The following is a 57,671-nucleotide window of genomic DNA, read 5'->3' on the forward strand; positions in this document are numbered from 1 at the left end:
GAGCCGCGCCAGTTGCTGCTGCGGCCGGCCGGCGGGGGCGGGCCGGTGGTGGGGTACCCGGTGGGGCACGGGGACCTGCTGGTGATGGGCGGGTCCTGCCAGCGGACCTTCGAACACGCCGTGCCGAAGACGGCCCGGGCGGTGGGGCCGCGGATCAGCGTGCAGTTCCGGCCGTATGGTGTCGCGTAACCGGGGTAGGGAGCGGAGATGGACCAGACGTACCAGGTGCGGGCGATCGGCACCGTGCAGTCGGTGCTGCGGGAGCGCGGCACGGCGCCGCGGCAGGGCGACGAGGGCGGTCCGGACGCCTGGATCGCCTTCGACCCGGAGGTGGCGCGCGGGCTACGGGATCTGACGGTGGGTCAGGAGCTGCTGCTGCTCACCTGGCTGGACCGGGCCGACCGCTCGGTGCTGGCCGTGCACCCGCGCGGCGAGAGCGAGCGGCCGGAGACCGGGGTGTTCGCCACCCGGTCCCCGGACCGCCCCAACCCGATCGGACTGCACCGGGTCACGCTGCTGGCGGTGGACGGGACGCGCCTCAAGGTCAGCGACCTCGAGGCGCTGGACGGCACCCCGGTCCTGGACGTCAAGCCGGTGCTCGGCGAGCGCGGCGAACGGTAGCCACGGGCTCAGGAGTCGAAGCCCAGCCCCAGCCGGTCCAGGGTGCGCAGCCACAGGTTGCGCCGGCCCGCGCTGCGGTCGGCCAGGTCGAGCGAGCGCTTGGTGAGCTCGATGCCGATCCAGCGCACCGGCTCGGGCGGGAACGGCAGCGGCTTGCGGCGCACCATCTCCAGCGCGGTGCGCTCGGTCCGCTCGCCGGCCAGCAGGTCGAGCATCACCTCGGCGCCGAACCGGGTGGCGCCCACGCCGAGGCCGGTGTAGCCGGCGGCCAGTGCGACCCGGCCCCGGTAGGCGGTGTCGAAGAAGGCCGAGAACCGGGTGCAGGTGTCGATGGCGCCGCCCCAGGCGTGGCTGAAGCGCAGGCCCTCCAGCTGCGGGAAGGTCTCGAAGAAGTGCCGGGCCAGGGTGCGGTAGGTGGCCGGCCGCTGGTCGTACTCGGCGCGGACCCGGCCCCCGTAGTGGTAGACGGCGTCGTAGCCGCCCCACAGGATCCGGTTGTCGGCGGAGAGCCGGTAGTAGTGGAACTGGTTGGCGCAGTCGCCCACGCCCTGCCGGCCCTGCCAGCCGATCGCGGCCAGCTGCTCCTGGCTCAGCGGCTCGGTCATCAGCGCGTAGTCGTAGACCGGGATGGTGTGCGCCCGGGTCCGCTTGACCAGCGACGGGAAGACGTTGGTGCCGAGCGCCACCCTGGCCGCGAAGATCCGGCCGTAGGGGGTGCGCACGGCCATGCCGCTGCCGGACTCGGCCAGGTCGGTGGCCCGGGTGTGCTCGAAGATCCGCACGCCCGCGTCGAGGCAGGCCTGCTTGAGGCCCCAGGCCAGCTTGGCGGGGTTGACCATGCCGACGCCGTCCTTGTCCCAGAGCCCGCCGAGGTAGGTCGGCGAGTTCACCTCGGCGCGCACGGCGTCGCGGTCCAGGAAGGTCAGCTCGCTGCCGAGCGAGGCGGAGAGCTCCGCCATCTCGTACAGGTCCTCCAGCTGGTAGGGCTCGGTGGCGACGTCGATCTCGCCGGTGCGCTCCCAGTCGCAGTCGATCCCGTAGCGCTTGATGCTGTCCTCGATGGCCTGGAGGTTCTCGGCGCCCAGGTGCTCCAGCTCGGCCAGCTCGCCGGGCCAGCGGGCCTGGCCGTTGCCCAGGCCGTGGGTGAGGCTGGCGGCGCAGAAGCCGCCGTTGCGGCCGGAGGCGGCCCAGCCGATCTCCTGGCCCTCGATCAGCACCACGTCCTGCCCGGGGTCCCGCTCCTTGGCGATCAGCGCCGTCCACAGTCCGCTGTAGCCGCCGCCGACCACCAGCAGGTCGCACCGCACGTCGCCGACCAGCGCGGAGAGCGCCTGCGGCCGTCCGGGGTCGTCCAGCCAGAACGGGGTCGGCTTGGCGTCCTGGAGGGCGCGGACGGGGTCCATGCTCAGTTCCTTCGGTGGGGGGCGAGGTCAGGAGAGGGTGAGGGAGTAGGCCTTGCGCAGCGTCTCGTGGACGGTCCAGGTGGTCCGGTCGCCGGCGTGCAGGATGCCCGCGTCGCCGGGGCCGACCTCCAGGGTCGGGCCGCCCGCCACCTCGATGGTGGCCCGGCCGCTGACCACCACGAAGAGCTCGTCCTCCTCGGTGTCGGTGACCACGCCGGGGGTGATCTGCCAGATGCCGCGCAGCTGGCGGCCGTCCGCGGACTCCCAGAGCACCCGGCCGGTCACCTCGGGCGTGCCGGAGACGATCTGGGCGGGGTCGAGCGGGTCGGGTTCGAGGTCCGCGTCGGCGATGTGCAGGGCGAAGCTGTTGCTCATGTCCCGACGCTACCCACTGACGGGGCGGCCGGGGCCAGGCACCTTGTGAGCCTGACCCCGGGTCGGGTGACACCCCGTAAGCCGGTCGGGCTCAGGAGGAGGCGAGCGCCTGGTCGGCGGCCGGCTCCGGCGCCTCCCGGCGGGCCTTGCGGGCGCGGCGGACGGCCAGCGGCAGGTAGAGCAGCACCGAGGTGCTGACGGCGATCAGCGCGTACACCACGGCCCGGCCGCCGTTCTGGCTGTACTGCTGCCAGGCGGCCCAGGAGCAGACACTGGCCAGCGACAGCACGATCGCCCCGATGCTGAACCAGCCGCCCGGGATCCGGTAGGGCCGCTCCAGCTCCGGCTCCTTGATCCGCAGGGCGATCAGCGCGGCCACCTCGACCAGGATGCCGAGGTTGGTGAGGAAGACGTCGAAGATCACCAGGTTGGTGAAGCTGCTGAGGCAGAACAGCGCGTAGATCGCCGAGGAGCCGATGATGGAGACGATCGGCGTGCCGTACCGCTTGCTCTCCTTGGCCACCCAGGACGGGAAGTAGCCGTCCTGGGCGAGCACCAGCGGCAGCCGGGAGTTGGCGGCGAGCAGCGCGGAGAACATCGCGACGGCCGCGAACATGCCGCCGATCGTCACGGTGACCTGCAGCCAGGGGCCGGCCAGCGCCTTGGCCACGCCGGAGAAGGACCCGGCGTCCCAGTTCTTCCAGCCGGCGTCGCCGTCGCCGCCGACCGAGAGCGAGGCGATCGCGGGCAGCAGGTAGCCGACCATGATCAGCACCACGGCCATGGCGAGCGCCCTGGGCAGGTGCTTGCGCGGGTTCTCCATCTCGCCGGCCACGTTGGAGACGCTGTCCCAGCCGGAGTAGTTCCACATCACGATGAAGAGCCCTGACCCGAAGGCGTTCCACATCGACTGGTCGGAGGAGGTGGTCAGCGAGCCGACCGGGTTGATGCCGTGGCCCAGGATGTGGGCGATGCCGACCGCGGTGAGGATCAGCATCGGGGTCAGGCAGATGATCGCGAAGGCCACCGAGGACTCGCCGACCCAGCCCGCACCGAGCAGGTTGAGCGCGGTGAAGACCACGATGACGGCCAGGCAGATGAACCAGTTGAGGTCGAACCGCAGGCCGCCGAGCGAGAAGAGCACGTGCTGGCCGGGGGCCACCGCCGCGACCAGGCTCTGCAGGTAGCTGGTGAAGAGCACCGGGTAGAGCGCCATGTCGACGAAGCTGCAGATCCACTGCAGCAGCCCCTGCTGGAAGCCGAAGTACTTGCCGAGGCCCCGCTTGACCCAGTGGTAGGAGCCGCCTTCGACGGGGATCGCGGTGCCGAGCTCGGCGACCACCAGCGAGTGCGGGATGCTGTAGATCAGCGGGGTGATGACGATCAGCAGGAGGCCCATCCCCGGCCCGGAAGCCGAGAAGAGCCCCTCGATGCCGTAGGCGCCGCCGGAGACGCTGAAGAAGATCAGTGCGACCAGCGGCATGAGCCGAACTCGCTTGGGCGCCGCGAGGCGGTTCACCGGGCGGTCCACGGCGGTTGGGTTCAAATCGTCACCTCGGAGGGGGAAGCTGGCGGGGGACGGAGCCGGCCCGGGGGTGGCGTCCGGCGGTCCAGGGGTCCGAGGGGGGTCCGAGCCGTGCCGAGCTCCTTGTTGGCCTAGAGTCTCGGGTCTGCTGTCCGGTGTGGCATCAAGCAGCCTGTCAAGCGCCCGGGGCAGTTCTTGACACCCTGTTGACGGCAGCGGGTTGACGCGGACGCGTCGGCCGCCGGCCGGCCGGGCTGCTACGGTTGGGGACCGGCCGGCGCATCGGATTATCGGCCCCTCTCACTGGCCGGGCGCGGCAGGTGAAGCACGGGGCCCAGGCGCCGGAATTGCGCCGGCGCCGGCTTCCGGGAAACCGTCAGCCGATGGGCGTGACAGTGGAGTTGGCGTCTCCAGCGGGCTGCGCGGGGAGCCCCGCCGCAGGCTGCGCGGCCGGGCGGCGGGGCGCGTAGCGCGCGGGCCGGGCCAGGGCGAGAGCGAGCAGCAGGGCGAGGGCGGCGGCAGTGCAGGTCACGGCGAAGGCGGCCGGGTAGCCGTGGCGGCCGGCCAGCGCACCGGCGAGCACCACGGAGAGGCCCTGACCGGCGATCATGCTGCTGCCGAGCAGGGTCATCGCCTCGCCCATCCGGTCGGCCGGGACGGTCCGTTCGGCCAGGCCGAAGAGTGCGATCAGCGTCGGGGCGACGGCGAAGCCGATGCCGGCGATCGAGAGCGCGGCGCCGACCGGCCCGCGCACCAGCAGCAGGGTGAGGCAGAGCAGCGCCTGGGCCGCCATCGAGGTGCGCAGCCGGACCGTCAGGTCGAAGCGCTCGGCGAAGGAGGCGAGCAGCAGGCCGGCGCCGGCGCTGGTCACGCCCATCGCCGACCAGACCACCCCGCCGATACCCCCGCCGCCCCGGGTCAGGTCCTGCACGCCGGTGTTGGTGGCGCCGAACACCGCGCCCTGCATGGCGATCAGCACGAAGAGCAGGGCCAGCGGCGCGGAGTGCAGCCGGTGGCCGCGGGCGGTGCGCGGCGCGGCCACGGGGGTGGTGGGGTGCAGGGCGAAGAGGGTGCCGAAGACGGCCATCAGCGCGGCGGCGCAGACCAGCCCGGCGGCCGGGTGGACGGCCCAGGCCAGGATGCCGGCCAGCGCGGGGCCGAGCACGAAGCTGGTCTCGTCCATGATGGCGTCGAAGGAGAGGGCGGAGCCGATCAGTGCGGGCCCGTCGGGGCGGCGGTCGGCGAGCCGGATCCAGCGGGTCCGGGAGAGCGGCCCGACCTGCGGCACGGTGACGCCGGTGAGCAGTGCGGCGCCGGCCTGCACCGGCAGCGGCAGCCGGCCGACGGCGGCGAGCACCAGGGCGGCGGTCAGCAGCGCGTTGGCGGCCGAGGCGGCGAGCAGCACCGGCCGATGGCCGCGCCGGTCGGCCAGCCGCCCGATCGGCGGCCCGCCGACCGCCTGCCCGGCCCAGAGCAGGCCCGCGACGAGGCCGGCCCGGGCGACCCCGCCGAGCGCGGTGACCATCAGCAGCGTGCCGGTCGGGCAGAGCGCGGCGGGCAGCCGGGCGAGCAGCGAGACGGCGGGCAGCCGGGGGCCGGCGAGTCGGACGACGCCGTTGCGGGCGGTGCTGGCGGACAACGCGGGCAACGGGGGCACCGGGGGCCTCTCGTCCGGTCGGTGGCTCTGCGGTCGGCCACCAACGTACCGGCCGTGCGCATGCTCAGGAACTGTGCGTTCCGGTGGGGTCCGGCCCCAGGGCCTTCGCCAGCAGGGCTCCCAGCTGGTCGAGTTCGGCGGGCGAGAGGTTCTGGAACGAGGTGGTGAGCAGAGCGTCCGCGACGGCCTGGCCCTCGGCGCGCAGGCGCTCGCCCTCGGCGGTGATCCGGTGGCGGACCGCGCGGCCGGGGCCGGGCAGGCGCTCGATCAGTCCGCGGTCGGCCATCCGGGTCGCCAGCGAGCCGAAGGACTGGTCGGTCTGGAAGGTCAGCACGGCGAGGTCGTGCAGCGAGGCGTCCGGCCGTTCGTGCAGGTGGCGCAGGGTGTCCCACTGGACCAGGGAGAGCCCGAGCGGGGCCAGCGCGCGGTTGACCGCGCGGTGGTGACGGTGCTGCAGCCGCTTCACGGCCAGGCCCACTTCGGCGGGTCGGTAGCTCATGCGGACAGCCTAGCCGATTGACTCAGGAGGCTTATCTAAGCATGCTTATATACGTCTCCTTACTTCCTGCTTGGAGGATCCGATGAGCCACACCTTCGACGTCCCCACCGTCTTCGACGTCCCCACCGTCGGCACCGTCGAGCTGACCGTGCGCGACCACCCGGGCGACCCCGACCGCGCCTACCTGCTGCTGCACGGCGGCGGCGGCCTGCCGACCATGGCGGGCTTCGCCGGCCTGCTCGCCGAACGCACCGGGGCCCGCGTGCTGCTGCCCACCCACCCCGGCTTCGGCGGCACCCCGAAGGCGGCGGGCCTGAGCGACGTCGGCCGGCTCGCCCAGGCCTACCTGCGGCTTCTGGAGGAGCTCGGCCTCACGGGCGTCACCGTGGTCGGCAACTCCTTCGGAGGCTGGCTGGCCGCCGAGATCGCGCTGCGGGCCGGCGCCCGGGTGCGCGCCGCCGTGATCGTCAACGGCATCGGCATCCAGGTCGACGGCCACCCGCTGACCGACGTGCGCGGCATGTCGGTGGCGGAGCTGCGCGGCTTCTCCTTCCACGACCCGGCCAAGGCCCCCGTCCCGCCGCCCGGCACCCAGGGCCCCAGCCCCGACGTGCAGGCCCTGGTCGGCTACACCGGCCCGGCGATGACCGACCCCACCCTGCTCCCCCGCCTCGCGGGCGCCACCCGGCCGGTGCACGTCCTGTGGGGCGCGAGCGACCGCATCGCCGACCATGCCTACGGCCGCGCCTTCGCCGCCGCCGTCCCCGGCGCCACCTTCACCCTCCTCCCCGCCACCGGCCACCTCCCCCAGCTGGAGACGCCGGAGGCCCTGCTGGACGCCCTGCTCGACCTGGACGGGAGGCCCGTGAGCGTGACCGGATGATCACCGCCGAGCGCCTCCGCCGGCCTTGGGTTCCGGGGCCCGGGCGGTGGTGGAGCGGGGGTTCGACGGGCTCGCCGCCCGGCTCGGCTTCCGGCCGCTGTGCGAGGACGTCATGGACGGGAACCCGGTGCTGGTGCCCGCCCTGGACCGCCGGGAACCGGACGGGTCCGGGCACCGTCCCTGAGCGTGAACGGGAGGGGGAGGGCGTGGGCGGCGACGGCGAGGGCATCCGGCTGGTCTTCGGCCTGGTCGGACTGCTCTTCGGCGGCCTCGGCATCGCCGGCCTGGCCGGGTGCGTGCTGCGGATGGCGCAGCGGGCCAGGACGCTCAGCGCCGGCCTGACCGCGCGGGCCACCTGCCTGCAGACCTATCTGACGCAGAGCCGGGAGGGCGAGGAGTACCGCACCGCGACGATCCGGCACGCCGTCTTCGGCTTCCGCACCGCGGACGGCCGGGAGGTGCGGCTCGAGCGGACGCACGAGTTCGCCGGCGCCGTCGGCGACGAGGTGCCGGTGCGCTACCTGCCGCAGCGACCGGACCGGGCCGTGCTGCTGGGCGGCGGCGGGTCCGGGTTCACCGGGCTGGTGATCGGGATGTTCTTCCTCGCGGTGATCACCGCCGGCGGGCTGTTCTTCGCCGCGGTCGGCTTCGGGCTGCTCCCCTCCTGACGCACCGTCCACCGGTGGGCGTACGCCCGTGAGCGGACGTCCGGCCCCCGCGGGCGCGGCTAGCATCCCCGGCATGGATCAAGGAATACCTCGCCCGCCCCTGCTGGGCCGGCTGCCGTCACCGGTGTGGTGGGCACTGGACTGGTGCGCCGCCGGGCTCTTCGCGCTGCTGCTGTTCACCGCCAACGCCGCCGGTGCCACCCGGCCCGGGCTCGTGCTGGCCGTCTCCGTCCTCTGGGCGGTGCCGGTGGGCCTGGCCCGGCGGTGGCCGCTGGCGGTGTTCGGGGTGCTGCTGGCCGAGTCCTTCCTCATGAAGGGCTGGCCGTTCTTCGCGGTGGCGGCCGTGCTGGTCGGCTACCTGGCGGCCACCCGCCCGCGCCGGACCGCACTGGTCGCCGCCGGGGTCGAACTGGCTCTCTGGCCCCTGCAGATCTGGGTGGCGGACCGGCCGGGCAACACCCTCAGCGACTACCTCAGCCTGCTGGCGGGGCTCGCCGCGCTGCTGGCGATCTGCTGGCTGGCCGGCAACTCGGTGCGCCAGCAGCGGGACTACGGCACGGCGCTGCGCTCGCAGGCGCTGGCGGACGAGCGGCTGCGGATCGCCCGCGAGGTGCACGACATGGTGGCGCACAGCATGGGCGTGATCGCGATCCAGGCCGGCGCGGCGGCCCTGGTGCTGGACGACCGGCCGGCCGAGGCGCGCAAGGCGCTGGGCAGCGTCGAGGCCACCAGCCGGGAGACCCTGGCGGGGCTGCGGCGGATGCTGGTCTCGCTGCGCGGCGCGGAGGGCGGCCGGGCGGCGCCCGCGGCCACCGGTCTGGAGGGGGTGGAGCGGCTGGCCGAGCTGACCACGGAGGCCGGGGTGGAGGTCGAGGTGTGCTGGCTGGGCGAGCCGCGGCCGCTGCCGCCGGAGGTCGAGCTGGCCGCCTTCCGGATCATCCAGGAGTCGGTCGCCAACACGGTGCGCCACGCGGGCGCTCGGCACTGCCGGGTGTCGGTGGAGTACGGCGACGCGGAGCTGGGCGTCGAGGTGGTCGACGACGGGCGCGGCACGGGCCCGGGCTCCGCACCGGGCTTCGGGATCGCCGGGATGCGCGAGCGGGTCGCCCTGCTCGACGGGAGGTTCAGCGCGGGCCGCGGGCCCGAGGGCGGCTTCCGGGTGATCGCGAGGCTCCCGCTATGACGATCCGCGTGGTGCTGGTCGACGACCAGGAGCTGGTCCGCGCCGGGCTGGGCACGGCGATGGCGGGCCAGCCCGACCTGGAGGTGGTCGGCGAGGCCGGCACGGGGGCGGCCGCCGTCGAGGTGGTCGCCGCCACCCGGCCGGACGTGGTGCTGATGGACATCCGGATGCACCCCCAGCCCGGCGCCCGCCCGCACTCCCCCGTCCTGGACGGCATCGAGGCGACCCGGGTGATCACGGCCGCCGAGCCGGACACCCGGGTGCTCATGCTGACCACCTTCGACGACGACGAGAACGTGTACGCCGCCCTGCGCGCCGGGGCCGCCGGGTTCCTGGTGAAGGACATGGCGCTGCTGGACATCCTCGGCGCGGTCCGGGTGGTGGCGGCCGGCGAGGCGCTGATCGCGCCGAGCGTGACCCGGCGGCTGATCCGCGACTTCGTCGCCCGCCCCGCGGCGCGCCGGTCGGCCCGCCCGCTGGACGGCGTGACCGAGCGCGAGCGCGAGGTGCTGACCCTGGTCGGGCGCGGCCTGTCCAACGCCGAGATCGCCACCGAGCTGTTCATCGGCCACGCCACCGCCAAGACCCATGTGGCCCGGCTGCTCACCAAGCTGGACGCCCGCGACCGGGTGCAGCTGGTGATCGCCGCCTACGAGGCGGGGCTGGTCGGCTGACCGCGCGGCGTCCGGGATTTGACGGTTCGACACCTGAACGCCACCGGGCCCCCCTACGCTGAGCGCGTTCATGCCATGAGGACTCCCGGCTCGTCCCACCCCGTCCCGGAGGTACACCCGTGTCCGCGCTCTCCGCGTTCTCCGCGCTCGCCCGCCCGCTGCGCGCCGCCGCCGTGCTGGCGGCCGCCGCCGGCCTGGCGCTGCCGCTCCTCCCCGGCAGCGCCGCCGCGGCCGGCACCGGCTCGCTCTCACTGGCCGCCGGCACCTCGGTCGGCCTGCACAACACCTACGACGACACCAGCCGGTTCCCGTACCTCGCCCAGGCCCTGGACACCGGCGCCTCGCTGATCGAGCTGGACACCTGGGTGGACCCGTTCACCAACGAGTGGAAGGTCAGCCACGCCAACCCGCTGGGCAACGCCAACAACTGCGTGGACGCCGCCACCGCCGCCGACCTCTACCGCGGCGGCGCCAACAAGGACCTGGGCAGCTGCCTGGACGACATCCGGATCTGGCTGGCCGCGCACCCCGGCCACGCGCCGGTCATGGTCAAGCTGGAGCTGAAGGCCGGCTTCGACGCCACCGACGGCCTCGGCCCGACCGAGCTGGACACCCTGGTCCGCACCCACCTCGGCGACGACGTCTACCGGCCCGCCGACCTCAAGGGCGGATACCCCACCCTGGACGCGGCGGCCAAGGCCGGCGCCTGGCCCAGCCGCGCCGCGCTCGCCGGCAAGGTGGTGCTGGAGGCGATCCCCGGCACCTTCGAGACCAACAACCCGTTCGACGGCCTCTGGACCGACATCGAGTACGCCCAGCACCTGGCCGCCCTGCAGAGCGCCGGCCAGCTCGGGCAGGCCGAGGTCTTCCCGTCCGTGCTCGGCGCCGCCGCCGGCGACCCGCGCACCCGCTACGACGCCACGCTGCGCCCGTGGTTCGTGGTCTTCGACGGCGACGCGCACGCCTACGTGGACGGCGGCATCGACACCTCCTGGTACGACGCCAACCACTACCTGCTGGTGATGACCGACGCGCAGAACGTGCTGCCCGCGCTCTCCGACACCGCCCCCAGCCAGGCCGACGCGACCGCCCGGGTGGCCAGGCTGGCGGCCGCGCACGCCTCCTTCGTCTCCTGCGACTGGACCGGGCTGCCCGCCGTGCTGGGCGAGCAGCTGGCCCGCGGCTGACGCCCGCGCCGCGCGGACCGGCCCGGTGGCCGCGGGCCGGTTCGCGCACCAGAGTGGGAGGGGGCCGTGCCGCGGGCGGCAGGAGGCGACCATGGCCGAGCCGGATGCTGGGAGCGGAGCACTCCGCGCGGGCCTGCCCGGCCGGCTGCGCGGGCTGGTCTACTGCGCCTACGGGCTGATCCTGGTCGCGGTGCTGGTCGACCTGAGCACCGGTCCGGGCTCCACCCTCTCGCCGGTGCTCGCCTGCGTGCCGGTGCTGGCCGGGGCGGGCAGCCGCTCGCCCCGGGTGCCCGCCACCGCCGGGGTGCTGGCGGCGGCCTGCGCGGGCCTGCTGTCGCGGGCCAACCGGGGGGTGCCGCTGGCCGTGCACCTGGCCACACTGACCGCGATCGCCGCCGTCACCCTGGCGAGCATCGCCAACGCGCTGCTGGCCAGGGCCCGCGAGCGGGAGCTGGTCCAGGTCCGCACCGTCGCCGAGGCCGCCCAGCTCGCCCTGCTGCGCCCGGTGCCGGCCCGGGCCGGCGCGCTGCGGATCGCCGTGCGCTACGTGGCCGCGGCGGCCGAGGCCCGGATCGGCGGGGACCTCTACGAGGTGCTGGAGACCGACCACGGGGTGCGGATCCTGCTCGGCGACGTCCAGGGCAAGGGGCTGGCGGCGGTGGAGGCGGCCGCGGACGTGCTCGGCGCGTTCCGCGAGGCGGCCCGCTCGGAGCCGGAGCTGGCCCGGGTGGCCGAGCGGCTGGACGAGGCGCTGGCCCGGCGCACCGCCGCCGAACAGCGGTTCGCCACCGCCGTGCTGCTCTCGGTGCCGGCCGCGGCCGGCCCGGTCGAGCTGGTCAACTGCGGCCACCCGCCGCCGCTGCTGCGCCACCGCTCGCGGGCGGTGACGGCGCTGGATCCGCCCGCCTTCGCACCGCCGCTGGGCCTGCGCGCACTGACCGGCGAGCACTACCGGGCGCGCACCTTCGAGCTGCACCGCGGCGACCTGCTGCTGCTCTACACCGACGGCGTGGCGGAGGCCCGGGACGCGGCCGGCGAGTTCTACCCGCTGCCGGTGCGGCTGGCCGACGGGCTCACCGCGCCGGAGCCGGACGCGCTGCTCGGCCAGCTACTGGCCGATGTGCGCGACTGGACGGCGGGCGGGCTGGGCGACGACGCGGCGGTGCTGGCGCTGCGCCGCGAGTTCTAGGTGTACCGACCGGTGAGGTCGGGGACGCGGCCGGCGGGAACCGTCAGCAAGCCCCTCAGGGCGGGCGGTCAGCGGCGCACGGTCGCGCCGTCCAGGAACTGCGCGGTGACCGCCGCCGCCGCGCGCTGCGGGCCCAGGTGCGGGGCGAGCGCCAGGCCGGCTTCCAGCAGGGCGGAGAGCAGGGCGAGCGCGACCTCCGGCTCCAGGTCGCCGCGCAGGGTGCCGTCGCCGATGCCCCGGTGCACCAGCCGGCGCAGCGGGACGCCGATCCGGCGCTCGGTGGCCTGGGGATCGGCGGGCTTGTGGCCGGCCTGGCGCAGCGCGAGGTACTTGGCGCCGGTCACCAGGAAGGCGTGGAAGACCCGGGCGAAGGCCTCCCGGACCGGGACGATCGCCAGGCCGGCCTGGTCCAGCCGGTCGCCGAGGTCGTCCACGGCCGCGTCGGCGAGCGCGTCCAGCAGCGCCTGGCGGGTGTCGAAGTAGCGGTAGAGCGTGGCCCGGCCGACGCCCGCCGCCCGCGCGATGTCGGCCATGCTGGCGCCGCTCTGCTCGGCCAGCAGCGCCGCGGCCCGGTCCAGGATCAGTACGGCGGCCTGGTCGTGCGGCGGGGAGGTGGGCGTGGTCATGGCGCCATCGTTCCAGATCCGCGGCCGACCTGTCCCACCGCCTCGGCCGGACCGCCGCGGTTGGCACAAGTGCGCTACCGGGTTCCGGAGTTGTCGGTTCCGGCGGCGCCGTCCGGCCGGGCCGCAGCGGCCGCGATCCGGTCCCGGAACGGGCGGCGGCACAGGGCCTCGGCCAGTTCGGTGAGCACCTGGGCGAGCGGGGTGGTGAGTTCGGCGTCCAGTTCGGTCATCGCCGCGGCGGTGGCCGCCCATTCGGCGTGGATCAGCGGCAGCAGGGCGTGCGCCTTCGGGGTGAGGGTGAGCAGGCGGCGGCGGGCGTCGCGCGGGTCCGGGGTGTGGGCGACCACGCCGGCCCGGGCCATCTGGGCCGCGGTCTGGCTGGCGGCCGAGTGGGTCACGCCGATCGCGGCGGCGAGGTCGCCGATCGACAGCGGCCCGTCGGCCAGCAGGGCGCGGACGGCCGGCGAGAAGCGCGGCCGGTACTCGGCCAGGCCCTGCTCCTCGTAGACCTTGGCCACGTCCCCGTCGAGCAGTTCGAGGACGTGGCGCAGCAGGGTGCCGACGGCTTGGCGGTCGGGGTGAGCTGTCACCCTGTTAATCTAACAGCACTGTCATAATACGAAGAGGCATCCCATGGCCGAGTTCTACCCTCCCGTCGAGCCCTACGAGCAGGGCGTGCTCGACACCGGCGACGGCAACCTGCTGCACTGGGAGGTCTGCGGCAACCCGGCGGGCAGGCCCGCCGTGGTGTTCCACGGCGGGCCGGGCTCCGGCGCCGGACCGTTCTGGCGGCGGCTCTTCGACCCGGCCGCCTACCGGGTGGTGCTCTTCGACCAGCGCGGCTGCGGCCGCAGCACCCCGGACGCCGCCGACCCGGAGACCTCGCTCGCCGCCAACACCACCGCCCACCTGATCGCCGATGCCGAACTGCTGCGCGAGCGGCTGGGCATCGGGCGCTGGCTGGTGCTCGGCGGCTCCTGGGGCGCGACCCTGGGCCTGGCCTACGCCGAGCGGCACCCGGACCGGGTCAGCGAGCTGGTGCTGTTCAGCGTGACCAACACCACCCGCCGCGAAGTGGCCTGGGTGACCAGGGAGATGGGCCGGGTCTTCCCCGCCGAGTGGGCCCGGTTCCGGGACGCCGTGCCGGCCGCCGAGCGGGACGGCGACCTGGCCGCAGCCTACGCCCGGCTGCTCGCCGACCCCGACCCGGCGGTGCGGGAGCGGGCGGCCGAGGAGTGGTGCCGCTGGGAGGACGTGCACGTCTCCACCCAGCCTGGCCACCGCCCCGACCCCCGCTACCGGGACCCGCGGTTCCGGCTGCGGTTCGCCCGCCTGGTCACCCACTACTGGGCCAACGCGGCCTTCCTGCCGGACGGGGCGCTGCTGCGCGAGGCGGACCGGCTCGCCGGCATCCCGGGCGTGCTGGTGCACGGGCGGCTGGACGTCAGCGGGCCGCCGGACATCGCCTGGCAGCTGGCGCAGCGCTGGCCGGAGGCGGAGCTGGTGCTGATCGGCGGCGAGGGCCACGGACTCTCCGGGCAGAGCACGGTGAGCGCGGTGGTGGCCGCCACCGACCGGTTCCGCACCGACCGGTTCCGCACCGGCTGACGGTGCGTCAGGCGCGGCAGCGCAGCAGCTCCAGCGGCGGGTGGGCGAGCGCGTCGGCCCAGAACTCCTCGCCGTACTCGCGCAGTCCGGCCTCCGAGATGCCCAGCGGCACCCACTCCAGCTCGCCGAAGCCGGCGCCGCGCAGCGACTGCTCGTAGACCTCGCGGCGGGCCGCGGTGCCGAGGATGGAGATCGGGTGCGGCTCCAGCAGGGCGGTGACCCGCACCCGCGGGCCGGCCTCGGCCTGCTCGCCGGTCGGCTCGCAACGGAAGCCGTACTTCTCCAGGGAGGCGCAGTCGAAGGCGTAGTCGGGCTTCTGGGCGAAGACGAACAGCTCGCCGCCGGGGACCAGGCTGCGGTGGATGTTGCGGCACATCCGCTCCATCCCGGCGATGTCCTCGGCGTAGTTGAGGCACTGCACGGCCAGCGCCAGGTCGAACCGCTGCTCCAGCGGCCGCAGTTCGGCCACGTCGCCGACCTCATAGCGGATGCCCAGCGGCTCGCGATGCTCGATGCCGCGGGCCGCGGCGATCATCTCTGCGGAGATGTCCACCCCGAGCACGTCGGAGGCGCCGCGCCGCTTCAGCTCCCGGCTGTAGAACCCGGTGCCGCAGGCCAGGTCGAGCACCGAGCGCCCCGTCACCTCGCCGACCAGCTCCAGCATGCTCGGCACCTCGCCGTAACGGATCAGCGGGAGCGCCTTGAACCCCTCGAAGGCCTCGCCGATCGTGTCGTACTGCTGCGCGCTCATCTGTCTCCCCGTCAGCTCCGGTGGGTGTGGCGAGAAGTCTGCCGCCGGCCGGCCGGGCCGCCGTACTGGCTGATGACACAGAGAACCCCGCCCGCCGGACGCGGCCGCCTGTCGCCGAGCACCACCCGCCGGACGCCCGTGTTCAGGGCGGCTGCCTTGATGACTGCGAGAGCGGCGGACCCCCGTCGGCGGCGAGGTGGCCTCCCTCGCCGCCGGTCCGAACGGCCTGGTCGGCCCTGCGCCGGCCATCCGCTGGGGACTGGGGGGCATCGTCCATACATCGCCGATATGCCGCGCTGCTTAGGCTTCCGGGATGCGTGTACTGATCGTGGAGGACGAGCGCTACCTGGCCGAAGCCGTCCGTGACGGCCTCCGGCTCGAGGCGATCGCCGCCGACATCGCCGGCGACGGCGACTCCGCCTTGGAACTGCTCAGCATCAACCCCTACGACCTCGCGGTCCTCGATCGCGATATTCCCGGTCCTACCGGTGACGAGGTCGCCCGGCGAATCGTCGCTTCCGGCAGTGGTGTTCCGATCCTCATGCTCACCGCTGCCGACCGGATCGACGACAAGGTTGCGGGGTTCGAGCTCGGCGCCGATGACTACCTCACCAAACCGTTCGAGCTTCGAGAGCTCGTCATGCGACTGCGGGCGCGCGTACGCCCGGCCCCCGGTCAGCGAGATCGCGGGCCTGCGGCTGGACCCCTTTCGCCGGGAGGTCTTCCGTGATGGACGCTACGTCGCGCTGACCCGCGAGCAGTTCGCCGTGCTCGAAGTCCTCCTCACCGCCGAAGGCGGTGTCGTCAGCGCCGAAGAACTCCTGGAGCGGGCCTGGGACCAGAACGCCGCCCCCTTCACCAACGCCGTCCGCATCACCGTCTCCGCCCTGCGCAAACGGCTCGGCGAACCACGGCTCATCGCCACGGTGCCCGGTGTCGGCTACCGGATCGACACCGGCACGGACCCAGGCCGCCCCGGCAACCCTCGTGACTAGACGCCCAGGGCTCAGCGCCCGACTGAGACTCACCGTCAGCTACGCCGGCTTCCTTCTCCTCGCCGGTGCTCTCCTGCTGGCCGTGGTGTGGGTGTTCCTGCTGCGCTACGTGCCCGACAGCCCCAGGGGCCTGCTCCGGGTCGCACCCAACCGCTACCTCCTCGTGCGCGTCTTCGCCCCCGCCGCGGCCACGGCACTGGCTTTCCTCCTGGTGTTCGGCCTGCTGGGCGGATGGGTCCTCGCCGGCCGGATGCTCGCGCCACTCGCCAGGATCGCGGACGCGGCGCGGATGGCCGCGAACGGATCGCTGTCCCACCGGATCCGCATGGCGGGCCCCGGAGACGAATTCCGCCAACTCGCCGACGCGTTCGACACCATGCTCGAGCAACTCGAATCCCACGTCAGCGAACAGCAGCGGTTCGCCGCGAACGCGTCGCATGAACTGCGCACCCCGCTGGCGATCTCCCGGGCACTCCTCGACGTCGCCCGCACCGACCCCGCGCGGGACCGGGGTGAACTCATCGAACGCCTCCACGCCGTCAACACGCGGGCGATCGACCTCACCGAGGCCCTCCTGCTGCTCAGCCGCGGCGAGCGCAGGGGCTTCACCCGCGAGCCCGTCGACCTGTCCCTCATCGCCGAAGAAGCCGCCGAGACGCTGCTCCCCCTCGCCGAACAGCGCCGGATCACACTCGACGTCACCGGCGAGATCACACCGACCGTCGGCTCCGCGGCTCTCCTGCTGCGGATGGTGACGAACCTCGTCCAGAACGCCGTCGTCCACAACCTCCCCGCCGGCGGCACCATAACGGTCCACACCGAATCGCGGCACGACGCGAGCGTGCTGCGGGTCGAGAACACGGGCCATCGGCTCGCACCGGAACTTGTGCCGACCCTCACCGAACCCTTCCAACGCGGGACACGACGCGTACGCGCCGACGAGCACGCCGGTGTCGGCCTCGGGCTGGCCATCGTGCACAGCATCGTCCGGGCGCACGACGGGACCCTCGACCTCCTCCCCCGTTCCGCCGGCGGCCTCCTCGTCACGGTTCGACTTCCCGGCACGGCCGCAAGGTTCACCCCCGAGGGAGGCCGACTGAAACGTTGATCGTCGGTCCCTCGTGCCGCCGCTTCGATGTATCGCGGGCGTATTGAAAATCGCATACGCCACCGCAACGGTCCTCCGTGTTCGGTAGGGACATGGACCGTAGCAGACCCGCAACGGTCGGTTGTCGATCGGAAAAGGATCGTGATCATGGGTTCGGAGTCCGTACGCGGAATCGACCGGCGGCGGTTGCTCAGGTGGGGCGGGTTGGGGGCCGCCGGTGCGGTGGCGGCCGGCGCGCCGCTGGCGGGCACCCGATCCGGCCCTGCCGCAGCCGCAGGACAAGACCGTCCGGACTCGGCCGACCTCGACGTCCCAGCGGACGCCCGGCCGGGCGGAGCCTACGACCGGTACGTGGCGGAGTTGGCCGCCGCGGGCAGGTTCTCCGGCGTGGTGATGCTGTCGCACCAGGGCCGGACGGTGCTGTCGCGCAGCTACGGCATGGCCGACCGGGAGAAGGGGATCCGCAACCACGAGGACATCGCGTTCAGCCTCAGCTCGGCGGGCAAGCCGTTCGAGGCGGTGGCCATTCTGCAGCTGGCCCAGCAGGGCAAGCTGTGGCTGTCGGACACGGTGGGCACATACCTGACCGGCTTCGCCAAGGACATCGCCGACCAGGTGAACATCCATCACCTGCTGTCCGGCACCTCCGGGCTGGACAGCCCGGGCGAGGACGTGCAGCGCGTCTTCCAGAGCCGGGACGACGTGCACCAGTACTACGAGCAGCGGGCCCGGCAGGCGAAACCGGCGGGCGTCCCGGGCACCCCCGACACCGCCCACGCGGAGGCGGAGGTCACCGTGTCCGCGCTGATCGTGGAGGCGGTGACCGGCAAGACGTACTGGGACTACGTCCAGGAGAACATCCTCGCGCGCTGCGGCATGACCGGCTCGGCGTTCTGCACCAGGCCGCAGTGGCTCACCGACGAGCACATCGCGCACCCGTACATGACGCTCGCCGACGGCAGCCAGGTGGACGCGACGCCGTCCGCAACCTCGACAAGGGCAGCCCGTCCCCGGACGAACCGGGCAAGAACCCGGGCCGCGCCTTCATCGATGCCCCCGGTGACGGCGGCTACGCCACCGCGCCGGATCTGGTCCGTTTCACGAACGCGCTGGGCGACGGCACGCTCCTGGACCGGGCCTGGGCCGACCTGCTCACCGGGGCCAAGATCCCCCACGGGCCGGCGTCGTTCGGGGCGTACGGGATCCCGGTCTCCATCGTCAACGGCCAGTGGAGGTACCAGCGCGCCGGAGGCAACCCCGGTGTCGCCGCGAACTGGACCAGCTACCCGTACACCGGCTGGGTCGGCGTCATCCTCGGCAACATCGACGGCGTGCCGATGCAGGAGATGATCGGGCGGGAGACACAGGCCATCACCGGGGGGACGCCTGCCGGCGGGTCGGGCGGCTGAGATCTCCGACGCCGCCGGCGCGGTGACACGCCTCGCCGGCGATGCTGTGATCCTGTCCGCCCCGTGCCGCCGGGCGATGGCTTCGGGGCGGCCGCGGCGGGCGGCCCATGTGTTGTACACGTTCCCATCGCCCGGCGATTGGGGGAGAGTAGGTGTCGGCCGCGACTCGAGAAGTGAGTGGACTGGGGGGCGAGTTGTGACGTATCTCGTTGAGCTGCCGATCGGCGGGGCCGGCGGTGCGACTGAACTGCTGAAGGTCGAGGTCGAGCCGGCCGGCTCGGACGGGTTGGTCCAGGTAGCCCGGCCGGGCCAGGTCATCGCCCGCGCCACGCGGTCGCTGGGCGAGATGCTGGCCGGAATCCGGCCGGTCGCGGAGAACTTCGTCAGCACCTTCCGCGGCATGGTCCACGCGCCGGACGAGGTCAGCATGGAGTTCGGGCTGTCCCTGTCCGCTGCGGCCGACGTGGTGATCTCCAGTACGGCGGCCGCGGCCAACTTCAAGGTCACCCTCACCTGGCACTCGGCTTCCGCCGGTGACTCCGGCACCGAACCGGCCCATCAGCCTGCCTCCGCCGTCCCGGTCCAGCCGTCGGTGCCGTGACGCAGCCACCGCCGCCGGGACCCGCGGTGGGCACCGGTCCGAAGGCCCTGAACGCGGCCGTGGTGCGGATCCTCAAGGGCCCGGACGATCCGCTGGACCCGACCGCCTCCGCGGAACCCGTGGGCCTGGGTTTTCTGGTCACGCCCGAACTCGCCGTCACCTGCGCGCACGTGGTCTCCGCCGCGCTCGGCATCCTGGGCGGTGGCGAGCCGTCCCCCTGGGCCAGGCTCGACGTCGACCTACCGCTGCTGCCATCGGCCGGACGGTCCCGCACAGCCCCACAGCGCGTCAGCGCCGGCATCGTTCACTGGGTCCCTCCCGAGCCGAACGGGGCCGGAGACGTGGCCGTGGTACGGCTGAGCGCACCGGTGCCCGGCGCCCAGCCGATCCGCCTGATCGAGGCGCAGGAGGTGTGGGGGCACTCCGCCCGGGCTTTCGGCTTCCCCAGCGGGCGCGACGGAGGGGTGTGGCACTCGGCGGTGCTGCGGGCCCGACAAGCCAACGGCTGGGTGCAGGCCGATCGGGCCGCCGACGGCTACCGCGTATCCGGAGGGTTCAGCGGCAGCCCGGTCTGGGACGAGACGCTGGCCGGCGTGATCGGCATGGTGGTGCGGGCCGAGGCCGGGGAGCCGCCGGCCAGTTACCTGATCCCCACCGATGAACTGTTGACGTCCTGGCCGGAGTTACGAGCCCTTGTCCTGCCGCCGTCGCCGTTCCGCAGCCTGTCGGCGTTCCAGGAGGCCGACGAGCCGCTCTTCCACGGCAGGTCCACCGAGAGCGGGGAACTGGCCGCCCTGGTGGCGCGCCAGCAGTGGACCACGATCGTCGGCCCCTCCGGCTCCGGCAAGTCCTCGCTGGCCATGGCCGGTGTCATACCCCGGCTGCGTGCCGGCGGTGCTGCGGCGGTGGTCCTGCGGCCCGCCGCCGGCAGCAGCCCGCTGTCGGCTCTGGCGGCCACCCTGCTGCCGCTGTTGGAGCCCGACCTGTCCGAGACGGACCGGCTTGCCCGGATTCCCGACCTGACCCGGGTGTTTGCCGGGCACCATGGGCTGGCCGACGTCGTTCCCCGCATCCTCCAGCTCCAACGCGCCCGCCAACTCGTCGTCCTGGTGGATCAGTCCGAGGAACTGCTGGCTCTCTCCCCGGACACCGTCGGCCGGCTGGCCGACGTCCTGTTCGACGATGCGCTGCCGAAGACGGTCCGAGTACTGACCACGCTGCGGGCCGACTTCATGGAAACCGCCCTTGCCCACCCCCGCCTCGGGCTCGCCTTCGGGCACCCGGCCTACGTCCTCCGGCCGCTACGCCCGGAACAGCTGCGCGAGGTGATCACGGCGCCGATCGACGCCGTCCCCGGCCTGGACTACCAGGCCGGCCTCGTCGACACCATCCTGCGGGACACGGGAAGCGAGCCGGGAGCCCTGCCGCTCCTGGGCTTCACGCTCGATCTGCTCTGGCAGCAGCAGAGCGGCGGTCTGCTGACCCATCAGGCCTACGAGGATCTCGGCCGCGTCACCGGCGCGTTGCGCTACCACGCCGACCAGGTGTGGGCCGAGTACGTCTCGGCCGAGGAGGAAGCCGCGGCCCGCCGACTGCTCATCCGACTCATCCAGGTTCCGGAGGAGACGGCTGCTGCGACGCGCCGCATCGCACTGCGCTCGGAGCTGGCCGAGGACGAGTGGCGCATCGCCCAGCACCTCGCGGCCACCCGGCTACTGGTCGCCGGCAGCAGCGCCGAAGGCGCCGACACCGTGGAACTCGCGCACGAGGCCTTGATCACCGGCTGGCCCAAGCTCTCGCAGTGGGCTGCCGCCGACCGTGCGTTCCTGGTCTGGCGGGAGTCGTTGCGGCACGACCGGGAACGCTGGGAGCGGGGGGACCGCGTTCCCGAGTTGCTGCCCACCACCGTCGCCCTGGCCACCTCCCAGCAGTGGGTGCGCGAGCGCAGCGCCGATCTGAGCGAGGCCGAGCGCGACTACCTCGAGCGCGGGCGCCGCCGCCACCGCTCTCGGAGCCGGCGGCGGGGGGCGTTCATCATCGGGCTCGGGTTCGTCCTGGCCCTGGCCCTGGTGTTCGGATCGTTGTTCGCGTACGCGCGCCAGCAGAGTCAGAGTCGTGCGGCAACCGCCAACTCCGAGGCCTTGGTGCAGGCCTCGCAGAACGAGGCCGGCGACGACCCGGTCCTGGAGACCATGCTGTCGCTGGCCGCCTACCGAACCGCGCCGACGCAGGAGGCACGCGATGCCCTGTTGCGTCAGTACCTGACGCGGGCCGACAGCACCCGGATTCTCTCCGGCTTGAAGGGGACGACCAGGAGCGTGCGCGCGAGCAAGGACGGAAATGTGGTCCTGACCGGAACGACCCAGGGCCGGGCCACGCTCTTCGTGCACGCCGTCACCGGTGTGATGCACCGTGAAGACGTGCCGTCGGCCTATCAGATCGACGACGTCATGCTCTCCGGGGACGGCAGACGGGCAGCGTTTCTCGACGACAACGGCTCCGTCGAGTGGTTCGACGTCGATCCGGAGGCGGACCAGCCCATCGGAGCGATGCACACCCTGGCGGCGGCACCGGGCATGGGCCCCGCCTCCACACCGATCGACGACCCTGGGATGGCTATGGTGACCTCCCTGTCCGCGATGTCGGCGGACGGGCGGATGATCGCCGTCGCGACGCAGACCCGGCTGGCGTGGTGGGACCTGGACAGCGGCAGCGTCGTCGGAACCGCGCCCGCGCCGGCGCGCCTCTACCGCGACCTCTGGATCAGTCCGGACCACCGGACCGTGCTCGCACGGACCGAGGGCGGGGCGGACGCGTCGGAGGGCCTCGTCGCGGTGGACCTGGCCACGGGCGCGACCCGCACCGTGCTGAACGCGAAGCAGTTCCTGCTCTCCGGCGATCGGACGACGGCCGTGGCCTGCCGCACGGACGGCGATTCGAACCGCGGCGTCGTGACCCGCTACGCGGTCGCCGACGGCACCCAGCAAGGGCAGCCCTACCACCCGCCCGCGGACGCCTGCCCGATTCTGGAAGCCGTCGACGGCACCGGACACCAGGTCGTCACCACGGACTTCAGCGGCTCCACCCCGGACCTGCAACTCGTGGACCTGGAGCACAACACAGTGGTCTCCCGGACCAACGAGCCGCGCGGCTCGTCCGACGATGCCCCGATGAACGCCCCCGATCTGGTGTCGAACGGCCTCAAGCTGTTTCTGATCAGCCAGCGCAAAACCCAGGTGGTCTACACGGAGATACCAACGGACGACGGCCCACTCCACGTCAGCCAATCGGTGCTGACACCCGACGGCAGCAAGATGATCAGCATCCTGGCGGACGGCTCCGCCCTCGACCTGCGCACCGCCACCATGGACGACAGCCGCCTACTGGCACAGTCACCGAGAGCCAAACCCAGCTGGGACCCGCAGGAGGCTCCACTGGCCCAGACCCGCGACGGACGACTCCTCGCCGAACGGGAGGGCGTGAACCTCGTCTCCGTCCGCGAGACCTCGAACCTGCGGCAGACGGTGCAGATCAAGACCGCGATGCCGCCCAGCGTGATTCCGAGCGTGTTCGACTTCGACTACTTCTTCGACGCGACCGGGAACCTGATCACGCTCTCGGGCACGCTGGTGCAGCAGTGGGACGTGCACACAGGACAGCAGCTGGCGCAGTTCGACACCTCGACGTTCCACCCCAAGACCGACGACGACGGTTCCTTGGAGATCCTCGTCAGCCCGTACCCGGCCGCGAACCAAGTGGCGGTAATCGTCTACGGCAACCCGCAGATCAGGGTGGTCGACCTCACCACAGGCCGCACGACGATGACGCTGGAACTCACCGACGACATCAAGGGCGTCAACTTCGACTCCAGCGCACGCTACTTCGCGGTCCTGCGAGCTGGCGGACGGGTCGAGGTGTGGCGGCGCGATCCGCTGCACCGGGAGCTCGCACTGCTGCGCAGCATCACGCCGGACACGCTCTCTTCGTCGCAGTTCGCCGTCGGCTTCCTCGATGACAACGGCAGGTTCGAGGTGGCGGCCAACAACGAAGTCCAGATCTACCAGGTCGGCGGCCACACCTCCGTCGGCTCCTACGACTTCGGCCGGCCAGCCGACAGCACGTCGGCGAGCCCGTACTCCTTCCTCAGCCTGTCGGCCGACGGCAGGACCGTGCTCTACCTGGACGACCACGGCTTCGGCGGCCCACTCGCCCTCGACCCGGCCCAATGGCAGCGCAAGCTGTGCGACGTCATCGGCTACCGCGAGTTCACCCCGGACGAACGGGCCGGCCTTCCCGTGCCCGTTCCCGCCCAACGGCTCTGTCCCAGGCCATGAGCTACCGGCAAGGGTCGGCCGCCCACCCGGTTGCATCGTTCGCCGGACAGACCACTGACGATTTCCGGCCAAGGTAGGGATACGTACGTACATTCTCCGATGTGCGGAGCACCCCATGACGGGGACAGTGGGACCAGTCGGAAACGTGTTCCCACAACTCGTCAGATAAGAGGTGTCAGATGCGCTTTGAACTCCTGGGTCCCCTGCGCGTGTGTGCCGACGACGGCGAGCCGTTCAGACTGTCCGCGCCGAAGGTGGAGATCACGCTGGCCCTCCTGCTGCTCAACGAGGGGCGGGTGGTGACCAAGGAGCAGTTGACCGCCGAGCTGTGGGGCGACCGGCCGCCGCGCAGTGCGCCGACGGCGATCCACGTCTACATCTCGCAGTTGCGCAAGTTCCTGGCGCAGGCCGGGGAGGCGGGCCGGGAGGCGATCACCACGGCCGTGTCCGGCTACCGGTTCCAGCGGCGGGCGGACGGCTACGACGTGGCGGACTTCACCGCGGCGGTGCAGCTCGGGCGGGACCGGATGGCGGCCGGACGGGCGGCGGCGGCGCTGGAGGTGCTGGAGCCGGCGCTGGCGATGATGCGGGGGCCGGTGCTGGACGGGCACGGCGACGGGCCGGTGCTGTCGGCCTTCGCGGGGTGGGCCGAGGAGGAGCGGCTGACCTGCCTGGAGCTGGTGATCGAGGCACGCACCCAACTGGGCCAGCACCGCGAGGTGGTCAGCCTGCTGCACGGGCTGATCGCGGAGCACCCGCTGCGCGAGTCGTTCTACCGCCAGCTGATGCTGGTGCTGTACCGCGCCGAGCGGCGGGCGGATGCCCTGGAGGTGTACCGTTCGGCGCGGCGGGTGCTGCGGTCGGAGCTGGGCCTGGAGCCGCACCGCGCGCTGCGGCAGTTGCACCAGGCGATCCTCAGCGCCGACCGGCTGCTCGACCTGGGGCAGGTCGCGAGCTGAGCCCCGGCGGGGCTGCCATCAGGCGGACCAGGCCGGCCCGGGAGCTGACCCCGACCTTGCGGTAGATCCGGGCCAGGTGCACGTCGACGGTGCGCGGGCTGAGGGTCAGCAGGTGGGCGATGTCCCGGGTCTTCAGCCCCTCCCCCGCCAGCTCGGCGACCTCGCGCTCCCTGCTGGTCAGGGACTCCAGCCGGCCCGGCCGGCCGTGCCCGGCGGTGCCGGCGGTGACCAGGGCCAGCTCCTCGGCGCGCACTCCGGCGGCGCTGTCGCCGAGCAGGCAGCGCGCCTCGCGGTAGCTGCGGACGGCCTCCTGGGGCTGGTCGTGGGCGGCGTGCAGGTGGCCACGGGCCAGTCGGGCGTATCCGGTCTGCTCGTCGAGGCCGACCGCATCGGCGGCGGCCTCGGCGCGCAGCGCCCAGCGCTCGGCCGGCTCGCCGAGTGCCAGCGCGGCGGAGGTGAGCAGCTCGTAGACCCGGGCGGCGAGCACGGCGGCGGGCTCCTGCACCCGGCGGCCGCGGGTGGGCAGCAGCAGGTCCAACGCGGTGGCGCCGTCGCCCGCGGCCAGCGCGGCCTCGGCGAAGAGCATCGCCGCGACGGTGGCCCGCGGCACCACGACGTCCGGGTGGTGGGGTGCGGGTGCGTCCGCCGGCGACGGGTCGGCCGGGGTGTCGCCGTCGAGCCAGGCCCAGGCAGCGGCGGTCAGCGCGTCGGCGAGCAGCGCCTGGTCGGCCCGGGCCGCCGCCCGGGCGCCGTCACCGGCCTGCCGGGCCGCCTCCAGCGCCTCGGCCATCCGGCCGCTCTGGTAGGCCACGTAGGCCTGCACGTTGAGCAGCACCGGCAGCAGGTGGTGGTCGCCGCGCAGCCGGACCTCGGCCAGCGCCCGTTCGGTGTGGGCGCCGGCGGCGGCGTACCGGCCGAGTGCGGATTCGGCGCTGGCCAGCACGGTGAGGAAGGAGGCGTAGCCGATGGCAGCCGGCCCGTGCGGTTCGGCGGAGTCCAGCAGCCGGGCACCGGCGTCCAGAGCCTCCACCGCCGCCGCCAGGTCGCCGGAGAACAGGGTGCACAGGCCGCGCAGGCTCAGACAGCCGCCCGCGGTGACCGGGTCGGCGCCGGCCGTCTCCCGGACCAGTGCGTCCACCTCGGCGCGCGGCGGCAGTTGGCCGCCGAGCACCTGGCCCAGCTGCATCTGCACCTGGATCACGGCCCGCAGGTCGGGGCGGTCCCCGACCTCGGCCAGGGCCGCGGAGAGCAGCTTCCGGCTCTCCTCGATCCGGCCGAGCGAAGCCTGCACGCCGGCCAGCCAGACCATCGCCGAGACCCGGTCGGCGATCGGCGCGGCGCCGAGCACGAGCAGCACCTCGTCCTGCACGGCGTCCAGGTGGCCGATGCGGCCGTCGGCGGCCAGCGCCTGCACCACGGGCTGCCAGACGCCGCAACCGCCGTGGTCGGCACCGCCGCCCCCCGCCCGCCGCAGCCGCAGGGCGGCGACGGTCCAGGCACCGGCCTGCGCGATTCGGCCCGCGCCGAGCGCGGCTCGGATGCCGGCCTCCAGCAGTGGCCGGTCGGCGGGTGTCATCCGCGGGCCGGAATCCACCACGTGCCCGGCCAGTTCGAGCGGCGAGGCGCCCGCTGCGGCCAGGTGGTCGAGCGCTCGGCGGTGGGCTTCGGCCCACCAGCAGTCGTCGCCGTCGGCGACCAGGCAGTCGCGCAGCAGCGGGTGGCGGAAGACCAGCCGGCCGGCCTGGGCGGCGGGCCGCACCAGGTCGTGGCCGCGCAGCTCGCCGAGCGCGCGGCAGGCGTCGGAGCGGGGCAGGTCGGCGACGGCGGCGACGGAGTCGACGTCGAACACCTCGCCGAGCACGGCGGCGGCCCTGGCCGCGACCTGGGTCCGGCGGCCGAGCGGAGCGATCTCGGCGAGCAGCCGGTCGCGCAGGCCCTGGTGCGGGGTGGGGGCGGCGACGGTGCCGGGGGCGGTGGTGGGCGCGTCGGCCAGGGCGGTGAGGAAGAGCGGGTTGCCCTGGGCCAGTCGGTGCAGGTGAAGGGTGCGCGGGGCGGCGGCGGGCGCGTCCAGCAGGGCGGCGCTCTGCTCCAGGGTGAGCGGGGCGAGCGGGAGTTCCTCGGCAGTGCCGAGCTCGATGCCGAGCCGGGCGACGGAGCGCAGCATGGCCGGGGCCTGCCAGGGCCGGTAGGCGGTGACCAGGATCAACCCGCCGGGCACGGGCTGGCGGACCAGCAGGTCGAAGAGGCCGATCGTGGCGCGGTCCGCGCAGTGGAAGTCGTCCAGGAGCAGCAGCAGTCCGCCGGGGCTGGCGCTGACGCAGGCGGCGAGCAGGCGGCGGACGGTCGTGGGGGTGGGCGGTGCGGTGCCGTCGGCGGGCGGTTCGCCGAGCCGGCGCAGCGCGTCGGGCAGGCCCGGGGCGGCACCGGGCACCGCGCCGAGCGGTTCGGCGATGGTCCGCAGGGCCTGGGCGAGGGCGAGGTACGGGGCGCTCTCCAGCCCGGTGCTGACGCCCCGTCCGACGCTGACTCCGAGGCGGCCGGCCCGGGCGGCCAGGCCGCCGAGCAGTCTGGTCTTGCCGGCGCCGAGCTCGCCGGTGACCCGGACCGTCGCCGAGCGGCCCTCCCGGGCCGCTGTGACGAGCCGTCCGAGTGTGCTGAGTTCGGTGGTGCGGACCTCCTGGGGCGCGGTTATCGTGGTGCCGCTGTCGACCATTCTCCTGGGCCTCCCTCTGGCGCTCGGGCCTGGCCCGTGTGCGGCGTGACGTACCGAAGTACCCGTACACGAGCGAGCCTTGTCCAGCATAGGAGGAGGAGTCGGCCCGACCGGTCCGCTGTAACAGAAGGTTCACGTTCCCAATGCGCGACGGTGCACGGCAGCGGCGGCGCGGTGGACGGTACCGCGCCACGGCAGCGGCGGCGCGGCGGACAGTGCCGCGCCACCGCTGAGTACCCGTCAGGAAGCGGAGACGGTCTTCGCCGGCCGGGCCCAGAAGGCCAGCGAGACCAGCACGGCGAGCGCCGTGATACCGCTCGCCCAGCCGAAGACCCCGGAGATGTCGGCCGCCAGCCCTCGGTGGCCCGCGGTGGCGGGGATCAGCAGCACGGCCAGGCCGAGCGAGCCGCCGATGGTCAGCGCGGTCTGCAGCACGCCGGCGGTGACTCCCGCGTACTCCGGCGGCGCGGTGGTCAGGATGATCATGTTGATCGGGATGATCGCCACCCCGACGCCGAGGCCGAGCAGCACGATCTGCGGCAGCACCCCGGTGGCGTAGGAGCTGCCGCCGTCCAGCGCGCTCAGCCACGCCACGGCGGCGAGAATCACCACCAGGCCGCCGATCGCCCGGGTGACCAGGTCGAACCGGGCGATGTGCTTGGTCAGCAGCTGGGTGCTGACCAGCAGCGCGGCGCCGAACGGCAGGATCGCCAGGCCGCTCTCCAGCGCGTTGTAGCCGAGCACGGTCTGTAGGTACTGCACCAGGTAGATCAGGAAGCCGGTGAGCACGGCGGCCAGCAGCAGCAGGTTGAGGAAGGCTCCCGCCCGCCGGCGGTCGGCGAAGAGCTGACGGGGCAGCAGCGGGTCGGCGGTCCGGGCGTCCAGGCCGGCCAGTGCGATCCAGAGGACGGCGGAGACCACCAGCGGCAGCCAGCTGCCGGTGGCACCCCAGCCGTGTCCGGCGGCGTTGACCACGCCGTAGACGGCGGTCCCGACGGCCAGGGTGACCAGCACGGCGCTGGGCAGGGCGAGCGAGCGCGAACGGGTGGTGCCGCGCTCCGTGCCGAGCGCGCGCACCGCGACGGCGATCAGGACCAGCCCGACCGGCACGTTGACCAGCAGGCTCCAGCGCCAGTCGCCGACCCAGGTGAGCAGGCCGCCGAGCAGCATGCCGGCCGAGGCGCCCAGGCCGGTGACGGTGGAGTAGAGGCCGAAGGCGCGCTGGCGGCGGTCGCCGTCGAAGACGATGGCGAGCAGTGCCAGCCCGGTGGGTCCGGCGATGGCGGCGCCGGCGCCTTGGAGCGCGCGGCCGACCAGCAGCACCGGCAGGTTCGGCGCCAGCCCGGCCACCAGCGAGGCCACCACCACCAGGGCGATGCCGCTGACGAAGACCCGACGGTGGCCGAGGGCGTCGCCCAGCCGGCCGGCCAGCAGCAGTAACCCGCCGAAGGCGAGGAAGAAGGCGTTGGGCACCCAGGTGGCGGTGGAGACCGAGACCCCGAGGTCGTGCTGGAGCGTGGGCAGCGCCACGTTCACCACGGTTCCGTCGAGTTGAAGCATGAACTCGGCCCCCACGATCGCCAGGAGCGTGAGCGCCCATGGCTCCTTCGAGGCCGCGGGCACGGAGCCCTGGTCGGAAACGGTTTCGGTGGTCAAGGGTCCTCCACGCTGGTGGGCCCGCCGGGACGAGCGGGTAACATACTGAGACAGCCTCAGGTTATGTTCCGCAGTTAACCTGAGGCTCCCTCCGGTAGTCAAGCGAAGGAGCGCCGTTGTCCGCCCGAAAGACCGTCACCGACCCCCCGGCCGAGGCCGGTTCGGCGGCCCCGGCCGCCGTGCCGCCCTACATCGCGCAGCGGCCCAAGCGGGCCGACGGCGCCCGGAACTACGACGCGATCCTGACCGCCGCCCGGCAGGCCTTCGAGAGCCACGGCTCGGAGGCGGCGCTGGAGGACGTCGCGGCCCGGGCCGGGGTGGCGATCGGCACGCTCTACCGCCACTTCCCCACCCGCGCCGCGCTGGTCGAGGCCGCCACCCGCGACGGCCTGGCCGAACTCGCCGAGCAGCCCGGCCGACCGGACGCCCCCGTCGACCCGCTGACCGCCCTGACCGCCTGGATGCACCGCGCGGTGCGCCACTTCAGCACCTTCCGCGGACTGGTCGGCATCCTGGCGCAGAGCATGTACGACGAGGGCACCCCCTCGCACGCCGCCTGCGCCGCGATGCACGACACCGGCGCGCAGCTGCTGGCCCGCGCCCAGGCGGCCGGCCGGGTGCGGCCCGAGCTGACGCCCGACGAGCTCTTCGACCTGCTCAGCGCCGTGGCCTGGGTCCGGGAGAACGCCACCGCCGACCGGGACGGCAGTTCCCGGCTGCTGGACCACTTCCTGACCGGGGTGGTCGTGCCGGGCTGACCGGGCCGCCGGGCCGCTCCCGCGGTTAAGGGCGGATTGAGCCCGGGGCCGTACCTTCGGGCGACCCCGCTCACCCCTCCAGGAGGACCACCATGGCATCCAGTCCCCTGCCCGGCCCGCTGGCCGCGCTGCTCGAACAGGGCCGGTCCCGGCTGCTCGCCCTGCTGGCCGCCCCGCCCGTGACCACCTCGGACACGGTCGGCCGGCTCGCCGGGCCCGGCCGCTCGCTGGTCCTGCGCGACCTGCGCGAGAAGGTGGTGGAGTACCGCTCCACCAACCCCGATCCGACCGGCACCACCCCCACCGAGCGCGACTTCGCCACCGTGCGGCTGGAGATCTTCGGCCCGGACGGCGACCGGCTGGGGCAGACCGAGGGCGCCGGACGGATGCTCTACCGCGACCAGGCCGACGGCCACTTCATCGCCTACTTCGGCGAGCGGATCACCCTGGACGACGGCAACGTGGTCCGGGCCGGCGGCCCGGTGGACGACGCCCGGCTGACCGCCGGGGAGTTCGCCACCTTCCCGGCCGTGGTGGTGGCCGGACCGCTGCGCGGCGCGATCGGCTACCGGACCTTCCGGCCGCTGGTCAGGGAGACGCACAGCGAGTACGAGTCCGCGATCGTCCTCTACCGGAACTGACGGCCATGGCGACGGAGCAGTTCGTGCTGGAGCAGCGTCGGATCGGACCGTTGGCGGTGGGTGCCCAGGGGCTGGGCTGCCTGGGCCTGTCCGAGTTCTACGGGCCGGTCGCCGAGGCGGATGCGCTGGCCGTGATCCACCGGGCGCTGGATCTCGGGGTCACCCTGCTGGACACCGCCGACGTCTACGGGCACGGCGAGAACGAGCGGCTGATCGGCCGCGCGCTGGCCGGGCGGCGGGACCGGGCGGTGATCGCCACCAAGTTCGGCGTCCTGCGGCCCGGTTCCGGCGTCGGCACCGGCATCCGGGCCGATCCGGCGTACCTGCGGGAGAGCTGCGAGGCCTCGCTGCGCCGGCTCGGGGTGGACCACATCGACCTCTTCCAGCTCACCCGGGCGGACCCCGCCGTTCCGGTGGAGGAGACCGCGGGCGCGCTGGGCGAGCTGATCGCGGCCGGCAAGATCCGGGCCTACGGGCTGAGCGAGGTCTCCGCGGCCACGCTGCGGCGGGCGCACGCGGTCACCCCGGTGGCGGCGCTGCAGAGCGAGTGGTCCCTCTGGTCCCGCGACCTGGAGGAGGGGCCGCTGGCCGCCTGCCGGGAGCTGGGCATCGCCGTGCTGGCGTACGCGCCGCTCGGGCGCGGCTTCCTGACCGGGACGGTGCGCGACGCCGGGCAGCTGGGGCCGGCCGACTTCCGGCGGATCGGGCTGCCCCGGTTCGAACCGGCGAACCTGGCCGCCAATCTGCCGCTGGCCGACCGGCTGGTCGAGCTGGCCCGCGAACGCGGCGTCACCGCGGCCCAGTTGGCGCTGGCTTGGCTGCACCACCAGGGTCCGGACGTGGTGCCGATCCCGGGGACCGGCCGGCTCGGCCATCTGGCGGAGAACGCCGCGGCCACGCGGCTGGCGCTCACCGCACAGGAGCTCGCGGCGATCGCCGCCGCGGTGCCCGCCGACCAGGTGCACGGGAGCCGCTGGAACGCGGCCAGCACGGCCTTCCTGAACGGGTGACGTGACGGGTACCGGCTGACGGAGGGCGGGCCCCGGTCTCGGGCCCGCCCTCCGTCAGTTGCTCACTCCGTCAGTTGCTCACTCCGTCAGTTGCTCACTCCACCACTGACAGCGCCCGCGACGGGCAGAGCGAGACCGCCAGCCGCACCGCGGGCGCGAGCTCCTCACCCGGCGCCTGCTCCAGCAGCACCACCAGCCCGTCCTCGCCCTGGTCGAACACCTCGGGCACACCGAACACGCAGTGGCCCGCCGCCATGCAGCGCTCCCGGTCCGCGATCACCCTGGCCACGGCGCTCACCACTCCACCGGCAGCGCGTGCACGCCCTGCATGGTGCCGCCGCGCCGGGCGGACAGCTCGTCCGCCGGCACGGCCAGCCGCAGCCCGGGCAGCCGCTCGAAGAGCGTGGCGAAGGCGGCCTCCAGCTCCAGTCGGGCCAGGTTCTGCCCCAGGCACTGGTGGATGCCGAAGCCGAACGCCAGGTGCTGGCGTCCGGTGCCGGGCCGCCGCACATCCAGGACGTAGGGGTCGGGGTAGACGGCCGGGTCCCGGTTGGCCATCGAGGAGGAGACCAGCACCCCCTCCCCCGCCCGGATCAGCTGCCCGTCGATCTCCAGGTCCTCGGTGGCCACCCGGACGCCGGAGACGTCGGTGACCGAGACCATCCGCAGCAGTTCGTCCACCGCCGCCGCCCGGCCCGCCTGGTCGGCCGCCAGGAAGGCGGCCAGCTGGTCGGGGTGCTCCAGCAGGGTCACCACGCCGAGCGCGATCATCTGCGAGGTGGTGTCGTGGCCGCCGATCAGCAGCGCCAGCGCGATCCGCAGCAGGTCCTCCCGGCTCAGGTCGGGACCGCCGACCTCGCCGGCCAGTCGGCCGAGCAGCCCGGGGCCGCCGCCGGGCTCGCGCTCGGCGGCGGTGATCAGCCCGTCCAGGTAGTCCCACAGTGCCCGTCCGGCGGCCTCCGCTCCGTCGGCGTCCTTGGCCTGCAGCAGTCCGACCGTCTTCTCCTCGAAGAACTCGTGGTCCTGGTAGGGCACGCCCAGCAGGTCCGAGATGACGGTGGACGGGATCGGCAGCGCGTAGGCCGTCAGCAGGTCGGCCGAGGACCCGGCCGCGACCATCCGGTCCACCAGGCGGTGCGTCAGCTCCTCCACGTGGCCGCGCAGTTCGCGCACCCGCTTGAGGCCGAAGTCGGGTGCCAGCAGCCGCCGGTGGATGTCGTGCACGGGCGGGTCGAAGCCGATGATGGCGATCGGCTTGAAGATCGGCGCCTCGAACCGGGGCAGCACCACGGGGAAGTCGGGACGCGAGCGGTCGGCCGAGAGCCGGGCGTCGGCGAGCAGCGCCCGGCCCTGGGCGTGGCCGGTCACCATCCAGATGCCGCTGCCGTTCCACAGCTCGACCCGGTGCAGCGCCCCGGTGCGGCCGAGCTCCTGGTAGCCGGGTGACGGCTGGTACGGGCAGGTGCGGTCCTGCGGATAGGCGAAGGCGGTCATCAGGTCCTCGCAGGGGTGGCGGGTGTCGGCCGGGCGGCGCGCGGCGCGGCCAGCAGCCGCATGGCCGGGTTCTCGACCAGGGAGTGCAGAGCCCAGGCCACCAGGGTGGCCGCGCCGAACATGCCGGCCAGCACGCCGATCGCCGCGGGCGTGGTCCAGCTGCGGGTGCTGCCGAGCGCGGTGTGCCCGAACTCCAGCACCAGGAAGTGGGTCAGGTAGGAGGCGTAGGAGACCGTGCCCAGCCAGACCACCGGACGGCTGCGGAAGAGCGACCGCCCGCCGCGCAGGTCCACGGCGGCGACGGCGGGCACCAGCAGCGCCAGCGGCAGCGCCACCGGCGCGCTCAGGCTGTAGACACCGGGGTAGGCGGTCAGCTGTGCGGCGAAGCCGACGGCCAGCAGGACGGCCGGCACCAGCGGGCTGATCCGGGGCCAGCGGCCCTCCTGGACGATCCGGGCCATCAGGATGCCGAGTGTGAAGTCCAGCGCCCGGGTCGGCGGGAAGGAGACCAGGAACCAGTTCTGGGTGAGCGACATGCCCAGGCCGGGCAGCCGGGGCCGGCCCGGGAGCCAGGCCTGGCCGATCGCCGGCAGCAGCAGGATCACCGCCGTCACCCCGGCGACCGCCCACCAGAGCCGGGCCGCCGGGATGCGCCGCACCAGCCCGTGCAGCAGCGGGAACGCCAGGTAGAACAGCAGCTCGCAGCTGAGCGACCAGGTCACCACGTTGATGGTGAGGATGAACCGGGCCTCGGGCAGCCAGGTGTGCACCAGGAACAGGCTCGGCAGCAGGTCGCCCAGGTGCACCTGCTGGCCGGCCAGCAGCGCGAGCACGATCGCCGCGCCCCAGGCGACCACGTGGTTCGGGTAGATCTTGGCCAGCCGGCGCCGCCAGAACCGCCGCACCGGCTGCCGCCCGCGCGCCGACCAGGTCAGCACGAAGCCGCTGAGCACGAAGAAGAACTCCACGCCGAGCCAGCCGATCGCGAAGGCGAGGGGCGCCAGCTTGGCCTCGGTGCGGGCGTCGAAGTAGCCGAGCACGAAGGAGTGGCAGAGGAACACCAGGAAGGCCGCGCCGAAGCGCATGCCGGTCAGTGAGGGCAGCCGGTCCGGGTCGGCCGGGCCTGCGGTGGTGAGGCCCGGGTCGGGTCTCGGGGCGGTCGTCCGGATGGACGCGGGCATCGGCGGTGCTCCTCTGGTCGGATCGGACGGATCGGACGGATCGGGCGGGTTGGCGGGCGGGCGGGGGCCCTGACGGGCGGTCAGTCCTCGGTCTCGGTGAGCCGGATCGCCCGGGACGGGCAGAGGAAGGCGGCCCGGCGGACCGCCTCCCGCAGCTCGGGGCCGGGCTCGGGGATCAGCACCAGCACGATGCCGTCCTCGTCCTGGTCGAAGACCTCCCCGGCGCTGGCCATGCAGCGGCCGCCGCTGATGCAGCGGTAGCGGTCGGCGGTCACCCGCAGGGCGCTCACCAGGCGACCGGCAGGGAGAGCACCCGCTGCACCGTGCCGGCGCCGAGGATCGGCAGGTCGCCGACCTCGGCGTCCAGCCGCAGGCCGGGGATCCGGGTGAACAGCTCGCGGAAGGCGACCTCCAGTTCGAGCCGGGCCAGGTTCTGGCCGAGGCACTGGTGGATGCCGAAGCCGAACGTGAGGTGGTGGCTGTCGGCGCGCAGCAGGTCGAGCTCTTCGGGGCGCTGGTGGGTGAGCGGGTCGCGGTTGGCCAGCGTGCCGGAGACCAGCACGCCCTCGCCCGCCCGGATGGTCTGGCCCGCCAGTTCGATGTCGCCCTTGGCGATCCGGGTGGCGACCAGGTCGGTGGTGGCGATGAAGCGCAGCAGTTCCTCGACGGCGGTGCCGGTGCGGCTCGGGTCCTGGTGCAGCAGGGACAGCTGCTCGGGGTGCTCCAGCAGGGTGATCACACCGAGGGCGAGCGAGGAGGAGGTGGTCTCGTGCGCCGCGATCAGCAGCACCAGGGCGATCGAGACGAGTTCGGCGTGGCCGATGTCGCCGGTCAGCACGCGTTCGCGGACCAGGGTGCCGAGCAGTCCGTCGGTGGGCTCCTTGATCTGCGCGGTGACCAGCGCGTCGATGTAGTCGACCAGCTCCTGGGCGGCCCCGCCGGACTCCTCCTCGGTGCCGAGCATGACCTTGCCGCTGGCGTCCTGGAAGAACTCGTGGTCCTCGAACGGCACACCGAGGTGGCGGCAGATCACCAGCGAGGGCAACGGCACGGCGAGCAGCGGGATCAGGTCGGCGGGCGGACCGTGGTCGATGATCCGGTCGACGTAGCCGGTCACGATCCGCTCGATCTCCGGCTGCATCCGGCGGACCTGCTTGAGGCTGAAGTGCGGGTTGAGGTAGCGGCGGTAGAGGTCGTGCTCGGGCGGGTCCATGGCGATCATCGCCAGGCTGCGGGCGATCTGCGAGCGGAACCGCGGTGCCACGATGGGGAAGTCCGGGTGGGTGCGCTTGGAGGAGAGGTTGGGGTGGGTGAGGATCTCCCGGGACTCCTGGTAGCCGGTGACCAGCCAGGCCTCCCGGCCGTCGAACAGCGTCACCTTGAGCAGCGGTCCCTGCTCGCCGAGCTCCCGGTAGCCGGCCGGCGGCTGGTAGGGGCAGCTGCGCTGCTGGGGGTAGTGCGGGGCCTGGGACGACATCTGTGGGTTCCCTCCGTAGCGAGTCGGTCGGCGGCCGGTCACGGAAACGACGGCTCGTCGGTTGACGGTTGCTCCGCGTCGCGGGGCAGCCTGGCCGCCGCGGCGAGGAGTTGACGGGTGTACGGGTGCTGCGGTGCGTCCAGCACCCGGGCGGCGGGGCCGGCCTCGACCGCCCGGCCGTCGCGCAGCACCAGCACCTGGTGGCTGAGCCGGCGCACCACGCCGAGGTCGTGCGAGATGAACACGTAGGCCACGCCGAGGCGTTGCCGGGTCTGCTCGAACAGGTCGAGGACCTGGGCCTGCACGGTGGCGTCCAGCGCGGAGACCGGCTCGTCGCAGACCACCACGTCCGGCCGTACCGCCAGCGCCCGGCAGATCGCCAGGCGCTGGCGCTGGCCGCCGGAGAGGTCGCGCGGCATCCGGTCCAGCAGGTCGGCGGACAGGCCCACCTCGTCCAGCAGTTCGGCCATCCGGGCCGGCCAGCGCGGGCGGCGCAGCCCGGTGGCGCGCAGCGGGTCGGCGAGCAGTCGGCGCACGGTGTGGCGCGGGTCGAAGGAGGCCAGCGGGTCCTGGTGCACCACCTGGACCCGCAGCCGGGCCCGGCGGCGCTCCGCGCCGCGCAGCACCGACCAGTCCCGGCCGTCGAGTTCGATCCGCCCGGCGTCGGGGCGGACCAGGCCGGCCAGCATCCGGCCGAGCGTGGTCTTGCCCGAACCGGATTCGCCGACCACGCCCAGGGTCTCCCCCGCACGCACCTCCAGCGAGACCTCCCGCAGCGCGTGCAGGGTGCTGCGGTCGGGCAGCCGGTAGGACTTGGCCAGGCCCTCGGCGCGCAGGACGGCGCGGCCGGGCCGCTCGGGTGCGGCGGGACGCACGCTGCCGTCCGGCACGGCGTCCACCAGCGCCCGGGTGTAGGGATGGTCGGGCGCGCGCAGCACCCGCCCGGGCGGTCCCTGTTCGACGAACCGGCCCTGCCGCATCACGTACACCTGGTCGGCGAACTCGGCGACCACGCCGAGGTCGTGGCTGATCAGCAGGACGGCGGTGCCGTCCTGGGTGCGCTCGCGGATCAGGCCGAGCACCTGGCGCTGCACGGTGGCGTCCAGCGCGGTGGTGGGCTCGTCGGCGATCAGCAGCTCGGGGCGGGCCGAGAGGGCGGCGGCGATCAGCGCCCGCTGGCGCAGGCCGCCGGACAGCTCGTGCGGGAACTGCCGCGCGCGCAGCTCGGGTTGCGGTACGCCGACCTCGGCCAGCAACCGCACCGCCTCGCCGGCGAGCGCGGCCGGCGGCACCGTGCGGTGTTCCCGAGCGGCCTCGGCGACTTCGGCGCCGACTCGGCGCAGCGGGTCCAGCGAGCCGAGGGCGTCCTGCAGCACGTAGCCGATCCGGCGGCCGCGCAGGCTGCGCCAGCCGCGTTCGCCGAGGGCGGTCAGGTCGGTGCCGTCGAAGCGCAGCGCGGCGGCGCCGACCCGGGCGCCCGGTCCGGCGAGCCCGACCAGGCTGCGCGCGGTGGCGCTCTTACCCGACCCGGATTCGCCGACCAGGGCGACGACTTGGCCGCGCCGGACGGTGAACGAGGCCTCTCGCACCGCCTCGATCCGCCCGCCCCCGCTGGCGGCGGGGAAGCTGACGGCCAGGCCCTCGACCCGGACCAGCGGTTCGTCCGTGCCGCTCATCGCTGCCTCCGGTCCAGGGTCCGCTGCAGTTGCCGGCCGACCGCGGAGGCGGCCAGCACGGCGGCGGTGACGGCGGCACCGGGGAAGGCCGCGGTCCACCAGGCGAGGCCGAGCAGGTCCCGGCTGCCGGCCAGCATGGCGCCCCATTCGGCGGTCGGCGGCTGCGGGCCGAGGCCGACGAAGCTGAGGCTGGAGCCGGCCACGATGGTGGCGCCGAGCGAGACCACGCCGAGCGCCAGTACCGGGCCGAGCGCGTTGGGCAGCACGTGGCGCAGCACCACCTCGGTGCGCCGCAGGCCGAAGCCGTGTGCGGTCTCCAGGTAGGCCCGGTGGCGCACGGCCAGCACCTCGGCGCGGGCCACCCGGGCGAAGCCGGGCAGCGCGACGACGGCCAGCCCGAGCACCACGGGCCAGGTGCCGCGGCCGAGCACGGCGACGATCAGGAAGACCAGCAGCAGGCCGGGCACCGAGAGCACGACCTCCAGCAGCCGGCTGAGCAGTTGGTCGAGCAGCCGGCCGCCGAGGGCGGCGGCGGCGCCCAGCAGGGTGCCGCCGACCAGGGCGAGCCCGACGGCGCCGATGCCGATCAGCAGCGAGGGCCGGGCACCGTGGACGATCCGGGCGTACAGGTCGCGGCCGTTCTGGTCGGTGCCGAGCGGGTGGGCGCCGCTGGGCGGCCGGAGCACGGCGTGCAGGTCGGTGGCGTTGGGGTCGGTGCCGGTGAACAGGCCGGGCAGCACGGTCATCGCGGCCAGCGCGAGCAGCACGGCGAGGGCGAGCAGCAGTCCGAAGCGTCGGGTCACGCGGTCCTCCCGGTCCGTCGGGTGCGCGGGTCGATCAGCCCGTGCAGGGTGTCGACCGCGAGGTTGACCAGGACGAAGACGGCGGCGGCCAGCAGCACCAGGGCGATCACCACCGGCATGTCCTTGTTCTGCACGGCGCTGAGCAGCAGCCGGCCGACGCCCTGCCGGGAGAAGACGATCTCGATCACCACGGCGCCGCCGATCAGCGAGCCCGCCAGCCAGCCGAAGAGCGCGGTGGCGGGCAGCAGCGCGTGCCGCAGGGCGTGCCGCAGCAGCACCGCGCGTTCGCTGATGCCGCGGGCCCGGGCGCCGGTGGTGAACGGCTCCTCGAGGGCGCGCAGCAGTCCCTCGCGCAGCACCTGGCTGAGCACGGCCGTGGGTGCGGCCGCCAGGGCGATGGTGGGCAGCACCAGGCCCTGCGGTCCGGAGGTGCCGATCGCGGGCAGCCAGTGCAGTTGGAAGGAGAAGAGCGCGAGCAGCAGCAGTCCGAGCCAGTACGGCGGCAGTGCGACCACCAGGGCCTCGACCGAGGCGGCCAGCGCCCTGGCGCGCCGGCCGGCCCGGGCGGTGGCCTGCGCGAGGAGCACGGCGCCGATCGCGGTGACGGCCAGTGTGGTTCCCAGCAGTTGCAGGGTGGCGGGCAGTTGGGCGCCGATCGCGCGCCACACCGGCTCCCGCAGCACGTAGGAGTCGCCGAGGTCGCCGTGCAGCAGCCGGCCCAGGTAGGCGGCGTACTGCACCGGCAGCGGGTCGCCGAGCCGGTACTGGGCGGTGAGCGCGGCCCGGGCGCCCGGGCTGACCTGGGCGCCCGCGGTCAGCACGTCGGCGGTGCCGCCGGGCATCAGGTGCAGCAGCAGGAAGGCGGCGGTGACGGCGCCCCACAGCACGCCGAGCGCGGCGGCCAGCCGCAGGGCGGCGCGGCGCAGCAGCCGGCGGGCGGGGGCGGCCGCGCCCGCCCCGGTCAGGAGGCCAGCCATGCCGTGGACAGGTCGGGGGTGCCGTCGACCTCGAAGGTGATGCCCTGGACGGTCGAGCGGGTGGCGATCGAGGAGACCGGGGAGTAGATCGGGAAGACCGCGGCGTCCTTGGTGACCTGCTGCTGCACCTGGTCGTAGGCCTGGACGCGGTCGGCGTCCGTGCCGGCCTTGAGGGCGCTCTGGAAGAGCTGCTCGGCGGCGGGGTTGTCGTAGCGGGCCATGTTGTTGCTGATCCCGCGCGCGGGGGTGGGGATGTTGGCGGCGCTGAACAGCACCCGCAGCACCGAGGAGTCGGGGGAGGCGAAGCTGGTGTCGATCAGGTCGTAGTCGCCGGCCAGCAGCCGCTTCACGTAGGTACCGGAGTCGACGCTCTGCTCGGCGATCTCGATGCCGAGCGCCTTGGCCTGGGACTGGATCTGGACCGCGAGGTCCTGGATCGCCGGGCTGGACCAGAGGTGGCGCAGGGTCAGCCTGGCGCCGTTCTTGGTGCGGTAGCCCTGGGCGTCGCGGCCGGTCCAGCCGGCCTGGTCGAGCAGCTTGGCGGCGTCGGCGGTGTTGACGGCGTAGGCGGCGGCCACCGAGCCGTCGTAGCCGGGGGTGGTGGTGGCGAGCGGGCCGGCGGCGGCCGGGTAGAGGCCGAAGTAGAGGCTGTTGACGATGGCCGGCCAGTCGATGCCCTCGCGGAAGGCCTGCCGCACGGCCGGATCGGCGAACGGGCCGCCGGCCGTGTTGGGCCAGTAGGCGTAGTTGGCGCCGGGGTAGGGCTCCTGGTACAGGGTCAGCGCGGGGTCGGACTTGACGGTGCGCAGGCCGACCGGGGAGAGCGCGGTGGCCGCGTCGACCTGGCCGCTGGTGAGGGCGCCGGAGCGGGCCGAGTCATCGGGCACCACGGACAGGCTGACGCCGTCCAGGTGGGCCGGGCTTCCGGTGGGGGACCAGGTGTCGGCGGTGTTGCGGGTGTAGTCGATGCCCTTCTGCGAGACGAAGCCGCCATCGCTGCGGAACGGGCCGGTGCCGACGATCCTGGTGCACAGCGCCGAGGGCGCTCCGGTGAGGGTCCTGGGCGACTCGATGCCCAGGTTCGGGGTGGCGAGCGCGCCGAGCAGCCCGGAGTCGGGCGACTTCAGGGTGATCTCGACGGTGTGCGGGTCGACGGCGCGGGAGGAGGCGTAGGCGGCGAGCAGGCTGGCGGCGAGCATCGACTTGGTGGCCGGGGCCACCACCTGGTCGAGGTTGGCGACCACGGCGGCGGCGTCGAAGGGAGCGCCGTCGGTGAAGCTGACGCCGTCGCGCAGCTGGAAGGTGTAGCGCAGGCCGTCCGGCGAGGCCTGCCAGGAGGTGGCCAGCCACGGGTGCAGGGCGCCCTTCTGGTCCTGGTAGACCAGTGAGTCGAGGATCGGGCGGGCGAACAGCCGGGCCGCCTGGGTGGGGCTCTGGTGCGGGTCGAGGCAGTCGGGCTGGGTGGCGACGGCCAGGTGCAGGGTGCCGCCGTCCCGCGGCGTCCCGGCGGCGGCCGCGCTGCCGCCTCCTCCGCCACCGCCGGAACAGCCGGACAGGGCGCCCAGGACCAGCGCGGCGACCCCGGCCGCGGTGGCGGCGCTGCGGTGTCTGCGGAACCAGTTGCCAGAGTCCATCGTCGTCCTCGCTGCTGTGCGGTGGGCCGCGGGCGGCTCGGGGCCGCCCGCCGGGGCGCCCTGTCCGGGTGTTCCGGCGCCGGTGGCGGGCGGTGCCTCGCGGCTGGGTGTCGGACAGTCACGATGGTCGACGGGGCTAAATCAGGTCTGAACCGGCCGGGCGGCGGTCGGGGCCGGTACGGCCCGGGCCCGGCTCCCGGACAGGCCGAAGGCCCGTCCCCCCGGGGGACGGGGGTCGGGCCTTCGGGGTCGGGGGCCGGCGGGCCGGTCGGGCCGGTCGGGCCGGTCGGGCCGGTCAGAACAGCTTGGCGATCAGCTCGTAGGAGCGGACGCGGGCCTCGTGGTCGGGCACCTGGGTGAGCACGAAGAGCTCGTCGGCCTTGGTCGCGTGCAGCAGCTCGCGCAGCCGGGGGCCGATCCGCTGCGGGGAGCCGACGAACTGCGGGTCGATCCGCTGGCGCAGGAAGGCCTGCTCGGGCGGGGTGAACCGGTGCGCGGCGGCCTCGGCCTCGGTGGGCAGCAGGGTGTCCGGGTCGGTGGTGCGCATCTGGATCTGGCCCAGCACGAAGGCGTTGGCCAGGCTCTCGGCACGGCTGTCGGTGTCGGCGGCGACCGCTATCACGGCGAGCCCGGCGTGCGGTTCGGGCTGGGCCTCGGTGGGCTGGAAGGACTCCCGGTAGGCGAGCAGCGCCTCGGGGGCGCCGCCGCCGACGATGGCGTGCGCGTAGACGAAGGGCAGGCCGCGGCGGCCCGCGTACACGGCACTGCCGGCGCTGGAGCCCACCAGCCAGATCCTGGGCGGGACTTCGGGCTCCGGCACGGCCCGCACCCCGTTCAGACCGCCGTCGAAGAAGCGGTTGAGGTCGTCCAGCTGGGCGTCGAAGCCGTGCCCCAGCGGGTCGCCGAGCCGGGCGCCGGCGGCCGGCGAGCCCCCGCCGCCCCGGCCGAGGCCGAGGTCCACCCGGCCGGGGTGGAGGCTGGCGAGCACGCCGAACTGCTCGGCCACCGCGTAGGCGGAGTGGTTGGGCAGCAGCACGGCGCCCGAGCCGACCCGCAGGGTGGTGGTGACCGCCAGGATCTGCCCGGCCAGCACGGCCGGGCTCGAGGTGGCCAGTGCCGGAGTGCTGTGGTGCTCGGCCACCCAGTACCGCTCGTAACCGAACGACTCGACGGCCTGGGCCAGTTCGATGGAGCGCCGAAGCGCGTCGCCGGCCCGGTCGCCCCGCCAGACGGGCGCCGTGTCGTGCACCGATATCGCGATCGCCTCGCTCAAGGCGCTCTCCTTCCGGGAAATCGTCCTTCTGTTCGCCAGTTAAATCGAGGCACCCTCAGGTTGTCAATCTCGCCGCTGCGCCAGGGCGGCTGACTGGACATCAGCCGCCGGCAGCGGCGGCACCAGGTCCGGCGCCGCCGACAGCGTGAGGTGGCCGGGCACCTCGGGCAGCGGTTCCCCGCCGCGCAGCGGGTGGACGAACTCGGCGCCGGAGTCCGAGCGGGCCACCTCCCCGAAGCCGTAGTGCGGGTAGAGCCCGGACACCTTGGCGTTCTTCGCGGTCGCGCGGTAGGCGCCCCGGACGGCGGCGAAGCCGGCCGCCCGGGCCTGCGCCAACACCTCGGCCAGGCAGGCCTGTTCGATGCCGCGGGAGAACACCCGGCAGCTCAGCAGCAGGTTGTCGATCACCAGCTCGGGGCCGCCCTCGGCTGGCTCGGCCCGCAGCAGCACCGCGCCGACGATCCCGTTGCCGCCGAACCGGTCGGCGGCCGACAGGGCGAGCACCCTGGCGTCCGGGCGGTCGGCCAGCGCGCCCACCTGGGCCGGGTCCAGCCGTTCGGTGGTGAGGTTGAACTGGTTGGTGCGCAGGGTGATCTGGGAGATCCGGGCGAACTCGGCGGCCTGGGCCCGGGCCAGCGTCACCCGCACCCCGAGGCCGGCCAGGAACTGCTCGGCCGAGCCGGCCGCGGAGAGGAAGTCCGCGCGCGCGGTCTCCTCCTGGTAGAGCCGGGTGCGGCCGCGGTCCTCCGCCGTCACCTCGGCGGTGGCGAACCAGGCGTCCGCCAGCAGCCGGCCGACGTGCTCGGCCGGGTCGCCGTCCAGGGCCAGCACGGTCGTCTGCGGCAGCTCGGCGCGCACGGTCGCGCACTCGTAGCGGCTGTCATCGGCGAACACCACGCTGTCCGCGGCCAGGTTGAGTTCCTTCACCAGGGTCCGCAGGTTCTCGGGCTTCGGCGCCCAGTTGGCCAGCACCCGGACGAAATCCCCCTCCCGCACCAGCAGGTCCGGATGGTCGCGGAGCGCGGCCAGCACCGGTTCGCGATCGTTCTTGCTCACCGCCGCCAGCAGCACGCCCTGCGACTGGAGCTGCCGGAGCACCCCCTGGAACCGGTGGAAGGCCTCGCCGCGCCGGCCGTGCGCCACCTCGATGCCCTCGATGCCGTCGTCTCCGAGCACCCCGCCCCACAGCGTCTGGTCGAGGTCGACCGCCAGCACCTTCTTCGCCCGGCCGCCGCGGGCCCGCAGCAGGTGGGCCAACTCCCGGGCGTAGGCGGCCGTCAGCGGATCACTCAGGTGTGCGCCCGCGTAGACGTCGAAGCGCGGGTCGGTCAGCGGCACCGAGCCGGTGAGCAGCACGTCCAGGTCGAGCACGGTGACCCGGCCCGGCGCCGCGCCCAGGCCCAGCAGTTCGGCATTGGCGGCGCGCCAGGCCGCGCCGAGCCGGGCCCGGGCTGCGTGGTCGAGCAACTGGGCGGGCCAGGCGGCGGGCAGCGGAACGGTGTTGAGCACCACCGGGGTGCCGGTCCGGTCGGCGTAGCCGGTGGCCAGCACGGACCAGTCGGCCACCGCACCCCGGACGGCCGCCGCGACGTCCTCGGCCGTGAACGGCACCGCGACCCGGTCGAGCACCGCCGTGTGGTCCAGCAGGCAGACCGTCAGGTCGGCGGGCTCGGCCGCGAACTCGGCCGCGGGGTCCCCGAGATCGAAGACGTAGGAGCCGAAGTCGCCGGTCGACACCTGCGGGAGGTAGCCGTGCCGGGCCAGCTCGCCCACCAGCGCGGTGCGCAGGGCCGCCAGCAGGCCGGAGCCGGTCAGCGCGATCCGGGCCACCGGCAGGCCCGGATGCAGGGTGCGCAGCTCGGCCGGGTCGAGACGAGCCAGCAGGCGCGCCGCGGTGAGGAGTTGGTCGGCACTCAGCGGGGCGAGGAGGGCGGGCACCCGGTCGAACCGGGCGGCCAGGCCGCCCTCCGCGTGCAGGGCGCGCAGCTCGGCCAGGGCCGCCGCTGCCTCGTCGGCGGCGGCGGGCGCCGGGGTCGGGTCGGTGGTCATGGTGCGGGCTCCAGTTGGTCGGTGGTGAGGCTGGCGGCGCCGGTGGGCCCGGTGGCCTCAGGGGTGGCGAGGGTGGCGTGCAGGTGCCGGGCGAGCTCCTGGGCGGTCCGGTGCTCGAGCACCAGCACCGGGCGGATCGACACACCGGTCAGCCCGGTGAGCCGGGTGGCGATCTCCAGTGCGCCGAAGGAGGTGATGCCGGCCGCCGTCAGGTCGTCACCGGCCGCGACCGGTTCGCCGCCGGGGCCGAGCACCTCGGCCACCGCCGCCAGCACCCACTCGGTCAGCATCCGCTCCGACAGCTCGCGCCGGACCGGGGCGGCCGCCTCGGCCGCCCCCGTGACCAGCGTCGCCGAGGGCTGGTGTACCGCGGTCGGCCTGGGCAGCCAGTAGTGCTGGTGCTGGAAGGGGTAGGTGGGCAGCACGGCCGGATCCGCCGACGGGCCCTCCCCCAGCAGCGCCGCCCAGTCCACCGGCACGCCGGCCGCGTACAGCCGGCCCAGCGCGCTCAGCAGGGTGTGCGGCTCGGCGGCCGGACCGCGCAGCAGCGGGACGGCGGGCAGCTGCTCCTGACGGTCCGCCAGGATCTCGCCGACCATTCCGCTGGCGGTGGTGTCCGGCCCGATCTCGATGAACGCGTCCGCCCGCAGCTCCTCGCGCAGGGTGCGCACGCAGTCGGCGAACCGCACCGTCTCGCGGACCTGCCCCGACCAGTAGCCGGGCGCGGCCAGCTCGCCGCGGCCGGCCACCGCGCCGGTCCGGCCGGAGACCAGCGGGACGGCCGGCTCGCCGACCGCCAGGCCGGCCGCGGCCGCCTCGATCGCGGGCAGCGCCGGATCCATGTGCGGCGAGTGGAAGGCGTGGCCGACCCGCAGCGCCTTGGTCCGCACCCCGGCCGAGCGGAACGCGGCGGCCAGCGCGTTCACGGCCGCCGCGCCGCCCGCGAGGACCGTGGCCCGGGGCCCGTTGACGGCGGCCAGGGCCGGGCGCTCCGCCGGCGGCAGCTGCTCCAGCCGGGCCAGCACCTCGGCCTCCCCGGCCCGCAGCGCGACCATCCGGCCGCCCTCCGGCGCGGCCTGCATCGCCCGGGCCCGGGCCACCACCAGCGCGGCAGCCCCGTCCAGGTCGAGCACGCCCGCCAGGTGCGCGGCCGCCAGCTCGCCGATCGAATGCCCGCAGACCGCCACCGGGCGCACCCCGAGCTCCACCGCCAGCCGGGCCAGCGCCACCTGCAGCGCGAAGAGCGCGGGCTGGGCGAACTCGGTGCGGGCCAGCGGGTCGACGGCGGGACGGCTCCCGTCCGCCGGGCCGTGCACGATCTCGCGCAGGGCCGGTCCGCCGTCGGCCCCCTGCGCCGCGCGGGCCCGGTCGACGGCGGCGCAGGCCGCGTCGAAGGCCGCCGCGTAGGCCGGGTACGCCCGGTACAGCCCGCGCCCCATCCCGAGGCGCTGGGTGCCCTGGCCGCTGAAGACGAAGGCCACCCGGCGCGTGGTGGCGGCCGGGCCGCCCGCCGCCCCGCCGCCCGCCGCGATCCGGCGCAACTCGGCAGCCAGCTCCGCCGCGTTCGCGCCGACGGCGACCGCGCGGTGCCGGAACCCGCTGCGCCGCAGCAGGGCGCGCCCGACGGCCGCCGGCGCGGGCGCACCGGGGCCGGCGCCCTGCGCCCCCAGCCGCTCGGCCAGTTCGGCCAGTGCCTGGGGCGTGCGGGCCGAGAGGACCCAGGGCAGCACCCGGTCCTGCGGGTCAGCCGGCGCCGCCGCGGCCGGGGCGGGCGCAGCGGGGAGGCCGGACTCCGCCGGGGCACCGGCCCGCTCGCCCTCCTCCGCCGCCACCGCCGCGGGGACGCCCTCCAGCACCAGGTGCGCATTCGTCCCGCTGATCCCGAACGACGAGACCGCCGCCCGTCGCGGGCCCTCGCCGCGTTCGGGCCAGGGCCGGGCGCGGTCCAGCAGTTCGACCCGGCCGGCCGGCCAGTCCACGAATTCCGAGGGCTGGTCGGCGTGCAGGCTGGCGGGCAGCAGGCCGTGCCGCATCGCCTGCACCATCTTGATCACCCCGGCCACGCCGGCCGCCGCCTGGGTGTGCCCCAGGTTGGACTTCACCGAGCCGAGGTACAGCGGCTCGCGGCGGGCGACGGCGCCGTAGGCCTCGATCAGCGCGGCGGCCTCGATCGGGTCGCCGAGCACGGTGCCGGTGCCGTGCGCCTCCACCGCGTCCACCTGGTCGGGCGTCAGCCCGGCGGTTCGCAGGGCAGCCTCGATCACCCGGCGCTGGGCCGGGGAGCTCGGCGCGGTGAGGCCGTTGCTGGCGCCGTCCGAGTTGACCGCCGAGCCGCGCAGCAGGGCGAGCACCGGGTGGCCCAGCCGGGTGGCGTCGGAGAGCCGTTCCAGCACCAGCAGGCCGACGCCCTCGCCGAACCCGGTCCCGTCGGCCCCCCTGGCGAAGGGCTTGCAGCGCCCGTCGGCCGCCAGTCCGCCCTGGGCGGCGAAGTCGGCGAAGACCCGGGGCGTGGCCATCACGGTGGCACCGCCCGCCACGGCCAGGTCGCACTCGCCGCCGCGCAGCGCCTGGGCGGCCAGGTGGATCGCCACCAGCGAGGAGGAGCAGGCGGTGTCCACGGTCAGCGCGGGCCCCTCGAAGCCGAAGCTGTAGGCGAGCCGACCCGAGGCGATGCTGGAGGCGTTGCCCGTCATCAGGTAGCCCTCCAACTCGGCGGGCGCGGTGCCGGGCGGCGGTGCGTACTCCTGGTAGATCACCCCGGCGTAGACGCCGGTGCGGCTGCCGCGCAGGTCGCGGGGGTCGATGCCGGCGCGTTCCAGCGCCTCCCAGCAGACCTCGAGCAGCTGGCGCTGCTGCGGGTCCATCGCGGTGGCCTCGCCCGCGCCCAGGCCGAAGAACCCGGCGTCGAAGCCGCCCGCGTCGGCCAGGTAGCCGCCGGCCGCCGCGTGCCGCAGTTCGGCGGCGGTCCAGCCGCGGTCCTGCGGGGGCCCGCCGATCGCGTCGGCGCCCGCGGCCACCGCCTGCCACAGGTCCTCGGGGGTGCGGATCCCGCCCGGGTAGCGGCAGGCCAGGCTCACCACGGCGATCGGGTCCGCTGCCGTGGCCTTGGCCAACTCCTGCTTCACTCGCGCTAGTTCGGTGGTGGTCCAGTGCAGGTACTCGACCAGTTTCCGTTCGTCCGTCATGGTCCGTGTCGCCTCTCGGTGCGGAGTCAGGATCGGAGTTCCGAGTCGATGAACCGGAACAGTTCCTCGGCCGACCGGGGGATGTCCGCGGTCGCGGACTCGGAGGGCTGCTCACCGGCCGCCGGCCGCGGGTCCGGCTGCGCGTCCGGCCGCTGCTCCGGCTCGGGGGCGAGCCGGGCGGCCAGGTGCCCGGCCAGCGCGGCCGGGGTCGGGTGGTCGAAGACCAGCGTGGCGGGCAGCCGCAGGCCGGTGGCCCGGCCGAGGCGGTTGCGCAGTTCCACGGCGGTCAGCGAGTCGAAGCCCAACTCCCGGAAACTGCGGCCGTCCAGCGCCTCCTGCTCGCCCGGCGCGCGGCCCAGCACGGTCGACACGTGCTGCTGCACCACGGTGGCCAGCAGTTCCCCGGCCCGCGCCGGATCGGCGGCGATCCGGTCCAGCAGACCCTCGCCCACCGGGTCCGCGGCGGCCGCCGGCACGGTGCGCACCAGCGAGCGCAGCGGCGCCGCCAGGTCCGGGAGCTGCGCCAGCCGGGCGAGGTCCAGGTGCACCGCCAGCGGGGCCGGGTCGGCGCCGCGCAGCGCCTGGTCCAACAGCTCCAGGCTGCGCCGCGCGGAGAGCGGCAGGATGCCCGAACGGGCCATCCGGGCGCGGTCGGTGGCGGAGAGCGTGCCGGTCATCGCGCTGTCGGACCGCCACAGCCCCCAGCCGATCGAGGTGGCCGGCAGCCCGGCCGAGGAGCGGCTCGCGGCCAGCGCGTCCAGGAAGACGTTGGCTGCCGCGTAGCCGCCCTGACCGGGGTTGCCGACCAGGCCGGCCGCCGAGGAGAAGAGCACGAAGGCCGCCAGGTCCGCGCCCCGGGTGAGCCGGTGCAGGTGCCAGGCGCCGTCGGCCTTGGGGCGCAGCACGCTGTCCAGCCGGGCCGCGTCCAGACCGGCCAGGGTGGCGTCGTCCAGCACGCCCGCCGCGTGCACCACGGCGGTCAGCGGGTGCTCGGCCGGCACCCGGTCGAGCAGTGCGGCGACCTGCTCCGGGTCGGCGATGTCCGCCGCCACGGCCGTCACCTCGGCTCCCAGGGCGGTCAGTTCGGCGTGCAGCTCACGCCCCTCCGGGCTCTCCAGCCCGCGCCGCCCGGTCAGCAGCAGGTGCCGCACGCCGTGCCGCTCCACCAGGTGACGGGCCGTCAGCCGCCCGACCCCGCCCGCCGCGCCGGTGATCAGCACGGTGCCGTCCGGGTCCAGCGGGCGCCCGAGCCGCAGGGCCACCTTTCCGGTGTGCCGGGCGAGTTGGAGGTGGCGCAGGGCCCGGTCGGCGGCCGCCACGTCCCAGGAGGTGACCGGCAGCGGATGGAGCACACCGCGGTCGAAGAGTCCCATCAGGTCGGCCAGCATCTCCTGGATGCGCGGAGCCGGGACCAGGGCCAGGTCGAACGGCCGGTAGTCCAGCGGCCGTCGGGCGGCCAGCTCGGCGGGGTCGCGCAGGTCGGTCTTGCCCATCTCGACGAACCGGCCGCCGGGGACCAGCAGGTCGAGCGAGGCGTCGGTGAACTCGCCGGCCAGCGCGTTCAGCACGATGTCCACGCCGCGCCCGCCGGTGGCGGCCCGCACGCCCTCGGCGAAGCCCAGGTCGCGGGAGTTGCCGATCCGCTCCGGCGCCAGCCCGGCCGCCCGCAGCGCGGGCCACTTGCCGGGGCTGGCGGTGCCGAACACCTCCAGGCCCCAGTGCCGGGCGAGTTGCAGGGCGGCTCCGCCGACCCCGCCGGCGGCGGAGTGCACCAGCAGCCACTCGCCGGGCCGGGCGTCGGCGAGGTCGCGCAGCGCGTGGTAGGCGGTCAGGAAGACGGCGGGCACGGTGGCCGCCTCGGCGAAGCCGAGCCCGGCCGGGATCGGTGCGAGCAGCCGGTGGTCGGTCACGGCGCGCGGGCCGATCCCGCCGGAGACGATGCCCAGCACCCGGTCGCCCGGTCGCGGGGCGGTCACCCCGGGGCCGGTCTCCAGCACCACGCCCGCGGCCTCGGTGCCGAGTTCGGCGCTGCCCGGGTACATGCCGAGGGCCAGCATCGCGTCGCGGAAGTTCAGGCCCGCGGCGCGGACGGCGATCCGGACCTGGCCGGCCGCCAGCGGCTGCTCGGGGACGGGTCGGCGGAGCAGGTCGTCCACCGTGCCGCCGCCGCCGACCGCCAGCCGCCAGTTGCCCTCCGGTGCGGGGTGTCCGGCCGGCCCGCGGCGCAGCCGGGGAACCAGCAGGCGTCCTTCGCGCAGGGCGAGTTGGGGTTCGGCGTCGAGCGGCAGCCGGGCCGGCAGCGGCTGCTCGGCCGACGGGGTGTCCAGCAGGGTCACCCGTCCGGGCTCCTCCGCCTGCACGCTGCGCACCAGCCCCCAGGCCGCCGCGGCGTCCAGCGCGGCCGGGTGCTCGCCGGGCAGGGCGCCGACCGCGCCCGCGGTGCGAACCAGCAGCCGGGTGCCGCGTAGGCGGGGTTCGGCGAGCAGCCGCCGCAGCAGGTCCGCCAGTTCGGCCAGGGTGTCGCGCAGCGCGCCCGGCCCGAACCGGGCCGCCGCGGTGCCGGCCACCGGCAGCACCAGCAGGCCGGGCGCCGGGCAGCCGCCTTCGAGTGCGGCCACCACCGTGGCCAGGTCCGGGAATTCGGGGCCGCCGAGTTCCCAGACCGGTGCTCCCGCGAACGGCTCGGTGGGCGCCGCGGGCTCCCAACCGAGTTCGTACAGGCGGTCGTCGAGCCCGCCGTCCACGGCCCGGAAGGCGACGGAGGCGACCTGCGCGACCGGTCGGCCGTCGGGTGTGCTCAGCCGTACCTCGAGACTGTCCTCGGCGAGGCGGCGCAGCCGCACCCGCAGGGTCCCGGCGGCCGCCGACCACTGGGTGAAGCCCTGCCAGCTGAACGGCAGCCGGATGCCGTCGGCAGCGGGCAGCAGGTCCGCGGCGCCGGCCGCGTGCAGCGCGGAGTCCAGCAGGGTGGGCGGGATGCCGAACCCGGGCAGCGGCTCGAGCCGCAGTTCGGCGTACACCTCGTCGCCGCGCCGCCAGGCGGCTCGCAGGCCTTGGAAGGCGGGGCCGTACTGGTAGCCCTTGGCCGCCAGTTCGGCGTAGCCGGGGCCGGGGACGGGCTCGGCGCCGGCCGGCGGCCAGTCCGCCGCGTCCGCCGCGTCCGCCGCGTCCGCCGGTTCGGTGTCCGCGGTGGGCGCCGGGCCCAGCAGGCCCGCCGCATGGGTGGTCCACGGCGCGCCGAGCGGGCCCTCGCCGGGTGCCGTGCGCTCCGGCCGGGCGTGGATGCCGAGCGCCCGGGTCCCGTCCGACTCCACGCCTCCGACGGTGAGTTGCAGCTCCACCGGTCCGTCGGCGAGCGGCAGCGGCCGGGTCAGCGCCAGCTCGGCGAGCGTCGGTGTCCCGGCCAACCGCCCGGCGAAGGCGGCGAGTTCGGCCAGCACCGCGCCGGGCACGAGCACCGTCCCGTCCACCGCGTGGTCGGCCAGCCACGGTTGCGCCGCCAGGTCGAGCCGGCCCTGCAGCACCAGCCCGTCGGGGGTGGCGGTGCGCACGGCTCGGGTGAGCAACGGGTGGCCGACGTCCGTTCCGGTGCCCGGTCCGGCCACCGCGGCGTCCAGCCAGTGCCGCTGCCGGTCGAAGACGTAGCCGGGCAGCGGCGGCAGTTCCGGGCGCGGGCCGGTGTCGCCCTGCCCCGCCGTCCAGTCGACCGGCACGCCGTGCGCCCAGGCCTCGGCGGCCGAGGCCAGCAACCGGGCCTGCCCGCCCTCGTCACGCCGCAGCGTGCCGAGCACCGCGTGCCCCTCGCCGCCGCGCGGCCGAGCCTCCAGGGTCTCCTGCGCGGCGGTGACCAGCACCGGGTGCGGGCTGATCTCGATGAACACCTCGTGGCCCGCGTCGGCGGCGGCGGCGACCGCGTGCTGCAGCAGCACGGTGGTGCGCAGGTTGCGGTACCAGTACTCGGGCTGGGCGTAGTGCGGATCGCCCGCCTCGACCTCGGCGCCGGTGACGGTGGAGAAGATCCGGGCAGCGAGCAGCCGCGCCGCCGGAACGGCGGGCAGGACCCGCAGCAGTTCCTCCTCCAGCGGCTCCACCTGGGCCGAGTGCGAGGCGTAGTCCACGTCCACCAGCCGGGTGCGGACGCCGGACTCCTGCAGCCGGTCGCGCAGTTCGGCGACGGGCTGCGGCGGGCCGGCCAGCACGGTGGCGCTCGGGCCGTTCAGCGCCGCGACGGCGACGCTGCCGCCCGCGGCCGCCAGCAGCGGGCGCAGCGCGGCCTCGTCCTGCGCCACCGAGAGCATCGCGCCGGTGCCCGCCAGCGCCCGCAGCGCCCGGCTGCGCAGCGCCACCACCGCGGCGGCGTCGGCCAGGCCGATCGCGCCGGCGGCGAGCGCGGCGGCGATCTCGCCCTGGGAGTGGCCGATCACGGCGGCCGGGCGCACGCCCAGCGCCTCCCAGGCGGCGGTCAGGCCGGTCATCACGGCCCACAGCGCGGGCTGCACCACGTCGACCCGGGCCAGGTCGGCGCCGCGCCCGTGCAGGGTCTCCAGCAGCGGCCAGCCGGTGATCGGGTCCAGTGCGGCGGCGCACTCGGCCATCCGCGCGGCGAACGCCGGCGACTGCGCGAGCAGTTCGCGGGCCATGCCGATCCACTGGGCGCCCTGGCCCGGGTAGAGGAACACCGGCGTGCTGCTGCCGGTGGCCCGCCCGGTGACCACGCCGGGCCCGGGCTCCCCGTCCGCGACGGCGGTCAGGCCCGCCGCGGCCTGCGCCGTGTGCACCGCGACGACGGCCGCGCGGTACTCGAACCCGCCCGCCGTACGGGCGAGTTCGGCGGCCACCGCACCGAGCGGCAGGGCCGGGTGGTCGGTCAGGTAGCGGGCCAGCCGGCGGGCCCGCTCGCGCAGTGAGCGCTCCGAACGGGCCGTCAGGACCAGCACCACGGGCCGCTCCGGCGCGGGCTCGGCCCCGGGGGCGGCGGCCGTCGGCTCGGCACCGGCCGCCGGCGGCCCGGCGGCAGGCACCGGCTCCTCCAGCAGGACGTGCGCGTTGGTCCCGCTCATGCCGAAGGCGGAGACGCCGAACCGTCGCGGCCGCTCCCCCGGCTCCCAGGGCAGTTCCTCGGTGAGCAGCGCCAGACCGCCGCGCTCCCAGTCCACGTGGCGCGACGGACGGTCCACGTGCAGGGTGCGGGGCAGCCGCCGGTTGGCCAGCGCCTGCACCATCTTGATGATCCCGCCGACCCCGGCGGCGGCCTGGGTGTGCCCGATGTTGGACTTCAGCGAGCCGACCCGCAGCGGCCGGTCCGCCTCCCGGTCCGCTCCGTAGGCCGCGAGCAGCGCGCGGGCCTCCACCGGGTCGCCGAGGGTGGTGCCGGTGCCGTGCGCCTCGACGGCGTCCACCTCGCCCGGCCGCAGTCCGGCGTCGCGCAGCGCGTCCCGGATCACCCGCTCCTGGGCGAGTCCGCTGGGCGCGGTGAGCCCGTTGCTGGCGCCGTCCTGGTTGACGGCGGAACCGCGCAGCACGGCCAGCACCGGGTGCCCCCGCCGCCGGGCGTCGGAGAGCCGCTCGACCAGCAGCATGCCGACGCCCTCGCTGAAGCCGGTGCCGTCGGCGCTGTCCGCGAAGGCCCGGCAGCGGCCGTCCGGGGAGAGGCCGCGCTGGCGGCTGAACTCCACGAAGGTCGCCGGGGTCGCCATCACCGTCGCCCCGCCGACCAGCGCCAGGTCGCACTCCCCCGCCCGCAGCGCGCGGGCCGCGAGGTGCAGGGCGACCAGCGAGGAGGAGCAGGCGGTGTCCACGGTGACGGCGGGCCCCTCCAGCCCGAAGGTGTAGGAGATCCGGCCGGAGGCGACGCTGCCCGCACTGCCGGTGCCCAGGTAGCCGCCGTGCTCGCGCGGGTCGTGCTGGGCGCGGCCGCCGTACTCGGTGTAGATCAGGCCGACGTAGACGCCGGTGCGCGAGCCGCGCAGCTCGGCCGGGTCGAGCCCGGCGCGCTGGAACGCCTCCCAGGCGGTCTCCAGCAGCAGGCGCTGCTGGGGGTCGGTGGCCCGCGCCTCGCGGGGGTTGAGCTCGAAGAAGTCGGCGTCGAACTCGGCCGCGTCGTAGAGGAATCCGCCCTCCCGGACGGTGGCGGTGCCGGGGTGGTCGGGGTCGGCGTGGTAGAGCCGCTCCAGGTCCCAGCCGCGGTCGGCGGGGAACGGGCCGATCGCGTCGCCGCCGTGTTCCAGCAACTGCCAGAGCTCCTCCGGGGTGCTGACGCCGCCGGGGTAGCGGCAGGCCATCGCGGTGATCACCACCGGGTCGTCCGCCGCACCCGCGGGCGCGGTGGGCACGGGCGGGGCAGCTGCGGGTTCGGCGGCCGGATCGGCGGCGAGGTGGCGGGCCAGGGCGCGCGGGGACGGGTGGTCGAAGACCACGGTCGCCGGAAGCCGGCGGCCGACCGCGCGGCCGAGGTGGTCGCGCAGCCGCACGGCGGTCAGCGAGTCCAGGCCGAGTTCGCGCAGCGGGCGGTCGGGACGGACCTCGCGCGGTGAGTCGTAGCCGAGGATGCCGGCGACGGCGCGCAGCACGATGTCGAGCACCTGCTCCTCGCTGCGTCCGGGGTCGGTGCCCGGGGGCAGCGGCGCGGGCTCGGGGATCGCCTGCAGCCGCAGCGCGGCCGGGCCGGGCTCCCGGGCGGCGGAAGCCGGAGCCGGCTCGGTTCCGGCCTGCGCCGGGGCGGCATCCGGCTCGACCGGGCGCAGCCGCAGTTCGGCGACGCTCAGGACGGGATCGCCCTGCTCGTCGGTGCCGCGCAGGCTCAGCGCCTCGGGCCCGGTCCAGCGCGCCCGCACCCGGGCGAGCGCCCGGGCGTCGCCGTGCAGCCGCACGCCGGTCCAGCTGAACGGCGCCAGCAGGCGCCCGTCGCCGGGCTCGGGCCGGCCGAGCAGGGCCGCCTGCACCGCGCCGTCCAGCAGGTGCCCGGCCTCGCCCGCGGCCGCCAGGTCGGCCTCGACCGCGTCACCCGCGGCCCGGACCGCCCGCACGGCGCGCAGGCCCGGACCGTAGTGGACGCCCAGCGCGGCGAGTGCCGCGTAGCCGGCCTCGACGTCCAGCTCCGTGAAGGACGCCTGATCCGGCGTCGGATCGTCCGGCGTCTCCGCGGGTTCCTGACCGCCCGCCGGAACGGCCTCGGCGTGCAGCAGCCACCCCTGCTCGGCCGCCGTCCGGCTGTACAGCCGCAGCACCGTGCCGTCCTGCTCCGCGTCCACCGTGACCTGCAACTGCCGCCCGGGGGCGGGGTCGAGCGGCGCCAGCAGGGTCAACTCCTCGATGCCGGACAGGCCGAGCCGGGCCGCGACGGCGAGCGCCAGCTCGGCGATGGCGCCGCTGGGCAGCACCGCCCGGGAGCCGATCCGGTGGTCGGCCCGCCAGTCGCCGGGCGCGGCGGGCAGCGCGCCCGTGAACACCACCCCGCGCCCGTCCGCGCGTTCGAGCGCGCTGCCGAGCAGCGGGTGGTCGACCCGCTCGCCCGCACCGCCGCCGGGCTCGGCGGCGGGCTCGGCCGCCAGCCAGAACCGCCGCTGCTGGAAGGCGTAGGTGGGCAGCTCGACCAGCCGCCCCTGCGGCGTCGAGGACCAGTCCACGGTGGCCCCGCTCACGTGCAGTTCGCCTGCGGAGAGCAGCAGTTGGCCGAGCCCGCCGTGGTCGCGGCGCAGCGTGGCGCTCACCCGCCCGGGCAGCCCGGCGGTCTCCAGGGTGTCGCGCAGCGCGGCGGTGAGCACCGGATGCGCGCTGACCTCCAGGAACCTGCGGTGCCCGGCCTCGGCCAGCGCGCGCACGGTGTCGGCCAGTCGGACCGGCTCACGCAGGTTGCGGTACCAGTACTCCGCGTCGAGGCCGGTGGTGTCCGCCTCGGCGGCGGTGACCGAGGAGTGGAACGGCACGGCCGCCCGGCGCGGGCGCAGCCCGGCGAACCGGGCGAGCAGTTCGGCGCGCAGCGGTTCGACCGCCGCCGAGTGCGAGGCGTAGTCGACCGGGATCAGCCGGGCCCGCACGCCGTCCCGCTCGCAGCCGGCCACGAACTCCCGCACCGCGGCCTCCTCGCCGGAGACCACGGTGGCGCGCGGGCCGTTGACCGCCGCCACCGTCGCACCTGCACCGAGCCGGGCGGCCGCCTCGGCGGCGGGCAGCTCCACCGAGGCCATCGCGCCCCGGCCGGCGATCGCCACCAGGGCGGCGCTGCGCCCGGCGACCAGTTCGGCGCCCTGTTCCAGATCGAGCGCGCCGGCGACCACGGCGGCGGCGATCTCGCCCTGCGAGTGGCCGACCACGGCGGCGGGCTCGATCCCCAGCGAGCGCCAGGCGGCGGCCAGCGAGACCATCACGGCGAACAGCGCGGGCTGCACCACGTCCACCGGGTCGAGCAGGCCGGGCTCCGCCCCGGTGACGGCGGGTACCAGCTCCCAGTCGGTGTGCGGCGCCAACGCGGCCGCGCAGCGGTCCAGTTCCTTCCGGAACGGCTCGTTGGCGGCGTACAGGCCACCGGCCATTCCGGCCCACTGGGACCCCTGGCCGGGGAAGACGAAGACCGGGCGGCCGGGCGGCTCGGCCTCGCCGAAGACCGAGCCGGCCGAGGGCAGTCCCTGCGCCACGGCGGCCAGCTCGCGATCGAAGTCGGCCGGCTCCCGCCCGACCAGCACGGCCCGGTGCGGCAGCGCGGCCCGCGCGGTGCGCAGGGTGCGGGCGATGTCGGCGGGCCGCTGGTCGGGCTGCTCAGCCAGGTGGGTGCGGAGTCGGGCGGCCTGCGCGGCCAGGGCGGCCTCGGTCTGCCCGGAGAGCAGCCAGACGGCCGGCCGGTCCCCGCCGTCCGCGTCCGCCTCGACCGCCGGCTCGGCGGCGGCGGGCTCGGGGGCGGCCTCCAGGATGACGTGCGCGTTGGTGCCGCTGATCCCGAACGAGGAGACGGCCGCCCGGCGCGGGCGGTCCCGCTCCGGCCAGGCCCGCTCCTCGGTGAGCAGTTCCACCCCGCCCGACCAGTCGATGTGCGGCGAGCGCTGCTCGGCGTGCAGGGTGGCGGGGAGCAGTCCGTGACGCATCGCCAGCGCCATCTTGATCACCCCGCCGACGCCCGCGGCGGCCTGGGTGTGCCCGATGTTGGACTTCAGCGAGCCGAGCCAGAGCGGGTCGCCCGCGGCCCGGTCGGCGCCGTAGGCGGCGATCAGCGCCCCGGCCTCCACCGGGTCGCCGAGCCTGGTCCCGGTGCCGTGGCCCTCGACCGCGTCCACCTCGCCGGGCGCGAGGCCGGCGTCGGCCAGCGCCGCCCGGATCACCCGCTGCTGCGCGGCGCCGTTGGGGGCGGAGAGCTGGGTGCTGGCACCGTCCTGGTTGACGGCGCTGCCGCGTAGCACCGCGACCACCGGGTGCCCCTCGCGCAGCGCGTCGGAGAGCCGTTCCACCAGCAGCAGACCGACGCCCTCGGCCCAGCCGGTGCCGTCCGCCCCGGCGCCGTACGCCTTGCAGCGGCCGTCCGGCGAGAGGCCGCGCTGGCGGCTGAACTCCACGAAGGTGGCCGGGGTCGCCATCACCGTCGCCCCGCCGGCCACCGCCATCCGGCAGTCGCCGCGCCGCACGGCCTGCGCGGCGTAGTGCAGCGCGACCAGCGAGGAGGAGCAGGCGGTGTCCACGGTGACGGCCGGGCCCTCCAGCCCGAAGGTGTAGGAGATCCGCCCGGAGGCGATGCTGCCCGCGCTGCCGGTGCCGAGGTAGCCCTCGAAGCCCTCGGGGGCCCGGGTGTGCCGGGAGCCGTAGTCGCCGTACATCACGCCGGCGAAGACACCGACCGACTGGCCGGCCAGCCCGTGCGGGTCCAGGCCCGCCCGCTCGAACAGCTCCCAACTGGTCTGCAGCAGCAGGCGCTGCTGCGGGTCGATCGCCAGCGCCTCGCGCGGGCTGATCCCGAACGGCTCGGGGTCGAAGTCGGCCGCGTCGTGCAGGAAGCCGCCGGTGGCGGCGTAGCTGGTGCCCTCCCGGTCGGGGTCGGGGTCGATCAGCCGGTCGAGCGGCCAGCCGCGGTCGGCCGGGAAGGGCGTGATCGCGTCGGTCCGGGCCGCCACCAGCTGCCACAGGTCCTCCGGGGTCCGCACGCCCCCCGGGAAGCGGCAGGCCATGCTGACGATCGCCAGGGGTTCGCGGGCGGCCTGCTCGGCCTGCTCCAGGGCGGCGCGGGTGCGCAACAGGTCGGTGGTGGTGCGCCGCAGGTAGTCGCGGAGCCGGTCCTCGTTCGCCATCGGTGGGCAACTCTCCGTTCGCGAGGGGGGCGTGCGTCAACGTGGGATCAGGGGGTGCGGAGTGCGGTGCGCGGCTCAGTCGTCGAGCTCGCGGTCCAGCAGTCCGAAGAGCTCATCATCGGAGACTGAATCCATTCCGAAGCCGGGGTCCTCGGCGGCCGCGGCCGCCTCGGTCCGACCGTGCGCCAGCTGGGCGAGGGCCGCTTCCAGCGCGCGCCGCAGCTCGGCACGGCGCCGGTCCTCGCCGGGCAGTGCGGCCGCCTCCGCGACCCAGCCGCCGAGCACGCCCCGGTCGAAGGCCGGGCGGGCGGCGGCCAGCCGGTCCAGCACCAGGCCGGTCAGCGCCCGGACGGTGGGGTGGTCGAAGAGCACGGTGGCCGGCAGCCGTTCGCCGAGCTCACCGCCGAGCCGGTTGCGCAGGTCGATCGCGGTGAGCGAGTCGAGGCCGAGGTCGAACAGCCCTCGGTCCTCGGGGACACCGGTGCCGGGTGCCATGCCCAGGACCTCCACCACCGTGCTGCGGACCAGGGCGGCCGCGGCCTCCTGGGCGGCAGCCGGGTCCAGCCCGGCCAGTCGCTCCACCAGCGGCCGGGCGGCCGGGGCGGAGTCGGCGGGCGCGCC

Annotated in this window: 42 protein-coding genes and 1 pseudogene (2 of these 43 running past the window's edge); 19 read left to right on the forward strand and 24 right to left on the reverse strand. The window is 74.9% G+C overall.

The window, feature by feature from the left end:
* Positions 1–189 carry the end of an alpha-ketoglutarate-dependent dioxygenase AlkB gene (locus ACFYNO_RS31830; protein WP_388020568.1) on the forward strand. It extends 441 nt beyond the left edge of the window, so 189 of the gene's 630 nt are visible here — the last part of the coding sequence; the start codon falls outside the window, past its left edge; the stop codon is at positions 187–189.
* Between the two features lie 18 nt (positions 190–207).
* Positions 208–621, forward strand: coding sequence for a tRNA (N6-threonylcarbamoyladenosine(37)-N6)-methyltransferase TrmO (gene tsaA, locus ACFYNO_RS31835; RefSeq protein ID WP_388020571.1), 414 nt, complete (start codon positions 208–210; stop codon positions 619–621).
* A gap of 8 nt (positions 622–629) precedes the next feature.
* On the opposite strand, the gene ACFYNO_RS31840 is transcribed toward tsaA, so the two are convergent.
* The 5 genes from ACFYNO_RS31840 to ACFYNO_RS31860 all read right to left on the reverse strand — a co-directional run bounded on the left by ACFYNO_RS31840 (position 630) and on the right by ACFYNO_RS31860 (position 6,080).
* Positions 630–2,024, reverse strand: coding sequence for an NAD(P)/FAD-dependent oxidoreductase (locus ACFYNO_RS31840; RefSeq protein ID WP_388020574.1), 1,395 nt, complete (start codon positions 2,022–2,024; stop codon positions 630–632).
* Between the two features lie 27 nt (positions 2,025–2,051).
* Complete coding sequence (locus ACFYNO_RS31845; protein WP_388020577.1) at positions 2,052–2,399, reverse strand: cupin domain-containing protein; 348 nt, start codon at positions 2,397–2,399, stop codon at positions 2,052–2,054.
* A gap of 91 nt (positions 2,400–2,490) precedes the next feature.
* Positions 2,491–3,882, reverse strand: a complete 1,392-nt coding sequence (locus tag ACFYNO_RS31850) for an APC family permease (RefSeq protein ID WP_388020580.1) — start codon at positions 3,880–3,882, stop codon at positions 2,491–2,493.
* A 418-nt stretch (positions 3,883–4,300) separates the two neighbouring features.
* The gene (locus tag ACFYNO_RS31855; protein ID WP_388020583.1) at positions 4,301–5,563 is read right to left on the reverse strand and encodes an MFS transporter; all 1,263 of its coding nucleotides are present in this window, start codon (positions 5,561–5,563) and stop codon (positions 4,301–4,303) included.
* Between the two features lie 82 nt (positions 5,564–5,645).
* A complete protein-coding gene (locus ACFYNO_RS31860) occupies positions 5,646–6,080 on the reverse strand; it encodes a MarR family winged helix-turn-helix transcriptional regulator (protein WP_388020586.1) in 435 nt (144 codons plus the stop codon).
* 82 nt (positions 6,081–6,162) lie between these two features.
* Here ACFYNO_RS31860 and ACFYNO_RS31865 point away from each other — a divergent pair, with 82 nt between their 5' ends.
* From ACFYNO_RS31865 to ACFYNO_RS31895, 7 genes are all read left to right on the forward strand, one after another.
* Positions 6,163–6,963 (forward strand): alpha/beta fold hydrolase, encoded by an 801-nt coding sequence (locus ACFYNO_RS31865; protein WP_388020589.1) that lies wholly within the window; start codon positions 6,163–6,165, stop codon positions 6,961–6,963.
* A 25-nt stretch (positions 6,964–6,988) separates the two neighbouring features.
* On the forward strand, positions 6,989–7,147 hold the full coding sequence (locus tag ACFYNO_RS31870; RefSeq protein WP_388020592.1) for a hypothetical protein: 159 nt from the start codon (positions 6,989–6,991) through the stop codon (positions 7,145–7,147).
* A gap of 22 nt (positions 7,148–7,169) precedes the next feature.
* A complete protein-coding gene (locus ACFYNO_RS31875) occupies positions 7,170–7,631 on the forward strand; it encodes a DUF3592 domain-containing protein (protein ID WP_388020595.1) in 462 nt (153 codons plus the stop codon).
* Between the two features lie 73 nt (positions 7,632–7,704).
* Complete coding sequence (locus ACFYNO_RS31880; protein ID WP_388020598.1) at positions 7,705–8,814, forward strand: sensor histidine kinase; 1,110 nt, start codon at positions 7,705–7,707, stop codon at positions 8,812–8,814.
* Positions 8,811–9,488, forward strand: coding sequence for a response regulator (locus ACFYNO_RS31885; protein ID WP_388020601.1), 678 nt, complete (start codon positions 8,811–8,813; stop codon positions 9,486–9,488). Before ACFYNO_RS31880 ends, ACFYNO_RS31885 begins: the two co-directional genes overlap by 4 nt.
* A gap of 119 nt (positions 9,489–9,607) precedes the next feature.
* On the forward strand, positions 9,608–10,675 hold the full coding sequence (locus ACFYNO_RS31890; protein WP_388020604.1) for a phosphatidylinositol-specific phospholipase C domain-containing protein: 1,068 nt from the start codon (positions 9,608–9,610) through the stop codon (positions 10,673–10,675).
* 91 nt (positions 10,676–10,766) lie between these two features.
* Entirely contained in the window at positions 10,767–11,864 is a 1,098-nt protein-coding gene (locus tag ACFYNO_RS31895; RefSeq protein WP_388020607.1) for a PP2C family protein-serine/threonine phosphatase, read from the forward strand.
* 68 nt (positions 11,865–11,932) lie between these two features.
* Here the strand turns inward: ACFYNO_RS31895 and ACFYNO_RS31900 are convergent, their stop codons facing one another.
* Both ACFYNO_RS31900 and ACFYNO_RS31905 read right to left on the reverse strand, forming a co-directional pair.
* Positions 11,933–12,490 carry a helix-turn-helix domain-containing protein gene (locus ACFYNO_RS31900; RefSeq protein WP_388020610.1) on the reverse strand — a complete coding sequence of 186 codons (558 nt, stop codon included), beginning with the start codon at positions 12,488–12,490 and terminating at the stop codon, positions 11,933–11,935.
* A 74-nt stretch (positions 12,491–12,564) separates the two neighbouring features.
* Entirely contained in the window at positions 12,565–13,080 is a 516-nt protein-coding gene (locus tag ACFYNO_RS31905; protein ID WP_388020613.1) for a MarR family winged helix-turn-helix transcriptional regulator, read from the reverse strand.
* Positions 13,081–13,123: 43 nt separating this feature from the next.
* On the opposite strand from ACFYNO_RS31905, the gene pip reads away from it, so the two are divergent.
* The gene (pip, locus tag ACFYNO_RS31910; RefSeq protein ID WP_388020616.1) at positions 13,124–14,098 is read left to right on the forward strand and encodes a prolyl aminopeptidase; all 975 of its coding nucleotides are present in this window, start codon (positions 13,124–13,126) and stop codon (positions 14,096–14,098) included.
* Positions 14,099–14,105: 7 nt separating this feature from the next.
* Here the strand turns inward: pip and ACFYNO_RS31915 are convergent, their stop codons facing one another.
* A complete protein-coding gene (locus ACFYNO_RS31915) occupies positions 14,106–14,849 on the reverse strand; it encodes a class I SAM-dependent methyltransferase (RefSeq protein WP_388020619.1) in 744 nt (247 codons plus the stop codon).
* 313 nt (positions 14,850–15,162) lie between these two features.
* On the opposite strand from ACFYNO_RS31915, the pseudogene ACFYNO_RS31920 reads away from it, so the two are divergent.
* The 6 genes and pseudogenes from ACFYNO_RS31920 (at position 15,163) to ACFYNO_RS31945 (ending at position 24,255) form a co-directional block, all read left to right on the forward strand.
* A pseudogene (locus ACFYNO_RS31920) lies at positions 15,163–15,844 on the forward strand (response regulator transcription factor).
* Positions 15,837–16,952 (forward strand): sensor histidine kinase, encoded by a 1,116-nt coding sequence (locus ACFYNO_RS31925; protein ID WP_388020622.1) that lies wholly within the window; start codon positions 15,837–15,839, stop codon positions 16,950–16,952. Before ACFYNO_RS31920 ends, ACFYNO_RS31925 begins: the two are co-directional and overlap by 8 nt.
* Positions 16,953–17,099: 147 nt before the next feature.
* Entirely contained in the window at positions 17,100–18,302 is a 1,203-nt protein-coding gene (locus ACFYNO_RS31930; RefSeq protein ID WP_388020625.1) for a serine hydrolase, read from the forward strand.
* 255 nt (positions 18,303–18,557) lie between these two features.
* Complete coding sequence (locus ACFYNO_RS31935; protein ID WP_388020628.1) at positions 18,558–18,962, forward strand: CU044_2847 family protein; 405 nt, start codon at positions 18,558–18,560, stop codon at positions 18,960–18,962.
* A gap of 26 nt (positions 18,963–18,988) precedes the next feature.
* Entirely contained in the window at positions 18,989–23,296 is a 4,308-nt protein-coding gene (locus tag ACFYNO_RS31940) for a trypsin-like peptidase domain-containing protein (RefSeq protein ID WP_388020631.1), read from the forward strand.
* 179 nt (positions 23,297–23,475) lie between these two features.
* Positions 23,476–24,255 carry a BTAD domain-containing putative transcriptional regulator gene (locus tag ACFYNO_RS31945; RefSeq protein ID WP_388020634.1) on the forward strand — a complete coding sequence of 260 codons (780 nt, stop codon included), beginning with the start codon at positions 23,476–23,478 and terminating at the stop codon, positions 24,253–24,255.
* On the opposite strand, the gene ACFYNO_RS31950 is transcribed toward ACFYNO_RS31945, so the two are convergent.
* Complete coding sequence (locus ACFYNO_RS31950; protein ID WP_388020637.1) at positions 24,212–26,968, reverse strand: LuxR C-terminal-related transcriptional regulator; 2,757 nt, start codon at positions 26,966–26,968, stop codon at positions 24,212–24,214. The two genes, ACFYNO_RS31945 and ACFYNO_RS31950, sit on opposite strands and share 44 nt — an antisense overlap.
* A 240-nt stretch (positions 26,969–27,208) precedes the next feature.
* Complete coding sequence (locus ACFYNO_RS31955; RefSeq protein WP_388020640.1) at positions 27,209–28,624, reverse strand: MFS transporter; 1,416 nt, start codon at positions 28,622–28,624, stop codon at positions 27,209–27,211.
* A gap of 179 nt (positions 28,625–28,803) precedes the next feature.
* Here ACFYNO_RS31955 and ACFYNO_RS31960 point away from each other — a divergent pair, with 179 nt between their 5' ends.
* The 3 genes from ACFYNO_RS31960 (at position 28,804) to ACFYNO_RS31970 (ending at position 31,033) form a co-directional block, all read left to right on the forward strand.
* Positions 28,804–29,382 (forward strand): TetR/AcrR family transcriptional regulator, encoded by a 579-nt coding sequence (locus tag ACFYNO_RS31960; protein WP_388020694.1) that lies wholly within the window; start codon positions 28,804–28,806, stop codon positions 29,380–29,382.
* A 92-nt stretch (positions 29,383–29,474) separates the two neighbouring features.
* Positions 29,475–30,023, forward strand: coding sequence for a hypothetical protein (locus ACFYNO_RS31965; RefSeq protein ID WP_388020643.1), 549 nt, complete (start codon positions 29,475–29,477; stop codon positions 30,021–30,023).
* Positions 30,024–30,028: 5 nt separating this feature from the next.
* Positions 30,029–31,033: an aldo/keto reductase gene (locus ACFYNO_RS31970; protein ID WP_388020646.1), complete on the forward strand. Its 1,005-nt coding sequence runs from the start codon at positions 30,029–30,031 to the stop codon at positions 31,031–31,033.
* Between the two features lie 94 nt (positions 31,034–31,127).
* On the opposite strand, the gene ACFYNO_RS31975 is transcribed toward ACFYNO_RS31970, so the two are convergent.
* From ACFYNO_RS31975 to ACFYNO_RS32040, 14 genes are all read right to left on the reverse strand, one after another.
* On the reverse strand, positions 31,128–31,322 hold the full coding sequence (locus tag ACFYNO_RS31975; protein WP_388020649.1) for a ferredoxin: 195 nt from the start codon (positions 31,320–31,322) through the stop codon (positions 31,128–31,130).
* 5 nt (positions 31,323–31,327) lie between these two features.
* Positions 31,328–32,527, reverse strand: coding sequence for a cytochrome P450 (locus ACFYNO_RS31980; protein ID WP_388020652.1), 1,200 nt, complete (start codon positions 32,525–32,527; stop codon positions 31,328–31,330).
* Entirely contained in the window at positions 32,527–33,708 is a 1,182-nt protein-coding gene (locus tag ACFYNO_RS31985; protein WP_388020655.1) for an acyltransferase family protein, read from the reverse strand. The genes ACFYNO_RS31980 and ACFYNO_RS31985 overlap by 1 nt, the downstream gene beginning before the upstream one ends.
* An 80-nt stretch (positions 33,709–33,788) precedes the next feature.
* Positions 33,789–33,998: a ferredoxin gene (locus ACFYNO_RS31990; protein WP_388020658.1), complete on the reverse strand. Its 210-nt coding sequence runs from the start codon at positions 33,996–33,998 to the stop codon at positions 33,789–33,791.
* Positions 33,995–35,185: a cytochrome P450 gene (locus ACFYNO_RS31995; RefSeq protein ID WP_388020661.1), complete on the reverse strand. Its 1,191-nt coding sequence runs from the start codon at positions 35,183–35,185 to the stop codon at positions 33,995–33,997. The genes ACFYNO_RS31990 and ACFYNO_RS31995 overlap by 4 nt, the downstream gene beginning before the upstream one ends.
* A gap of 38 nt (positions 35,186–35,223) precedes the next feature.
* Entirely contained in the window at positions 35,224–36,861 is a 1,638-nt protein-coding gene (locus ACFYNO_RS32000) for a dipeptide ABC transporter ATP-binding protein (RefSeq protein ID WP_388020664.1), read from the reverse strand.
* A complete protein-coding gene (locus ACFYNO_RS32005) occupies positions 36,858–37,664 on the reverse strand; it encodes an ABC transporter permease (RefSeq protein WP_388020667.1) in 807 nt (268 codons plus the stop codon). The genes ACFYNO_RS32000 and ACFYNO_RS32005 overlap by 4 nt, the downstream gene beginning before the upstream one ends.
* Positions 37,661–38,641 (reverse strand): ABC transporter permease, encoded by a 981-nt coding sequence (locus ACFYNO_RS32010; RefSeq protein ID WP_388020670.1) that lies wholly within the window; start codon positions 38,639–38,641, stop codon positions 37,661–37,663. The genes ACFYNO_RS32005 and ACFYNO_RS32010 overlap by 4 nt, the downstream gene beginning before the upstream one ends.
* The gene (locus tag ACFYNO_RS32015; protein ID WP_388020673.1) at positions 38,626–40,275 is read right to left on the reverse strand and encodes an ABC transporter substrate-binding protein; all 1,650 of its coding nucleotides are present in this window, start codon (positions 40,273–40,275) and stop codon (positions 38,626–38,628) included. The genes ACFYNO_RS32010 and ACFYNO_RS32015 overlap by 16 nt, the downstream gene beginning before the upstream one ends.
* 295 nt (positions 40,276–40,570) lie before the next feature.
* On the reverse strand, positions 40,571–41,548 hold the full coding sequence (locus tag ACFYNO_RS32020) for an LLM class flavin-dependent oxidoreductase (protein WP_388020676.1): 978 nt from the start codon (positions 41,546–41,548) through the stop codon (positions 40,571–40,573).
* A gap of 63 nt (positions 41,549–41,611) precedes the next feature.
* Entirely contained in the window at positions 41,612–43,597 is a 1,986-nt protein-coding gene (locus ACFYNO_RS32025) for an HAD-IIIC family phosphatase (RefSeq protein WP_388020679.1), read from the reverse strand.
* The gene (locus tag ACFYNO_RS32030) at positions 43,594–46,782 is read right to left on the reverse strand and encodes a type I polyketide synthase (protein ID WP_388020682.1); all 3,189 of its coding nucleotides are present in this window, start codon (positions 46,780–46,782) and stop codon (positions 43,594–43,596) included. Before ACFYNO_RS32030 ends, ACFYNO_RS32025 begins: the two co-directional genes overlap by 4 nt.
* 26 nt (positions 46,783–46,808) lie before the next feature.
* On the reverse strand, positions 46,809–57,050 hold the full coding sequence (locus ACFYNO_RS32035; RefSeq protein ID WP_388020685.1) for an SDR family NAD(P)-dependent oxidoreductase: 10,242 nt from the start codon (positions 57,048–57,050) through the stop codon (positions 46,809–46,811).
* Between the two features lie 75 nt (positions 57,051–57,125).
* Positions 57,126–57,671 carry the 3' end of an SDR family NAD(P)-dependent oxidoreductase gene (locus ACFYNO_RS32040; RefSeq protein ID WP_388020688.1) on the reverse strand. It continues 8,478 nt past the right edge of the window, so only the last 546 of its 9,024 coding nucleotides appear in the window; its start codon lies beyond the right edge, outside the window; its stop codon occupies positions 57,126–57,128.

This window comes from Kitasatospora sp. NPDC006697, assembly GCF_042869935.1.
Lineage (GTDB): Bacteria > Actinomycetota > Actinomycetes > Streptomycetales > Streptomycetaceae > Kitasatospora.

Excerpts from the sequence above, each read along its gene's own strand:
- ACFYNO_RS31945 (WP_388020634.1), top strand. The coding sequence starts at position 23,476 with ATGCGCTTTGAACTCCTGGGTCCCCTGCGCGTGTGTGCCGACGACGGC.
- ACFYNO_RS31950 (WP_388020637.1), bottom strand. The coding sequence starts at position 26,968 with ATGGTCGACAGCGGCACCACGATAACCGCGCCCCAGGAGGTCCGCACC.
- ACFYNO_RS31865 (WP_388020589.1), top strand. The coding sequence starts at position 6,163 with ATGAGCCACACCTTCGACGTCCCCACCGTCTTCGACGTCCCCACCGTC.
- ACFYNO_RS32030 (WP_388020682.1), bottom strand. The coding sequence starts at position 46,782 with ATGACGGACGAACGGAAACTGGTCGAGTACCTGCACTGGACCACCACC.
- ACFYNO_RS31900 (WP_388020610.1), bottom strand. The coding sequence starts at position 12,490 with ATGACCACGCCCACCTCCCCGCCGCACGACCAGGCCGCCGTACTGATC.
- tsaA (WP_388020571.1), top strand. The coding sequence starts at position 208 with ATGGACCAGACGTACCAGGTGCGGGCGATCGGCACCGTGCAGTCGGTG.
- ACFYNO_RS31915 (WP_388020619.1), bottom strand. The coding sequence starts at position 14,849 with ATGAGCGCGCAGCAGTACGACACGATCGGCGAGGCCTTCGAGGGGTTC.
- ACFYNO_RS31850 (WP_388020580.1), bottom strand. The coding sequence starts at position 3,882 with ATGCCGCTGGTCGCACTGATCTTCTTCAGCGTCTCCGGCGGCGCCTAC.
- ACFYNO_RS31995 (WP_388020661.1), bottom strand. The coding sequence starts at position 35,185 with ATGTCGTCCCAGGCCCCGCACTACCCCCAGCAGCGCAGCTGCCCCTAC.
- ACFYNO_RS31880 (WP_388020598.1), top strand. The coding sequence starts at position 7,705 with ATGGATCAAGGAATACCTCGCCCGCCCCTGCTGGGCCGGCTGCCGTCA.
- ACFYNO_RS32010 (WP_388020670.1), bottom strand. The coding sequence starts at position 38,641 with ATGGCTGGCCTCCTGACCGGGGCGGGCGCGGCCGCCCCCGCCCGCCGG.
- ACFYNO_RS31970 (WP_388020646.1), top strand. The coding sequence starts at position 30,029 with ATGGCGACGGAGCAGTTCGTGCTGGAGCAGCGTCGGATCGGACCGTTG.
- ACFYNO_RS32000 (WP_388020664.1), bottom strand. The coding sequence starts at position 36,861 with ATGAGCGGCACGGACGAACCGCTGGTCCGGGTCGAGGGCCTGGCCGTC.
- ACFYNO_RS32025 (WP_388020679.1), bottom strand. The coding sequence starts at position 43,597 with ATGACCACCGACCCGACCCCGGCGCCCGCCGCCGCCGACGAGGCAGCG.
- ACFYNO_RS31840 (WP_388020574.1), bottom strand. The coding sequence starts at position 2,024 with ATGGACCCCGTCCGCGCCCTCCAGGACGCCAAGCCGACCCCGTTCTGG.
- ACFYNO_RS31965 (WP_388020643.1), top strand. The coding sequence starts at position 29,475 with ATGGCATCCAGTCCCCTGCCCGGCCCGCTGGCCGCGCTGCTCGAACAG.
- ACFYNO_RS31895 (WP_388020607.1), top strand. The coding sequence starts at position 10,767 with ATGGCCGAGCCGGATGCTGGGAGCGGAGCACTCCGCGCGGGCCTGCCC.
- ACFYNO_RS31985 (WP_388020655.1), bottom strand. The coding sequence starts at position 33,708 with ATGCCCGCGTCCATCCGGACGACCGCCCCGAGACCCGACCCGGGCCTC.
- ACFYNO_RS32035 (WP_388020685.1), bottom strand. The coding sequence starts at position 57,050 with ATGGCGAACGAGGACCGGCTCCGCGACTACCTGCGGCGCACCACCACC.
- ACFYNO_RS31930 (WP_388020625.1), top strand. The coding sequence starts at position 17,100 with ATGGGTTCGGAGTCCGTACGCGGAATCGACCGGCGGCGGTTGCTCAGG.
- ACFYNO_RS31860 (WP_388020586.1), bottom strand. The coding sequence starts at position 6,080 with ATGAGCTACCGACCCGCCGAAGTGGGCCTGGCCGTGAAGCGGCTGCAG.
- ACFYNO_RS31980 (WP_388020652.1), bottom strand. The coding sequence starts at position 32,527 with ATGACCGCCTTCGCCTATCCGCAGGACCGCACCTGCCCGTACCAGCCG.
- ACFYNO_RS31885 (WP_388020601.1), top strand. The coding sequence starts at position 8,811 with ATGACGATCCGCGTGGTGCTGGTCGACGACCAGGAGCTGGTCCGCGCC.
- pip (WP_388020616.1), top strand. The coding sequence starts at position 13,124 with ATGGCCGAGTTCTACCCTCCCGTCGAGCCCTACGAGCAGGGCGTGCTC.
- ACFYNO_RS31845 (WP_388020577.1), bottom strand. The coding sequence starts at position 2,399 with ATGAGCAACAGCTTCGCCCTGCACATCGCCGACGCGGACCTCGAACCC.
- ACFYNO_RS32015 (WP_388020673.1), bottom strand. The coding sequence starts at position 40,275 with ATGGACTCTGGCAACTGGTTCCGCAGACACCGCAGCGCCGCCACCGCG.